56 protein-coding genes and 1 tRNA gene (1 of these 57 cut by a window edge) are annotated in these 57,671 nt (G+C 48.1%); 5 read left to right on the top strand and 52 right to left on the bottom strand.

Going from position 1 to position 57,671, the window contains the following annotated elements:
- The first annotated feature begins 238 nt into the window (after positions 1-238).
- A protein-coding gene (gene prfB / locus M0R70_01230; protein MCK9417982.1) for a peptide chain release factor 2 occupies positions 239-1,355 on the top strand; the annotation gives its coding sequence in 2 pieces (ribosomal slippage) (positions 239-310 and positions 312-1,355; 1,116 coding nt in all).
- 167 nt (positions 1,356-1,522) lie between these two features.
- Here prfB and M0R70_01225 read toward each other — a convergent pair.
- From M0R70_01225 to M0R70_01195, 7 genes are all read right to left on the bottom strand, one after another.
- A complete protein-coding gene (locus M0R70_01225) occupies positions 1,523-3,346 on the bottom strand; it encodes an N-acetylmuramoyl-L-alanine amidase (protein MCK9417981.1) in 1,824 nt (607 codons plus the stop codon).
- 94 nt (positions 3,347-3,440) lie between these two features.
- Positions 3,441-3,794: a 50S ribosomal protein L20 gene (gene rplT / locus M0R70_01220; GenBank protein MCK9417980.1), complete on the bottom strand. Its 354-nt coding sequence runs from the start codon at positions 3,792-3,794 to the stop codon at positions 3,441-3,443.
- A gap of 156 nt (positions 3,795-3,950) precedes the next feature.
- Complete coding sequence (gene rpmI / locus M0R70_01215; GenBank protein MCK9417979.1) at positions 3,951-4,196, bottom strand: 50S ribosomal protein L35; 246 nt, start codon at positions 4,194-4,196, stop codon at positions 3,951-3,953.
- 98 nt (positions 4,197-4,294) lie between these two features.
- Positions 4,295-4,798, bottom strand: coding sequence for a translation initiation factor IF-3 (gene infC / locus M0R70_01210; GenBank protein ID MCK9417978.1), 504 nt, complete (start codon positions 4,796-4,798; stop codon positions 4,295-4,297).
- A 111-nt stretch (positions 4,799-4,909) separates the two neighbouring features.
- The gene (gene thrS, locus M0R70_01205) at positions 4,910-6,829 is read right to left on the bottom strand and encodes a threonine--tRNA ligase (protein ID MCK9417977.1); all 1,920 of its coding nucleotides are present in this window, start codon (positions 6,827-6,829) and stop codon (positions 4,910-4,912) included.
- A 39-nt stretch (positions 6,830-6,868) separates the two neighbouring features.
- A tRNA-Val gene (locus M0R70_01200) sits at positions 6,869-6,943 on the bottom strand.
- A gap of 295 nt (positions 6,944-7,238) precedes the next feature.
- Complete coding sequence (locus tag M0R70_01195) at positions 7,239-8,171, bottom strand: porin family protein (protein MCK9417976.1); 933 nt, start codon at positions 8,169-8,171, stop codon at positions 7,239-7,241.
- Positions 8,172-8,390: 219 nt separating this feature from the next.
- Here M0R70_01195 and M0R70_01190 point away from each other — a divergent pair, with 219 nt between their 5' ends.
- A complete protein-coding gene (locus tag M0R70_01190; GenBank protein MCK9417975.1) occupies positions 8,391-8,798 on the top strand; it encodes a hypothetical protein in 408 nt (135 codons plus the stop codon).
- A gap of 294 nt (positions 8,799-9,092) precedes the next feature.
- On the opposite strand, the gene M0R70_01185 is transcribed toward M0R70_01190, so the two are convergent.
- From M0R70_01185 to M0R70_01130, 12 genes are all read right to left on the bottom strand, one after another.
- Complete coding sequence (locus tag M0R70_01185; GenBank protein MCK9417974.1) at positions 9,093-9,866, bottom strand: choice-of-anchor N protein; 774 nt, start codon at positions 9,864-9,866, stop codon at positions 9,093-9,095.
- 629 nt (positions 9,867-10,495) lie between these two features.
- A complete protein-coding gene (gene prsR / locus M0R70_01180) occupies positions 10,496-11,914 on the bottom strand; it encodes a PEP-CTERM-box response regulator transcription factor (protein MCK9417973.1) in 1,419 nt (472 codons plus the stop codon).
- A 13-nt stretch (positions 11,915-11,927) separates the two neighbouring features.
- Positions 11,928-12,314 (bottom strand): VanZ family protein, encoded by a 387-nt coding sequence (locus M0R70_01175; GenBank protein ID MCK9417972.1) that lies wholly within the window; start codon positions 12,312-12,314, stop codon positions 11,928-11,930.
- Positions 12,315-12,582: 268 nt separating this feature from the next.
- Entirely contained in the window at positions 12,583-14,649 is a 2,067-nt protein-coding gene (prsK, locus tag M0R70_01170; protein ID MCK9417971.1) for a PEP-CTERM system histidine kinase PrsK, read from the bottom strand.
- A 2-nt stretch (positions 14,650-14,651) separates the two neighbouring features.
- Positions 14,652-15,959 (bottom strand): nucleotide sugar dehydrogenase, encoded by a 1,308-nt coding sequence (locus tag M0R70_01165; GenBank protein ID MCK9417970.1) that lies wholly within the window; start codon positions 15,957-15,959, stop codon positions 14,652-14,654.
- A 123-nt stretch (positions 15,960-16,082) separates the two neighbouring features.
- Entirely contained in the window at positions 16,083-16,886 is an 804-nt protein-coding gene (gene xrt / locus M0R70_01160) for an exosortase (protein MCK9417969.1), read from the bottom strand.
- 415 nt (positions 16,887-17,301) lie between these two features.
- Positions 17,302-17,739, bottom strand: a complete 438-nt coding sequence (locus M0R70_01155) for a PIN domain-containing protein (GenBank protein ID MCK9417968.1) — start codon at positions 17,737-17,739, stop codon at positions 17,302-17,304.
- Positions 17,729-17,971, bottom strand: a complete 243-nt coding sequence (locus tag M0R70_01150) for a DUF6364 family protein (protein ID MCK9417967.1) — start codon at positions 17,969-17,971, stop codon at positions 17,729-17,731. Before M0R70_01150 ends, M0R70_01155 begins: the two co-directional genes overlap by 11 nt.
- A 149-nt stretch (positions 17,972-18,120) precedes the next feature.
- Positions 18,121-18,537, bottom strand: coding sequence for a PIN domain-containing protein (locus M0R70_01145; GenBank protein ID MCK9417966.1), 417 nt, complete (start codon positions 18,535-18,537; stop codon positions 18,121-18,123).
- Entirely contained in the window at positions 18,534-18,761 is a 228-nt protein-coding gene (locus tag M0R70_01140; protein ID MCK9417965.1) for a ribbon-helix-helix domain-containing protein, read from the bottom strand. The genes M0R70_01145 and M0R70_01140 overlap by 4 nt, the downstream gene beginning before the upstream one ends.
- Positions 18,762-19,003: 242 nt before the next feature.
- Positions 19,004-19,438, bottom strand: coding sequence for a type II toxin-antitoxin system VapC family toxin (locus M0R70_01135; GenBank protein ID MCK9417964.1), 435 nt, complete (start codon positions 19,436-19,438; stop codon positions 19,004-19,006).
- Positions 19,439-19,678, bottom strand: coding sequence for a type II toxin-antitoxin system prevent-host-death family antitoxin (locus tag M0R70_01130; GenBank protein ID MCK9417963.1), 240 nt, complete (start codon positions 19,676-19,678; stop codon positions 19,439-19,441).
- Positions 19,679-19,890: 212 nt separating this feature from the next.
- Between M0R70_01130 and M0R70_01125 the strand changes: the two genes are divergently transcribed.
- The 3 genes from M0R70_01125 to M0R70_01115 all read left to right on the top strand — a co-directional run bounded on the left by M0R70_01125 (position 19,891) and on the right by M0R70_01115 (position 21,856).
- Positions 19,891-20,127, top strand: a complete 237-nt coding sequence (locus tag M0R70_01125; protein ID MCK9417962.1) for a DUF433 domain-containing protein — start codon at positions 19,891-19,893, stop codon at positions 20,125-20,127.
- Positions 20,127-20,462 carry a DUF5615 family PIN-like protein gene (locus M0R70_01120; protein ID MCK9417961.1) on the top strand — a complete coding sequence of 112 codons (336 nt, stop codon included), beginning with the start codon at positions 20,127-20,129 and terminating at the stop codon, positions 20,460-20,462. The genes M0R70_01125 and M0R70_01120 overlap by 1 nt, the downstream gene beginning before the upstream one ends.
- 242 nt (positions 20,463-20,704) lie before the next feature.
- Complete coding sequence (locus tag M0R70_01115) at positions 20,705-21,856, top strand: VanZ family protein (protein ID MCK9417960.1); 1,152 nt, start codon at positions 20,705-20,707, stop codon at positions 21,854-21,856.
- Between the two features lie 59 nt (positions 21,857-21,915).
- Here M0R70_01115 and M0R70_01110 read toward each other — a convergent pair whose 3' ends face one another.
- From M0R70_01110 to M0R70_00950, 33 genes are all read right to left on the bottom strand, one after another.
- Positions 21,916-23,445, bottom strand: coding sequence for a hypothetical protein (locus tag M0R70_01110; GenBank protein MCK9417959.1), 1,530 nt, complete (start codon positions 23,443-23,445; stop codon positions 21,916-21,918).
- A 113-nt stretch (positions 23,446-23,558) separates the two neighbouring features.
- A complete protein-coding gene (locus M0R70_01105; GenBank protein MCK9417958.1) occupies positions 23,559-24,362 on the bottom strand; it encodes a class I SAM-dependent methyltransferase in 804 nt (267 codons plus the stop codon).
- Positions 24,363-24,475: 113 nt separating this feature from the next.
- Positions 24,476-25,948 (bottom strand): oligosaccharide flippase family protein, encoded by a 1,473-nt coding sequence (locus M0R70_01100; GenBank protein MCK9417957.1) that lies wholly within the window; start codon positions 25,946-25,948, stop codon positions 24,476-24,478.
- A gap of 67 nt (positions 25,949-26,015) precedes the next feature.
- Entirely contained in the window at positions 26,016-26,609 is a 594-nt protein-coding gene (locus tag M0R70_01095; GenBank protein MCK9417956.1) for a hypothetical protein, read from the bottom strand.
- Between the two features lie 43 nt (positions 26,610-26,652).
- Entirely contained in the window at positions 26,653-27,954 is a 1,302-nt protein-coding gene (locus M0R70_01090; protein ID MCK9417955.1) for a polysaccharide pyruvyl transferase family protein, read from the bottom strand.
- Positions 27,955-27,980: 26 nt separating this feature from the next.
- Positions 27,981-28,979, bottom strand: a complete 999-nt coding sequence (locus tag M0R70_01085; GenBank protein ID MCK9417954.1) for a hypothetical protein — start codon at positions 28,977-28,979, stop codon at positions 27,981-27,983.
- The gene (locus tag M0R70_01080) at positions 28,943-30,334 is read right to left on the bottom strand and encodes an O-antigen ligase family protein (GenBank protein ID MCK9417953.1); all 1,392 of its coding nucleotides are present in this window, start codon (positions 30,332-30,334) and stop codon (positions 28,943-28,945) included. Before M0R70_01080 ends, M0R70_01085 begins: the two co-directional genes overlap by 37 nt.
- A 115-nt stretch (positions 30,335-30,449) precedes the next feature.
- Positions 30,450-31,412: a glycosyltransferase family 2 protein gene (locus tag M0R70_01075; GenBank protein MCK9417952.1), complete on the bottom strand. Its 963-nt coding sequence runs from the start codon at positions 31,410-31,412 to the stop codon at positions 30,450-30,452.
- Positions 31,413-31,418: 6 nt separating this feature from the next.
- A complete protein-coding gene (gene asnB / locus M0R70_01070) occupies positions 31,419-33,293 on the bottom strand; it encodes an asparagine synthase (glutamine-hydrolyzing) (protein ID MCK9417951.1) in 1,875 nt (624 codons plus the stop codon).
- A gap of 90 nt (positions 33,294-33,383) precedes the next feature.
- Complete coding sequence (locus M0R70_01065) at positions 33,384-34,202, bottom strand: glycosyltransferase family 2 protein (protein ID MCK9417950.1); 819 nt, start codon at positions 34,200-34,202, stop codon at positions 33,384-33,386.
- Positions 34,203-34,382: 180 nt separating this feature from the next.
- Positions 34,383-35,276, bottom strand: coding sequence for a polysaccharide deacetylase family protein (locus M0R70_01060; protein ID MCK9417949.1), 894 nt, complete (start codon positions 35,274-35,276; stop codon positions 34,383-34,385).
- Entirely contained in the window at positions 35,276-36,433 is a 1,158-nt protein-coding gene (locus M0R70_01055; GenBank protein MCK9417948.1) for a glycosyltransferase family 4 protein, read from the bottom strand. Before M0R70_01055 ends, M0R70_01060 begins: the two co-directional genes overlap by 1 nt.
- Before the next feature lie 26 nt (positions 36,434-36,459).
- Entirely contained in the window at positions 36,460-38,067 is a 1,608-nt protein-coding gene (locus M0R70_01050) for an amino acid adenylation domain-containing protein (protein ID MCK9417947.1), read from the bottom strand.
- Positions 38,068-38,134: 67 nt separating this feature from the next.
- Complete coding sequence (locus M0R70_01045; GenBank protein ID MCK9417946.1) at positions 38,135-39,052, bottom strand: glycosyltransferase family 2 protein; 918 nt, start codon at positions 39,050-39,052, stop codon at positions 38,135-38,137.
- Between the two features lie 50 nt (positions 39,053-39,102).
- A complete protein-coding gene (locus M0R70_01040) occupies positions 39,103-40,248 on the bottom strand; it encodes an acyl-CoA dehydrogenase family protein (GenBank protein ID MCK9417945.1) in 1,146 nt (381 codons plus the stop codon).
- A gap of 62 nt (positions 40,249-40,310) precedes the next feature.
- Positions 40,311-41,318, bottom strand: a complete 1,008-nt coding sequence (locus M0R70_01035; protein ID MCK9417944.1) for an agmatinase family protein — start codon at positions 41,316-41,318, stop codon at positions 40,311-40,313.
- A 31-nt stretch (positions 41,319-41,349) separates the two neighbouring features.
- Positions 41,350-41,946 carry a GNAT family N-acetyltransferase gene (locus M0R70_01030; GenBank protein MCK9417943.1) on the bottom strand — a complete coding sequence of 199 codons (597 nt, stop codon included), beginning with the start codon at positions 41,944-41,946 and terminating at the stop codon, positions 41,350-41,352.
- A gap of 97 nt (positions 41,947-42,043) precedes the next feature.
- Entirely contained in the window at positions 42,044-42,289 is a 246-nt protein-coding gene (locus tag M0R70_01025) for an acyl carrier protein (GenBank protein ID MCK9417942.1), read from the bottom strand.
- A gap of 18 nt (positions 42,290-42,307) precedes the next feature.
- Positions 42,308-43,333: a hypothetical protein gene (locus tag M0R70_01020; protein ID MCK9417941.1), complete on the bottom strand. Its 1,026-nt coding sequence runs from the start codon at positions 43,331-43,333 to the stop codon at positions 42,308-42,310.
- A 110-nt stretch (positions 43,334-43,443) separates the two neighbouring features.
- Complete coding sequence (locus tag M0R70_01015) at positions 43,444-44,874, bottom strand: hypothetical protein (protein ID MCK9417940.1); 1,431 nt, start codon at positions 44,872-44,874, stop codon at positions 43,444-43,446.
- 4 nt (positions 44,875-44,878) lie between these two features.
- Positions 44,879-45,499, bottom strand: coding sequence for a GNAT family N-acetyltransferase (locus M0R70_01010; GenBank protein ID MCK9417939.1), 621 nt, complete (start codon positions 45,497-45,499; stop codon positions 44,879-44,881).
- A 43-nt stretch (positions 45,500-45,542) separates the two neighbouring features.
- Complete coding sequence (locus M0R70_01005; protein ID MCK9417938.1) at positions 45,543-47,048, bottom strand: DUF362 domain-containing protein; 1,506 nt, start codon at positions 47,046-47,048, stop codon at positions 45,543-45,545.
- A 203-nt stretch (positions 47,049-47,251) separates the two neighbouring features.
- Positions 47,252-48,166 carry a hypothetical protein gene (locus M0R70_01000; GenBank protein ID MCK9417937.1) on the bottom strand — a complete coding sequence of 305 codons (915 nt, stop codon included), beginning with the start codon at positions 48,164-48,166 and terminating at the stop codon, positions 47,252-47,254.
- Between the two features lie 442 nt (positions 48,167-48,608).
- Entirely contained in the window at positions 48,609-49,511 is a 903-nt protein-coding gene (locus M0R70_00995; GenBank protein MCK9417936.1) for a GNAT family N-acetyltransferase, read from the bottom strand.
- Between the two features lie 166 nt (positions 49,512-49,677).
- Complete coding sequence (locus tag M0R70_00990; GenBank protein MCK9417935.1) at positions 49,678-51,045, bottom strand: B12-binding domain-containing radical SAM protein; 1,368 nt, start codon at positions 51,043-51,045, stop codon at positions 49,678-49,680.
- Positions 51,042-52,262: a DegT/DnrJ/EryC1/StrS family aminotransferase gene (locus M0R70_00985; protein ID MCK9417934.1), complete on the bottom strand. Its 1,221-nt coding sequence runs from the start codon at positions 52,260-52,262 to the stop codon at positions 51,042-51,044. The genes M0R70_00990 and M0R70_00985 overlap by 4 nt, the downstream gene beginning before the upstream one ends.
- Before the next feature lie 126 nt (positions 52,263-52,388).
- Positions 52,389-52,748 (bottom strand): four helix bundle protein, encoded by a 360-nt coding sequence (locus M0R70_00980; protein ID MCK9417933.1) that lies wholly within the window; start codon positions 52,746-52,748, stop codon positions 52,389-52,391.
- 118 nt (positions 52,749-52,866) lie between these two features.
- Positions 52,867-53,340 carry an N-acetyltransferase gene (locus M0R70_00975; GenBank protein ID MCK9417932.1) on the bottom strand — a complete coding sequence of 158 codons (474 nt, stop codon included), beginning with the start codon at positions 53,338-53,340 and terminating at the stop codon, positions 52,867-52,869.
- On the bottom strand, positions 53,337-54,338 hold the full coding sequence (locus M0R70_00970; GenBank protein ID MCK9417931.1) for a Gfo/Idh/MocA family oxidoreductase: 1,002 nt from the start codon (positions 54,336-54,338) through the stop codon (positions 53,337-53,339). Before M0R70_00970 ends, M0R70_00975 begins: the two co-directional genes overlap by 4 nt.
- Positions 54,339-54,461: 123 nt before the next feature.
- Positions 54,462-55,607: a sugar transferase gene (locus tag M0R70_00965; protein ID MCK9417930.1), complete on the bottom strand. Its 1,146-nt coding sequence runs from the start codon at positions 55,605-55,607 to the stop codon at positions 54,462-54,464.
- 138 nt (positions 55,608-55,745) lie between these two features.
- On the bottom strand, positions 55,746-56,990 hold the full coding sequence (locus M0R70_00960) for a TIGR03016 family PEP-CTERM system-associated outer membrane protein (protein MCK9417929.1): 1,245 nt from the start codon (positions 56,988-56,990) through the stop codon (positions 55,746-55,748).
- A gap of 125 nt (positions 56,991-57,115) precedes the next feature.
- Positions 57,116-57,619 (bottom strand): UpxY family transcription antiterminator, encoded by a 504-nt coding sequence (locus tag M0R70_00955; protein MCK9417928.1) that lies wholly within the window; start codon positions 57,617-57,619, stop codon positions 57,116-57,118.
- 45 nt (positions 57,620-57,664) lie between these two features.
- A protein-coding gene (locus M0R70_00950; GenBank protein MCK9417927.1) for an XrtA-associated tyrosine autokinase crosses the window boundary here: on the bottom strand, positions 57,665-57,671 show its end. It continues 716 nt past the right edge of the window; the window shows 7 of its 723 coding nt (coding positions 717-723); the start codon falls outside the window, past its right edge; it ends in the stop codon at positions 57,665-57,667.

The raw sequence follows: 57,671 nt of genomic DNA, 5'->3' as shown, positions 1-57,671 counted from the left end.
CGTTGAAGATCGAACTATTTGAAGAGTCGGTCATCGATGAAAGAATTTCAAAATTGCGGATAATGAGTTCAGAGTTTTGACGTTGTTTATTCAGCCTAGACCATGAACCTTGAACCGTGAACCTGACGTCATGAGCGGTTGCCAAGTATCATAGATTTTGTTATTTGTCTTTGATTGTTCATTTTCTCTATGGTATAATCTGCTCGATTTCAGATTAATAATGTGAATGGAGATGTACATGCTTTTGGAAGACCTGAAACTGAAGCTTATCGCAGTCAAGAACAGGATAGAGACCCTGCGGAGGCATCTTTGACACCCCTGCCAAGGAAGCAAAACTGACCGAACTTACCCACCTGATGGAAGCCTCGGGATTCTGGGACAATAAAGACAAAGCAAACGCGCTCATGAAGGATAAGGTCATGCTTGAGCGCTCGCTCAAAGACTGGAACTCGCTCTCGACACGGTTTCACGATCTCGAAGCCATGGCGGAGCTCGCGGCGGAAGAAGGAGGCGAGGCCATGCGCGCTGACCTGGAGCGCGAGATCGAATCCATCCAGAAGGACATCTCGGCTGCGGAGATCGCGGCGCTCCTCTCGGGCGAACAGGACATGACCAACGCCATCGTCTCGATCCACCCCGGCGCGGGCGGTACCGAGGCCCAGGACTGGGCCGAGATGCTGATGCGCATGTATCTGCGCTGGGCAGAGTCGCAGGGCTATAAGACCGATATCCTCGATTACCAGAACGGCGAAGAGGCAGGCGTCAAGTCCGTCACCTTCACGGTCTCAGGCAGTTACGCCTACGGGAAGGTGAAGGCGGAGGCCGGCGTTCATCGTCTCGTTCGCATCTCACCCTTTGACACGAACAAGCGCAGGCACACATCCTTTGCCTCGGTCTACGTATACCCCGAGGTCGAGGACGATATTGATATCGTTATCGATGAAAAGGAACTCCGAATCGATACCTATCGCTCATCGAGCGCCGGCGGCCAGCACGTGAACAAGACCGATTCGGCCGTGCGGATCACCCACCTGCCCACGAACATCGTGGTGCAGTGCCAGAACGAGAGATCGCAGCTCAAGAACAAGAACGTGGCGATGAAGGTGCTTCGTTCGCGGCTGTATGAGCTGAGGAAGAAAGAGCATGATGAGAAGCTCGGCAAGCTGGTAAGCGAGAAGAAGGACATTGCCTGGGGAAGTCAGATCAGGTCTTACGTGTTCCAGCCGTATCAGCTGGTGAAGGACCACCGCACGGGCGCGGAGACCGGAAACGTGACCGCCGTAATGGATGGGGATCTCAACCAGTTCATCGATGCCTATTTGATCGCGGGAGCAGGAGCAGGGTTCAGGGTCTAAGTGCTTTAAAGTGACGATAATTCGAACGAAGAACAGTGACTAAAATTCATAAAGTGACTAAAATGCCTAAAATTGGGAGTGCTCACTTTAGTGCACTTAAGAGCACTTTAATATACTTTAGGCACTTTTCATATTCCGCACTCCGCACTCGAAACGCCGCACTGGCATCAAATCCCCATCATCTGGGGAGACCGCGCCTCAACATACTTTTTCACGCCCTGGTACAACGCCTCAGCAATGCTTTGCCGATACTCCTCTGTTTTAAGAAGCTTTTCTTCCTCGATATTGCTGATAAATCCCACTTCGGCGAGAATGCTCGGCATCTCCGTGTTGATCAGCACGTAGAAAAAAGCGCGCTTAACGCCCAGGTTTACGACATGCCCCTTTATCGGCTTCATGGTGTCCACAAGAGATCCCTGCACCGCATGCGCCAGTTGGAGAGATTCCTCCAATTTATCATCCTTGGCCAAGTCGGCAAAGATCCTGTCCAATTCCGATTTCAGTTCACTCAACCGCTTGGTTGACATGGAGTTCTCGCGCGCGGCCGTCGCCATGGCATCGCGGTCCGATGCCCTGAGGCTCTGTATGTACGTCTCTATCCCGCGTACCTTGCGCTTCCGGCTTGCATTCACGTGGATGGAAACGAAAAGGTCCGCGCCCTTGGATTTTGCAATGAATGGCCTCTGCTCGAGCGGGATGAACACATCTTTGTCCCGGGTCATGACCACCGTGCACCCGAGGCCCTCCTTGACCAGAGTTGCCAGCCTCTTTGCGATATCGAGGGTAATGGTCTTTTCCTTCAGGCCCATTTTGCCCAAGGCTCCAGGGTCATGACCACCGTGTCCGGCGTCGATGGCAATGGTCTTTATCTTAAGCCCGAGTTGACGGGACAGGGAAAGCGAATCGTCGGCATAATTTTTGCCATCATGCGTCTTTGAGGGAAGCGTAGTAATGGGGTTCTGCGGCTCGACTTTTGCCCGGGGACTTGCATCTGCTGCAAATTCTTCGTTATGGCGAGAACCCGACACTGCGGTTGATGGATCGGCTACGGACATCTTGCCGCCCTCACCCGTAATGTCGATCACCAGACGTTCGGGATCATGGAGCGGAAAGGCATAGTAGCTCTTGATACTCGCAAGATCGAGAACTATCCGTACGATATCCGGTCTATACTGGCTCGACCGGACCTGCTTCAGGATCCCGTCATTCACGGGCAGCGGATCTTTTTCAACTGAAGCCGCCAGCTGCGTGTCCAGAAGATCAAAGACCAGGCGGTCCGGTTTTTTGAGTTCATGGGCCTGAAACTTGAGCGGTTTATCCTGATCGATGACAATGCGGGTATACGCGCCGCCCGACCAGTATCTTATACCGTGCACCACACCAGCGGGCTGTCCCTTGCCAATGGCCGCTATTACCGGCACGGGCATCTTTCGTATTATCGTTTCCTGCCGGCCTTTCTTCCGAACCGTTCTTACGACGAGGCCGAGTTGCGTCTTTGCCTTATCGGTCCAGGAACTGTCCGGATAGGACTTGGACAGTTTCGCATAGGTTTCCTTCGCAAGATCGTTGTCTTTCTTATACTTCAGAGACAGTTCGATGACATGATAAAGCGCTTCAGGCGCCCTGGCATGCGCGGCATACCTGGACTGGCACGCCGCGTAGAGTTGAATGGCTTCTCCGACATCCTTCGAAAACTTATTGTACTGATGGAGTTCTTGATAGATCCCGGCTTTATCAAAACAGGCGTCCCCCGCACTCGGGCTTTTGGGATATTTTTTTTCCACGAGTTCAAAGGTCCTGATGCAGTCCACCCAATAGGACCGATACTTCATTTTATTTTTGGATTTTCTGAGACTTTCCAGGCGCTGGTGGGCGATATTATACTTCTGCCCGGCCACGGAATTATAGGACGAGTATGCAGGTGCGGTAATGATCAGTAGAAAGGCGCAAGCCATGAAGGCCGCGATACAGGAACGGCCGCATTTCATCATAGTTTTCCTGATGTTATTTAACCGAATTGCGGGGATATGTCAACAAAAAAAGGCCCCGGTATCCGGGGCCTGTAACGTCACGAAGCGAACTTCCTTATGATGCTGCCTTGGCCATCTCGACAAGCTTCGCAAAACCCGTCGGGTCCGTGATCGCGAGGTCCGAAAGGATCTTACGGTCCAGCGCCACACCGGACTTCGTCAGGCCGGCGATGAACCTGCTGTACGTCACCCCGTTCAGCCTGGACGCGGCGTTGATGCGCGCGATCCAGAGTCTGCGGAAATCCCGTTTCCGTGCCTTCCGGTCACGATACGCATACTTAAGCGAACGGTCCACTTGTTCGGTGGCACTGCGGAACAGTTTCGATTTTGCTCCCCAGTAGCCTTCTGCAAGGTCAAGTACTCTTTTTCTTCGGGCCCTCGTCTTGGGGCCGCCTTTAGCTCTCGGCATTTTATCTTCCTCCTTAAATCCAGACCTTCAGACGTCAGATATGCAGATATTCTTGTTTATCATGAAAGCACTACCGTTTGTATCCATGGCCTGCCGTCTGACCATCTGTTCTCTTTCGTCTGTTGTCTGATAGACAGTCTTCTGTCTTCTGATTATTTATTTAACACCGTACGGAAGCATCTGTCTGGCATTCTCCAGATTATCCTTGGTAAGCTCCACCGCGCCGGAAAGCCGTCTCCTTCGCGTGGCGTTCTTGCCTGACAACAGATGGCCCTTCCATCCCTTGCGTCTCATGACCTTGCCCGTGCCCGTGATCTTCATTCTCTTGGCCGTGCTCTTCCTGGTCTTCAATTTTATCTTTGTCTTTATCTTTGCCTTGACCTTGGCTTTTGACTTTGCCATTTCTTTCCCCCTCCGAGATATCAGGTTCTGCTGCTTCCTGTATAGCAACAACGGAAAAACATTCTTCCGCGGCATCACGTAATGTTCATCGCTGAGAACTATTTTTTTGCCACCGCTTCCTTTATCTTGGCCCCAAGCATCATCGTCATATTTCTGCCTTCCATGCGAGGAGATTGTTCCACGGCGGCATCGTTCTGCAGATCGGCCAGGATGCGGTCCAGCAATGCCCTGCCGTGCGTCGTGTGGGCCATCTCCCGGCCGCGGAACATGACGGTCACCTTGACCTTGTTGCCTTCTTCAAGAAAGCGCTTGATGTTGTTTGTCTTGAACTGCACATCATGGTCGTCAGTACGGGGCCTCATCTTGATCTCTTTAACGACGATGACGCTCTGGTGTTTCTTGGACTCATGTGCCTTTTTGGCGATCTCGTATTTATATTTACCGAAATCCATGATACGGCAAACCGGAGGCTTTGCCGTGGGCGCTACTTCCACCAGGTCAAGCCCGGCCTCTTCAGCCCTTTTGATCGCCTCACGGGTATCGAGGATCCCGAGCTGTTCGCCTTCCGCGGAAATAACGCGGACGTCTTTCACCTTGATCATAAAATTGATTCTTGTCGTAATTTTACTGATAAACAATCACCCCCTTGATCCCGCCTTGCGGAAAATTACAACTAGTGAACTGCATATTGGAAATTTTAAATTTATAATTTGTTACCGTTTCTCACTGATCTCTTTCTGCGTCTTATCGATGAACTCCGCAAGCGGCATTGCGCCGAGGTCCTTGCCGCCCCGCTCGCGCACCGCAACCATATTCTGCTGAACTTCCTTGTCCCCCACTACGAGGATGTACGGCACCTTCTCCATCGCTGCCTCGCGGATCTTGAATCCCATCTTTTCCGAACGGGCATCCAGTTCCGTCCTGACGCCCGCTGCGAGCAGTTGATCCCTCACGCTCCTGGCATAGGAGAGCTGATTATCGGTAATGGATATCACCTTCGCCTGCACCGGCGCCAGCCAGACCGGGAACGCACCGGCATAATGCTCGATCAACATGCCAAAAAAGCGTTCAATAGACCCGAGCAGAGCCCGATGGATCATATACGGTCGATGCGCCTGATTGTCAACACCGATAAAGCTCATGTCGAATCTTTCAGACATGTTGAAGTCGAATTGGACCGTTGAGCACTGCCACAATCTTCCAAGGGCGTCTTTGATCTTAATGTCGATCTTGGGGCCGTAGAATGCTCCGCCGCCTTCGTCCATCTCGTATCCAAGGTTGACCTTTTCAGCGGCAACCTTGAGGGCTTGCGTTGCCTGCTCCCACACGGCATTATCACCAACCGATTTTTCCGGTCGCGTTGCAATATAAGCCTTGAAATCCTCGAACCCGAAGGTCCTGAGCATTTTTACGACAAAACCGATGACCCGGATAACTTCGGTCTCCATATCCTCCGGCGCCACGAAAATATGGGCGTCATCCTGCGTAAAACCACGAACGCGCAGCAACCCGTGCAGAACGCCTGAGCGCTCGAACCGGTACACCGTACCGAGTTCAGCGTACCGCAGCGGCAGTTCACGGTAGGAGCGAAGCTTATTCTTGTAGATCATAATGTGGAACGGGCAGTTCATCGGTTTTACATAGTACTCCTGCCCTTCCACTTCCATGGAAGAATACATGTTCTCTCGGTAAAAGCCGAGATGACCAGAGGTCTCCCATAGATTAGCGCGGCCCACATGAGGAGAATACACAAAATCATAGCCGTTCTTCTGGTGTTCGTCGCGCCAATAATCCTCGATGGTCTTGCGTATCAGCGCGCCCCGTGGATGCCACAAGACCAGTCCACCGCCGACCTCGTCGGACACGGAAAACAGGTCCAGGTCCTTGCCGAGCTTCCGGTGGTCCCTGCGCTTGATCTCCTCGAGCCTCGCGACATGAGCGTCGAGCGCGTCCTTTGCCGGGAACGAGATGCCGTAGATCCGCTGCAGCATCTTGTTCTTTTCGCTGCCGCGCCAGTAGGCTCCCGCGATCGAGAGAAGCTTAAAAGTCTTGATCTTTGCCGTCGACGGTACGTGCGGCCCGCGGCAGAGGTCCGCGAAATCGCCCTGCTCATAGATCGAGATCGTTTCGCCATCAGGGAGTTCGTTGATGAGCTCTACCTTGTAAGACTCACCCTTTTTATCAAAGAACGCCAGGGCCTCAGCCTTGGAAAGTGATTTTCTGGTAATTCCTGTGGCTGCCTTGACCAGCTCTGCCATCTTTTTTTCGATCTTGACAAGATCTTCGGGCGTCAGGGGACGCTCGATATCGAAATCGTAGTAGAACCCCTCCTCAATTGCCGGACCGATGGCGAGCTTTGCCTGGGGGAAAAGCTGCTTCACGGCGTGCGCCATGAGATGCGAGGTACTGTGCCAGTACACTTCACGACCCTCCGGGACATCAAAGGTCACGATCGCAATTCCGGCGCTTCGTTCAATCGGGATGGTGAGATCCTGAAGATGACCGTCAATTTTAATGGCAAGCGCGTCTTTAGCGAGGCGAGAGCCGATTTTCTCGGCAACTTCCTGACCGGTGATGCCAGAGGCATACTTTCTGTCCTGACCGTCAGGCAGCCTGAGCTGTATTTCACTCATAAGATTGATAACATAGATGATAGAACAGTAATTAAATCATGGTAGGCCCGGGCGGTATCGAACCGCCGACCTCTACCGTGTCAAGGTAGCGCTCTCCCCCTGAGCTACGAGCCTATATTTAATATTTGCAACAGCGAATTGTATGAAATTTCAGAGGTTTTGTCAAGGATAAAAACTTCCTGACCAATTAATTTATACCAACAGAAACAACGGCTGAAAATAGATTTTCGCAGAAAGACTGGATAAAACAAATGATTATCGAGAGATGAACACCCGCCAAACAGTCGGTTCATAGCATTATCTTGATCAGCGACAAGCCCGAATCAATAATAAATCGGGCCAAAATCCTTGATGGGAATAAAGGCGGATCAAATCCATGAAAATATCACGATCCTTCATGGCTAAATTATCAGAACAGGAAATAAACTACACCTATCCCGATGGTGACGGGGGCATACTTAACAGAAGCGGTCCCGGCAACCGATCCACTGGTCACCTCTTTTTTCAGGTCAATTGACGCCCCGCTTATTTCGACATAGCCGAACAGGCTGTTGCTCAGCGGGATCTCGGCGCCGATCACACCGCTCACCCCGCTTCCCTTGAAGTTGGTCTTGACGTCGATGACCTCCACCGACCTTTCCGTGGTGACATTCAAATACCCGACACCCAGATACGGATTGATCCCCGAGGGGCGAGGAGACCTCACGAGAAGACGGGCTTCAGCGATGGTAAACGACCCTACGGTGTAACTGCCTTGAAACCCAACAGAGGTGAACGGCCACAGGATAACCGTTGCCCCACCGGAACCATTCACCGTATTCGCGCAAACACCGAGGCCGAGATGTCTTGATTCCATTGGATAGCTGTCTTCCTGATCCGAGGGAATTACCCTGGTACGCGAAACGTTCACTTCCGGTTGTACCGTTTTCTCGGGAGGAAGCGATGGATCCACAGCAACAAATGTTTTTGAGAGACTATGCAACGGGCTCATGCCCCTGGAATATACATTGAAATCCACTTTATAGGCCCCGGCCGATTTCATGTCGTATTCCCTGGGTATGGTAAAAGATCTGATCTCTCCGGCGTTCATGTTTACCTTCTTCCATGTCCACGATTTTACGACATGGTCAGGCAGGACCACGGCAGCGATGACGATCATTCCCACGGTTTCACCGGGCTTATTATCCTTATTCGCTTTAATACTTCCGGTAATTTCCGGATGCTTCCCGATCGTTGTTTCAGTGGGGACTATCTGAATGGATTGGATTTCAACGGGACCGGCAAGCGCAGCATGAGATGCTCCTGACATAAGAAGGAGCAACAGTATTGTTTGTATGATCATTGTAAGCGGTCCGTAGTTCATGATTGGTCAAAGAATATATAAATTGTTCATTCAGTAAAACATATTCATGCATTTTTGTCAATGCAGAACATATTCGCAAGGAGAGCATCAAAATATCATTAAAACCATTTGACATCCTCGTATTAATTGAATAGTATGTAACCATTACTATCAAGCGGTTTATGAATAACCTCTATTCACTTCCCCACGAGGACTGAAATGTATCAAAAATCCCGGATAAATGTCATTCCTGTTATACTGTTCTGCGTCGTCCTTTCAGTCAGTATTTCAGGTTGCTCTAATAAAGACGCAGATTTTGATCCCAGATCAGCACTCGCATCAACCCCTACAACAACCCTGACGTTGACATGGGATGCGCCTACAACGTACACGGACGGCTCGACGCTTGCATCGGGCGATCTAAAAGAATTCAGAATTTATTTTAGTAATCAGCCCGGCAGCTACTCGACCGGCAGTTACTATATAGTGCTCGCTCCGGCAACGAGCGTCACGGTAACAGAAATCATCTCACAGCCGGCAGGAACATATTATTTTGTTGTGACCGCGGTGGATACTACGAATATGGAAAGTGATATTTCCAATGAAGTAAGCAGGAACTTCCAGTGACCCCATACCTTGATTCCCTGCTCCACCTCCTCGCGTCCTTCGTCCATCGGTACCGCCTGTCTCATGTCTCCTATCAACTGTCTGTCATCCATCGTCCATCGTCCGTCTTCCCGCGCCCTACTTCTTACTTCTACCCTCGTCCATCGTTTACTGTGGCTCCTGCCTTCCTACTCGCAACGCTTTCCAGATCGCTCCAACAACAAACAAAAAAGGCTTAGGAAGCATCTCCTAAACCTTTTTTAATAGGCCGTCTTAATTCAATAAGACAACCTGTATTATCTGTATTAATTTATATTACAAAGTCTTTCTATTCTTTCTTCCCAAAAACCCCAATCCCAAAAGTCCCATGCCCATGAGCCAGAGTGATGACGGCTCGGGAACCTGGTGACCATTGCTCTGCGCATCGTGCGAGAAGGGAGCAAAGGAATTGATGTCAATATCGCTAACAGTAGTACAAATCCTGTTTTGTCCCTGACCAGTGCATACCCTGGTCGGGGTAGTCAAAGAATTGTACAAATCAAAATGGATGAAATAACCCGGATCAAGGGCTGAAGTATCTATCGTGAAGGCATGGTAATACATGGTGCCATTTGCATTCGGCGTAGGCCCAGAACCTGCATAGTCTTGAGTGTTATACGCTGTCGCTTTATTATTTAGATCGAATTGAAAAGCAAATTGAATAAAGTAAGTGTTAAATATATCATGCTTTGCCAGGTCGCCGTTTTCAAACAATTGAGTCTCGAAGGTTTCAATTGGAGGCGTTCCATAAACCATGCCGCTCGTCACATTAATGGGATTTCCGTTAACTGAAAAGGAACCCAAGGTATCTGGCGAGGAAACCTTTGGCGTGACTGCAGCGGAAATATAATACCAGTCATCCAGTGGAGTAGTCGCATCCGGAAGCAGATAAGCATATAAGGTAAAATCAGTACCGCTGGAATAAATCGTTTCGTCAGGACCATAGTAACCACCGGCAATATCAAGCTGCAAACTGGGAATGGCCTGTGCACTCTGTCCCAGTGCAAGTATTAAAAATAATGCAAACAGCATAACAATTGTACGTTTCATAGTAAACCCTCATTTTTTCAATAGGTATAATTATTTGAAGTTATATATTGCAACATCAATGCCTATTTATAACTTATTGTATTAATTAGTTTTAATTACGTTAATATAAAAATGTAAATAAATGCTTTTCGCTATATTGATATCAGTTAGCCCAATATTGAGCGATCAATGATAATATATGTATTTGTTATTATTAATAATTATAATATATCACAACAAAAAATGGTGTATTATTAACGTGGTTCACAAATAATAATTGTTATAATATGTAAATTTATCTGACAACTTTTCAGGTTGTTGCATAAAATTACAACTTGACAGCATAAGCAAAAGGTCTCGCAACTGGGCAATAAATCCATTTTCTTCAAGCAGTTTAATCCTGCGACGATCAAGAACGCGGTTCTTCGCTGCGCTAAGAATTACAACTAAAGGTGCAGAACAATATACGGTGCTGATGGCATTATTACAACAGTCTGTTTACCTGAATTGTCCCTCTAATAGGTTGCTGAAAAACGTTTTGTTTACCCTTCGACGGGCTCAGGGAGAACGGAACGGGCATTGAAATTGTTGTTCTTTATCCGTTCGTGGTGAGCTTGTCGAACCACTCTAATAACTTTTTCAGCAGCCCGCTAAGAACCGTCTTTCAACTCTTTTAAGTCAACGTTTTCCGGTTGCAACGTCCCATTGTACAATCCATGCTTCTTCATGATGTCATACAAGGTCGGTCTGCTGATCCCCAGTTCTTCCGCCGATTTTGCAATGTTTCCACCATACCGGTCGAGCGCGAACACTACCATTTCCTTTTCTATTCTCTCTTTCGCTTCCTTCAGCGTCCTGATGTCGGAATGGATCGTCGGATGGGTCATCAACTTCGCGTCAAACCCAAGATCATGGGGTTCAACGAGGGGTCCTTCTGATAAAAGAACGGCTCTCTGGATCTTGTTCTCCAGTTCCCGTATGTTTCCCGGCCACTCATACGTCTCCATGCTCTCAAGGGCAGTGGAGTTGAAACCCCGGATCCTCTTCGTATACAGATCGCAATATCGTTTCAAAAAAAACGTCGCGAGGACCATGATATCGCCTTTTCGTTCCCGGAGCGGCGGGACCTTTATCAAGACCACCCCAAGCCTGTAGTAGAGGTCCTCCCTGAATTTCCCCGATCGTATTTCCTTTGCAAGGTCCTTGTTCGTTGCGGCAAGGATCCTTGTGTTGACCGTGATATCTTCCCGGCCGCCTACCCGCTGAATGGTCTTGTCCTGAAGAAAGCGGAGCAACTTTACCTGGAGCAGTGCGGGAAGTTCGGCAATTTCATCAAGAAAAAGGGTCCCATTCTGGGCATATTCCACCTTACCCTGTACCTGCGCATGGGCCCCGGTGAACGATCCCTTCTCATGACCGAAGAGCTCGGTTTCAAGAAGCGTCTCCGGGATCGCACCGCAGTTAATGGGAACAAAGGGGCCGTCCTTGCGCAGGCTCATGGCGTGGATCGCCCGGGCAACCAGTTCCTTTCCGGTGCCGCTCTCTCCCTGGACAAGAACAGCGGCTTCCGAAGATGCGATCTTCCGCATGGTGGAAAACACCGATTGCATCTCCGGACACTGGCCGATCATGCCGCCGAACTGGGCGGTCTGTCGTTCAAGGGCATTGTACAACGAGCGATTCTGCTCTTCAATGGAGGAAAGGTGAAATGCGCGCCGGACAATGACCTTAAGCTCTTCCAGGTTTATCGGTTTCTGATAAAAGTCATACGCTCCCATATGAATGGATTTGAGGGCATTTTCCCGCTGATCATTGCCCGTTATAAGAATGATTTTTGCCGCGGGATTAAGTTTGAGCATTTCATGAAGACACCGAAATCCTTCTTCGGTCCCATTCTCGTGGGGAGGAAGTCCCAGATCCAGGGTCACCACTCGGGGGGCGTTCTTTTTGAACTGGGAAAGCGCTTCCTTTCCATCCTTGGCAAGGACCAAGGTGTATTCCTTGTTAAAGCCCCATTTCAGCTGTGTCCGTATTTCTTCGCTGTCATCGACTATCATCAGTTTTTCCATGGCAATGATCCCCTTAGTGTTCCCATTTTTTTCCGGTTTTTGTTCCATACAGTATGGCGAGAGCCGTGAGCGCCCCGCAGATATCAATGAATATATCTGTCCCGGACGAATGCCTTCCGGGAATAAATGATTGGTGATACTCGTCACTGACGGAATAGAGAAGAGCAAAGAGCAGGCTCATCAGAAAAATGCCGGCCCCCGACTCCCTGAGCGATTGTCTTCCTTTGAGCGCGTACAGATACAAAACAGCAAGGACGCCAAAAATGATAACGTGGCCGGCTTTCTTGACCATGTTGATCACCAGCGTATCCGGACCCAGCTGATCTCCCGGAATGGAAGACAGATAAAATATCACGTACATCCAGAGCAGTGAGCAAAGGGCAAAGATAAATGATCTCATCGCATTTTCTGGTCCTGACCATGCATGATAAAGTAGAAATACGTGAGATCCGCCGCCGAGGCGCTGAGCCGCGGAGATTCCCGCTTTCGCGGGAATGACGTTCTTGTGAAATTTAACAGGTTGTTGAAAAACGCTCCGTTTACCCTTCGACCCTTCGGCAAGCTCAGGGCTCAGGGAGAACGGAACGTGTATTGAATTTATTCGTATTTATCCGTTCGTGGTGAGCCTGTCGAACCACAAAAAGTCTTATTCAACAGCCTGTTAAACGTTACTTGCCCGTCTCCGCGGCGGGAAGGCAAATCGTGAAGACCGTCCCCTTGCCGACCTCGCTCTTGACTTCGATCTTGCCTTCATGAGCATCCACGATCTGTCTGCACTGGTAAAGTCCGATCCCCAGTCCCGTTTCCTTGGTGGTCCTGAACGGCCTGAACAGGTGGTTCTTTACATAGTCCTCCGTCATTCCCGTGCCGGTATCGGAAACCCGAATGCAGACACTACCGTTTTCCTTGAGCGTTTCCACCTTCACCATCCCCTTTTCATTGCTTGCATCCAGAGCGTTCTGGATGAGATTCACGATGACCTTTTTTATCTCTTCTCCATCGACGCGTGAAAATGCGGGTTCGCCGTTATAGAGAATGCGCTTTGGCCTTACCTTCAGGAACTCAGCAACGACATCCCGGGACAAACGGTCGATATTTTTCACCTCCGAGTCGAGCATGATCTTTTCGGGTATTGACTTCAGGCGCTGCATAAGGCTTTTCATTTTGAAAAGAGTATTTCTGATCGTCGAAATGGCGTCTTTCTGAAAATCAGGATTTCCAATATGCTCTTCCGCATTATCCAGGCAAAGGGAAAGACTGGTCGTCAGATTTTTAAGATCATGAATGACAAAGGTGGATACTTTTGATACCGCGGCCATGGCCCGCATTTCGATGATCTCTTCAGAAAGTCTGAGATTCGTGATCGCCTGCGCCGCCTGTCTTGCCAGGACCTTCATAAGGTCAAAATCATCATAGATAAGCAGCTCGGGAACGATCTGTCCCCTGAACATTGCAAGCCCGATGACCTTCTTATTGCTGATCAAAGGGATGACCAGCCATGCTCCGGCCCTGCTCAAGGTCAAGAGTTCGGTCGCCGACAGCTGAAACTCCCCGTCGGTGAGATTCAAAACACGCTCACGCTGCGCGAAATAATGATAGAGCTCCTCGGAGATGCGTATCTCGACCGGGCTCATGGGCATGGACAGTTCGGAAACACGAGTATAGCGCCTGTATTCCCTACTCTCGAGATACAGCGAAGCGCCTGACACTCCGAACGTCTCCGTGAAAACCGTAAGAATTGCGTCCTGAACATCGCTGAGCGACGCGCACAACGAAAACCGGCCGGTAAGTTTGATCCATTCCTCGCGGTAGTCATGCTTGTTGCCCGCGTAAAAATGTTTGTTGATATAGACTTTTGCCCTTCTTCGCACTCGTTGAGATAAAAGCATGGTCAGCAGCAGGATGGCTCCCACGAAGGCCAGAATTATGGTCAGGTCCCTGCCGAACGCCCCGCCGTAATACCTCATTCCCTCGCCGACAAGCCCGAGACCGAGCAGATAGATGCCTACGACCAGCAGGGTAATGGAACGGTACAGGATATGCCGTGAGATGGAAACGCGCGTCCCGCTCCCTCTGAATGCATGCGAATAGATGATCAGGAGCGCCGCAATGATGAATACGCCCGACCGTATGGGAACGAGGTTCATGTTGATGGTCCGGTACAGAAGTCCCTGGCTGTAATAAAATATCAGGACCGCCAACAGGCTCATGATCCCGACGGCCTCGAACTTCATCCGGTCCCGGGAAATTCCGTGCGTCGCGGTAAGGGTGATCTCAACGCTCGCGAGGGCAACGATGAGCGAAACCATGATGCCGATGTAATACCAATACCCCGGATTCCCGAGGAACAGGATCCTTTCGTTCTGAAAGTCCGGGGAATAGCTCAGATCGCTTCCCACAAGGACCACGATCGCCAGCGGGAACATAACCAGGGCGGCCATGAATCCGATCCGGACCTTCGACAGCGCGTTAAACGGCCTCTGGCGGCCATAGATAAAGGCCAGAAACAGGACCGAACCGGGCAGGAGCGCCTCCAGGTAGAGCGATATCTGTTTGAATGTCGCAAAATTAACGGATGACTGCAGAGACAGTTGATCAAAAACGACAATGCCCGCAAGGAGCAGAACCGTGATCAGCAGAACAGCATTCACTGTCGTTCTATGCTTTACCAGGGCAAAGATACCGGATGCCGCCAGAAACAGCACTGCGCTATATGACAGGACCATCTCGAACATGGTTATGCCTTAACCACTGATCGATTATTTTTAAAACCGTTCGTGGCATTCCGGGTGTCCACGACCAGCGACGCGTGTTTGAGAATGAAATCATAATCGTAGCAGGAATGATCCGTGGCGATGATAACGCAGTCATACTTCTTAAGCGATTCCTTGGTCAGCGGAACGGAATTCTTTTTGAGATCGTAGTGGCGCATTTTTTTCGTACGCGGGATATAGGGGTCATTAAAATCAACCTGCGCGCCCTTCTCCATCAAAAGCTCGATAAGCTTAAGGGACGGCGACTCCCGCGTGTCGTCAATGTCCTTCTTATAGGCAAGGCCGAGCACCAGGACCCGGGATGAACGGATGGTCTTCTTTCTGTCATTCAGCGCGTTAGTGACCTTCTCTACCACATAATACGGCATGTGCGTGTTGATCTCTCCGGCCAGTTCGATGAATTTCGTATGATGACCCAGCTCCCGGGCCTTCCAGGTAAGATAGAACGGGTCTATGGGAATGCAGTGTCCGCCCAGTCCGGGGCCTGGATAAAAAGCTTGAAAGCCAAACGGTTTGGTCTTCGCCGCCTCGATCACCTCCCAGATGTCGATGCCCATCCGGTCAAAGATCATTTTGAGCTCATTGATCATCGCGATGTTCACTGAGCGGTAGATATTTTCGAGCAGTTTCGTGGCTTCCGCGGCCTTTGTTGATGAAACGGTCACGGTCCGGACAACAACGGAGTCATACAGGGCCTTCGCGGCTTCAAGACAGGATGGCGTAAAACCGCCCACCACCTTGGGGATGGTGCTGGTTGAATATTCTTTATTATTAGGGTCTTCCCGTTCCGGTGAGAACGCGAGATGGAAATCCTTTCCCGCTTTCAGCCCTTTTTGTTCAAGTATCGTCCGCATGTCCTCATCCGTCGTTCCCGGATAGGTCGTTGATTCGAGCACGATAAGCTGGCCCTTGCGGAGATACTTTGCCACCATCCTTGTCGTGTCCAGCACAAAGGAAAGGTCCGGCTCGTGATGCTTGCCCAGCGGTGTCGGGACACAGATGATGATGCAGTCCGTCTTCCTCAGCAATGAAAAGTCAGTCGTGGCTGTAAAACCGGCATTCCCTTTGAGCAGCCTTACCTCTTCAACGGGGATGTGTTTGATGTAGGTCTTCCCCGCATCCAGGTACTTGATCTTTTCAGAATCAACGTCGAACCCGATCGACTTGTACCCCGCCTTCACAAACTGGATGACAAGCGGGAGGCCGACATAGCCAAGTCCGATAACACCCACTGTTGCGCTGCGCTTTTTGATTTTGTCCAGAAGTACCATTGCGAATCTCCTTTATTATAGTGTCGTTTTGTTAATATTTACCACAGAGTTCACAGAGCTATTAGAATATTGAGATTTCTTCTCTGTGTTCTCTGTGGTTAAGCATTAAATTTCAATTTTAACTCATTTTTTGCGGCTCTCCATTTTTCTGAGCAATACAATGACCGCCCCTGCTATGAGAAGCGCAAAGATAAAAAAGACAATTCCCCCTTTATGATGCAGATCGCTCGAGAGGATCTTCTCGTCCCAGTAGATCGCGAGGATGGCAAGAGTTGCGATCCTGATCCCGTTCTTCAGAATGGCAATAGGCACTAACGACAGCATCAGGAGGGCCCTTGCCCAGCCTGTTCTCAGAAAGAAATAAGCCGCAAGGACGCCGGTAATAACAAGGGAAAGCGATGATCGTATCCCGCTGCATTGCGGCGCGACCTCGATATCCATCTTCGACAAATGGAAAACAAAACCATCCCTCGCGAGCGGCATGCCGGTCGCGTGCAGGAGCCAGTAAGCGACCTCGGCGGAGCCTATCTGGAGAAGGGAAATTGCTTTCTCCAGTGCAATGTTCGGGATCGGCACGGCAAAGAGCAGGAACAACAGCGGAAACGCCGCCGCCTTCAGGGTTCCAATCCCATAGAAGAGCGTGAACCCTCCGGTCCAGAGCATAATCAATAAAAAAGTGGTGATCGACAGGCGGTCATCGCTCCCCGCACAAGAGGCATGGGCATGAACCACATACAGAAGCAGGCCGCTGATGCCAATGAGTGCGAGCCCTGGGATAAGCGAGTACTCCTGACGCGAGAAAATATTTTGCCGGTCGTCATGGATCAAATACGCGCTGATGAACGGGATGAACGGGATATAGGTATAATATTCATTTCGCCAGGAAGTCAGCGCAAGTTCCCGAAGCGGACCAAAGAATGTGATCATGAATGCTACATTGAATAACAGAAATTGCCAATTTCTGTTCAAATACCACCTCTCATTGAGAGGTAACGTATTATTGCTTAGGTTGTTGCTCATACTATTCTACCTTGTACCTTCCTTTATCCGATAAACCCCGCTGAAGACGGGGCAGGCCGAGATAAGAGGCGTCTCTCGCAAAGAACGCTAAGGTTTGATCTTGAGTTAAATCCTCATGATCTGGCCTTTCTCTGCGAGCTCTGCGGAATTCCCAAGTGGCCGCTTTTCTTTCATAGGCCGCGGCGAGATTTATTTTCCCCATTTTGCGTGGAATGTGTTTATTGAGTGGCTAAAAATATCTTTCATTTGAGTAATAACGAACGCTTCTCGTTGAGGAGTGGTATATAAGGAATATTCCAAGGCTGTCTGAAGCAGCGCGGAATCATCGGGATACAGACGCTAAAAAGGGATTTTGTATTTTAACGCCACTCAAGGTCCGGCCATGTGAGAGATCCTCCGACAAAAGGATCCTGGCGCCTCCTCTATGCGCGGCCTCAACGATCATCGCGTCCCAAAAAGAAAGCTTATGCCGTTCATGAAGATCAATGGCCTTCCTGATAATATCTCCGTCATTTACCACGACGTCCCAGCGCAAAAGATCATCCACGATTTCTCGCGCTGATTTTGCATCCAATGGCAATGCGATTTTCTGCGTTGCCATGACATAAAATTCCTGAAGGACCTGCGTGCTGAGAACTCCGCGACCTGAATCCCACAGATCCAGCAGAATATCCCTCGCCACTTCGTGTTTATTCTTTGCCGAAACGTCATACGCATAAATGAGAATATTGGTATCGAGAAAGATCCTGCTATCTGGCATGCAGTTCTTCCCGGGATATCGATATCCGGCCTTTTGTGCCGAGGTCTAATCCACGCTGAAGCACGCCCAGCTGTCGTTCTCGCGCCTTGTTATAACCGGTAGCCTCTCCTATCTTGTCTTCAAGGGATTCTTTTAACAGCATGCTGAGAGACTTGTCTTTTTTTGCCGCAAACGCCTTTGCCTTCTTCAGAAGCGCTTTGGGTAGAGAAAGCGTCACATTCTGTCTTTCCATGGATACCTGCTCCTTTCTTCACTCATGAAAAATACGATATCACGTATTTACGTGAAATTCAAGAATGAAGTAATCTATTGCTCCCGTGAGCCGGAGCCTGCCCGAGAATGATAAGGGACCGGCCATTTTATCAGGCGAGGAACCGCTCTTTACGAAACAACAATAAAACCCGCGGAAAGAAAATGCTTGTCGTAAGCAAAGGCTTTTATTATTTTTTGCCGCTTCATGATGGTAAAACTGACCGCGTCTGCATAGCTGAAATCTTGATCGCGGTATTTGCCCAGCATAGTCTGGGCTTCCGATTCGAGGTCCTCGGTCGAGTAAACACGCGTTATTCTCGGACTCGTTTTCACCCTTTCCAGAAAAGAAATGGCCGCCGCGTGGCCCAATTCCTTCAAAAGTACGATATAGGTTTCGGCAATCACGAAATTGCTCGTTATCAAGCGAATATTCTCTGTGAGAAGAGATGGATAAACAGCCGCGGCTTTTTTGTGATTTGCATCGTCCCTGTCCGCCAGAGCAATCCACGCGCTGGCGTCCACGAATATTACTTCGAGGGACATCATTTCCGGACTGCCTTGGCGTACTTGACAAGGTAGGTATCATGCAGCTCTGAGACGTCGCTTTTGCCGGAATTCCCGAGGCCGACGAGGCCCATGGCCGGGTCCTCTTCAAGCGGGAGCGCAGTCAGATATTTCCGGATGCTTTCCCTTATCAACTCGGTCTTGGACACGCCCCGCTTCCTTGCCAGGACCGTCAGGGCCGCATCCTGCCCGGGTTCGATATACATTTGAATCGGTTTTTTCTTAAGCGTTTTCATGACATTTAATATATATCACATTGAGTGATATGTCAATAGGTGATATGTTAATTTGGGCCGGATGAACTGACTTCGCGATCTCGTTGTAAACTTATCTTTAACCGCCAAGCCGCATCAGTTGCTTGTCAGCGTGAAAGCTTGCAGGCTTGCAAGCCATTCCCCTTCTCCCAACTCCGAACTTGCAGTGGCGCCGATATATTTTCCGCCCACGCTCACAAGTGTGCGGTTGTTATTCCCATTGCAGCGGCAATACGGAGAAGGATTTTATCCGAACAAAGAAAAGAAGCATCCTGTAAACCGTGTGCTATGGACAGGTGAAGTGCGTCCAGGGTCTTTATCCCGTGTTTCCCGCCAAACTCGCGGATAATATCGACCGCCTTGAAATGATGTCTTTCGAGAAGATGCACCATCTCCACCGTACCGACGTGCATGTCATCGAGAAATGCCGTCCAGATCACCGTTTCCGCTCGTTTGCTCAAATCGCCGGTGCGCACCTTCTGGGTCAGCGCTGACGCCATTTCGACCATGGTCAAATCCGAAATATAGACACGATCAGCCTTGAGAAGAAGTTCTTCCACCCTGTCACTGTTCTCTTCCGGGTAATAAAATTTCACCAGTGCGCTGGTGTCAACATACAGAGGCGCCATTTACCAGGCCTCCCGCTTTCTCGATGCCAGCACAATTTCGGACAATGCCAATCCCTTGGCGCGCAGAGATTCTCTGAGCGCCTTCCTGCTCGCCAACACTCCCCCCTTCTTCGTTTTCATGGGGCTGATCCTTGCGATCGGTTCGTTCCTTTTCGTAATTATGATTTCCTCTCCTTTTTCAACCCTGGAGAGATATTCCGTGAAGTGCTGACGCGCTTCTTTAATGCCTGTCTTGAACATCACCGCCACCTCCTCAAGTGACTACCAGTGTACACCATATCGCACCCGCTGTCAATACCATCGGGTAACTGCGAACATTTATTTTTATACAGTGCTGTTTTCTTCGATACGCCTTTTCCATTATATTCATTAAACGAAGCTTTGCAAAAATCGCAAAAATATCCTTGAACGAAGCCAGGCTCTGTGCTATAGTTCGCGCAGGAGAATAAGTCATGTCAACCATACAAACACAACACTTGTATATCGATAAAAGCACTTCCACCTATGAAGGCAAGGCCGTCATCAAGGGCACGAGAATTCCCGTTGCATCGATTGTGAATCACTACCGCTCCGGGATGAGCATCGAGGAGATCCTCGAAGGCTATCCGACTCTGACCCCTGCCCAGCTTTTCGATGCCCTCAGCTATTACTTCGACAACAAGGAAGAGATAGACAGCGAGCTTGCCTGATGATCAAACTGTACCTCGACGAAGACGTTCACAAGAAGGTCGCTGCGGCCCTGCGTCTGAAGGGCTACGATGTTCTCAGCGCCCATGAGGTACAGAAACAAAGCCTTACCGACATCCAGCAAATGGAATATGCTGTCGCGCAACATCGAGCGATATTTACTTTTAATGCCGGTGATTTTGATCGACTTCATAAGGATTATTTGAGGAACGGAAAGGATCATTTCGGCATACTTCTTTCAAAGCAACTCCCCGTCAGCGAAACAGTCAAGCACCTCACGAAGTTTCTCTTTACGCATTCGGTCGAGGAAATGAGAAATAACGTTTACTGGATTTAATGAGCTGATATTTTTAGCCAATCACTTCATCCGTTGTCCCACTTCCCGTGGTCCCTCATCCCTCCGCACTCCGAACTCCGAACAAAGTACAGTGACTAAAATGCCTAAATTTCGGATGTTCACTTCAGCTCACTTTAGAGCACTTTAATATACTTTAGGCACGTTTCCTTTTCTTTCTTGCCCCGCTCCATTTGATGCTGTATAGTTATGTCGATTAATACTTCATTCGTGAGGTTTCATACGTGAAAGACTCGCAATTACTGGATATCAACCGGCATTATCTCGGGATCATCTGTCTCTGCGTCATTGCAATTATTCTCTTTGCCGGACTCTGGCCGCGCGAGTTCAATTTTGAAAATCAGGTCGACTTGCTTGCAGACGGGAAAGGCATCCGCTTTTCCGGCAGGGGCATCCTCTATTCACCGCCATTGGTGGTATACCGGCATCAAAATGATGAGTCAGCACAAGGTTCTCTTACCATCGAGATGGCTGTTCAACCGGATAAAGAGTGGGGGCGGTCCCTGCCAATCATTCTTGCTGTTGACGATGGAGAACCCTGCGAGCGTTTGCTGATCGGCCAGTGGAAAAAGCACCTTATCATCAGAAGCCGCCGTAATAATGCTTGTTTTCAATCAGGAAATTATGCTGAGATCTCTCTCGAAAACGCGCTAACCAGGGGAAAAGCGCAATTCATCACTATTGCATCGGGAAAAGACGGAACCACACTCTCTATTGCCGGCGCAATGGTTAAAAAGTATCAACACTTTTCAATACTCAAGCCGGGAGAGGTGCTTTCCGGGCGTCTCATCCTGGGTAATTCAAGTACCGGCAATCGTTCATGGCAAGGCACGGCAGCAACGCTTGCGATCCATGATCAGGTTTTATCTTCTGAAGAAGTTCTGCGGGATTATACGGCCTGGCGTGATACAAAGGATCTTTCACCTGCAGGGAACAGAGTGCCGATTGCTTATTACCGCTTTGATGAGAGAGCCGGTTCAGTCATCAAAGACCATTCCGGACAGGGTAACGATCTGATCATCCCGGAACGTTTTGCACCGCTTCATCGCCAAATGTTGACCCCGCCCTGGGAGGATTTTCAACCAACACTGAAATACGCAAGAGATGTCGCGATCAATATTTTAGGTTTTATTCCCTTCGGGTTCTATATTGCCTGGTATCTTTCGGAAAGAGGAATTTCTCGACTTCGCGTTGTGATCATTGTCCTGATGCTTGGCATCGGCGCCAGTCTTTTCATTGAGATCGTTCAGGCTTATTTACCGGAAAGGACGTCACAGTTTATTGACGTTATTACGAACAGCAGCGGAACAGCCATAGGCATTTATCTATGGCATCGTTATTTATTTACTCTTCGGCAGTCCAGATTCAATCACTGATAAAATCAAAGGGCATAGCTGATAATGTTCCAAAGGTAACTTATTAGAAATTAATTACCTTAACGTAAGTTCGGCGGAGCAGTCGGCCGCCTGCCTAAATATTGATACGCTCCAATAGACCATGGTACAGGTGCTGAAGGACGCACATGGTTATCCTTGTCAATTGTAAATAAACTGCTGAGATTCACTCCACCAGCAGTTACGCTGGCAGGGCTTGAAGCTGTCAACCTGTAGTTGGCATCCAGTTGAGGATTTGCATCCGTACTATGTAAATCGGATCCAAGCGCCTGCCAGTTTACCAATGTTGTGTAGTACGAACCCTTATGCCCTACCCAGTTGTTCCCATTAAAATCATTGGAATCTGAGGTAATCGTTGCCGAGCCTCCTGCATCATTAATCCCCATATATTGATATTTAATAATATTGTTGATGATAATAGGCGTCATGTTAGAATCATTCCCCAGATAAATTCCCGAGCCACTTGATCCAGTGCCGTCTACACCTATAATTGTATTGTTATAAACTTTGGGAGATGACGCCCCAGGTGAAGTGGTGCGTCCTTTTATGGCAATGTTTCCCAATGAGGGACATTGACCACTTTCACAGGCCAGTATATTATTGTAGATAAGTGGATCGATAATATCGTACTCCATATAGATATATCCAGAGGACCATTTTGTTGATTGTGTCATCCCTACATCGCCGTGAATATAATTGTCATATATCTTCAGGCCCGTAATTGTGTCCGCCGCGTTGTAAACTGACCATATGTGAATACCGTCCACATGATTATCGCCACTTGCATTATCCCAATTATCCCCCATTAAGATATTATTACTGTAAATATTGACCGCGCTGATTGATCGTCCTGGGTTATTTGCAACAACCATTCCCGTTGAACACGCGGAGATCGTATTGCTGTATATATTTACATTAGATACTGACGATGATAATGATGTAGCATGAATAGCAAAATAGTCATTATTTAAAGTATTATTATGGACTTCCACATTACTGCTATCAGTAAGCCAAATACACCCGCCACTTGTCATACCTCCGGTTGTTCCCTCGGTGTGCATATACATATTCTGAACAGTCAGGTTTTTAATCTCAGAATAGCTAGCTCCAATGAGGTAAACGCCCGCCGCTATCTGCGAGATGCCTTTTCCACTCATACTATCTCCGTTATCGGTGCTTTCAATGATTCCATTTGTTCCACCATCAATAACAAGATAGCTCTTGCCCGAAGAATAGATAGCTGAACTGGTTGAATCTCCCCATGCTGCCTTAGAAAACTTTGCACCTGACTCAAATAAGATGATGATGACGTTCCCGGCAACGCCGCTTCCTTGAACAGTTGCCGTGCTGGTAAAAGTCCCGCAGAGATGTGCGGTATCGCCAGGGCTGATTTTGCCATCCGTTCCACTTCCACCCCAGTTGCCCGAAGTGTTAAACCATGTTAGGCTGTGGGAATTTGAGCAGTTTGACCCAGAATCAGCACCTTGCGCTATCTGGGAAATGTAAATATCTTCAGCGAAACAAACACTTGGTAACAATATTATACAAAAGTACAGTAGTAACCTTTTCATTTTTATATTTTCCTTCCTGCTTGCTATGAACAAATGATAACATAACAAATAATAAAGTAAAGTGATTAAAATCACACGGCTTTTTACGTCTGTTCTTAAACTTTAAGAAAATATTATATTTTTGAACATAGATAAATTTTTTCGTGATTTAACAGCGCATACTTATGAGCATTACTCTGGCCAAGTTCGGTGATAAAATCATCAACGATGACAGAAAAACCGATTCGCTCTAATCTTTTTTTATAATCCTGCCCATATATCCGTACATGGTCATGCTGACCAAAAAATCTTTCCCGATCTTTCGGAGCCGTTATCGAGGGATCCTCAATGGTCTTTTGAATAGTATAGGAAATCGGTACTTGTAAAATAGCGGTGCCTCCGGGCTTTAAAACTCGGTATATTTCTGACATAGCTTTTGCATCATCTGGTATATGCTCTAACACGTGATTGCACATAATGAAATCAAACGTATTGTCCTTTTGTTCTATATTCGTGATATTCATTTTTACTGCTGCCAGAGGTGAGTCAAGATCTGCTGATAGATAATCAATATTTGATTGAGACATAAATACTTTGTTAAGTTGCTTTTCCGGAGCGATATGAAGTATCTTTATTTTTTTCTCAAAAATATCCTGTCTTTTTTTCTGAAGATATAAATAGAGCAGGCGCTCTCTATCATCGGAAAAACACCGCGGGCATGTCGCGTTCAACCGATAGTACGCACCAACAACTTTTTTTTCTTTTAATACAGGGAATTCGAAGCCCGCAGGCAATAGCTTGTTGAATTTTCCTCCGCAGAAGGGACACTCAAATTCATCGCCTGTATATTTTATCGATTTAATATAACGATAAGAATCTAATATCGGTGAATAAATTTGATAAGGTATTATTTTCTTTATCTTTTGTTTTATTTTCAATAACACTTAATGCCTCCCTTTGATCATGGGCTATATATAGTCCAGAAAACGTTTGACTCCTGACCTTAAACACATAATTAGGCGACTTTCTAACATTACTTAGTACGTTTGTATTAGGTGATAACTTCTTTAGTCCGACCCGATTTGAAGTAAACCATGCCGATGATACCATACGCCACAACACATCCTATGAACCCAAATATTAAATTATTAATAGGATTTCGCGAAAATACATTATAGGTCAACAACCACATTATGATAACGATAAAAGCTATGCCAGTTCCATGTATGAATATTTTCCAATATTTCATTATATCAAGACCAGTTAACTTATTCATTCGTATTACTTGAAATATATAACTTATTGTCATAGATAGAAAAACTACTGAAGCCGCCCCAATTGATCCGAATTCTTTTACTGCCGGATAAATTAAAACGATAATCAAAGCCGCCCTGATACCTGAGAAAAGACGTTGAAGACTCGGCTTGCCAATAGCCATGTAGACATTCACCATGGGAGAACTAAAGGCCCCTAATAGTGTAGTAGTAAATAATATTGCAAAGGGAATGGACATAACGGCATATTGACGACCGTATATAATTGATAAGATTTCTCGACTATACAATGCAGCAAAAAAGCAAGCAGGCATCCCCAGGATGACAAATAATCTCGTCGATTTTAGAGTATTTATATTTAGCCAGTTATTATCTTTTTGTCGTGAAGAAAAAGCTGGCATCAGAATCTGATTCAGCATATTTATAATAAGCATCGAAGGAGCTTGAGCCAATGAAAACGCCATACTATACAAACCTACTTCCGACTTCGTAAGAGTTTTGCCCATTACAAAAATAGCCGCCTGAGCATAGATAAAGTATAATATTGGCAATCCAAACATCCCTCGTGCGAAAGCATAAAGTGATTTTAGATGTTCTTCTTTGAATTTTAACCGGGGAATAAAGGGGCACATGATAAACGATATAACAAGCCGTGCACCGGCTTCAAATATAAAACCGATAACTAGCGCCATGACATTATGAAATATAAAAGAGAGGATTATTGAAACAACGATACCTATAATACCGCCCCCGCTATAGATATAGACCCATTTTTTATACTCCATTTTTTTCAGGGCTATGTACGCACGGGCGCTTAAAGCTCCATTAAAGAGAATAACGAGAAATGATACTTGAAGTGTAAAGAGATCCTTTTGAATGTGATAAAATTCAACTATCCACAGTGATCCTACAACGCCCATTATAAACAAGCCAATTGAACGTCCAAAAGAGAGCCACCATGCGCCGTTTAAATAAGTCTCATCCTCGGAATCAGGATTTTGAATTATGGCTTCTTTTATACCTACTTGTGTGAATGACTCAAGGGCTGCATTTATGGCAAGTATGATAGCCATGAGGCCAAATACTTCCGGTATCAGAATGCGGGTCAAAATCATATTTCGCACAAGTCTGAGTCCCTGCTCAATTGCCCCGCCAGCGCCAAGCCACATACCACCCTTAAGCAACCGCGATTTCAGGCCGTCAGCATTGAATAGCTTATGAGATTTTATTTTATTAATTATCCGAAGCATAATTTTACATCCTAAACCAGATGATCGTAAGATGCAGTATTCAACCGCGCAGAGTATTCACTCATCATCACGATATCAACCACTTTCTTAAACCAATAAGTCCGCCAATACCACTTAGCAACAACAGCAGTGTACCTGTTTCCGGTACTCGGTTCCATGTCCCCTTATAAGCATACATCGTATCACCATAAGGACCGCCAGCATAACCCCATATACTATTACTTTCAAGAAATGCCATAGAATCATAATAACCGCTTCCATTCAGATCGCTTTGGATAAATGATGACTCGACAATTTCCGCAGTCGCTAAATCTAAAGAGATATTAACAATGATATCGTGAGCAGAAATAGTATTAAAAATTGTAACTCCGCTCGGATCAACTAAATTAAATGTAAATATTGGGATTGTACCGCCATATACCCAGTCATGGTATGGATCATGCGCCACTTCATACTGTGATCCATAATAATTTAAAGTCCAATCGGGAATAATATCCATATATCCTGAAATTAAGTAACCCGTATTCGATATCACAGGTTCCAGAGTAGAATACACCGAAATGTCTGTCATATCGTATTTATATTGAAGTGCATATGCAGAATTACTGACAATAATTAAAAGTACCAAAGCAACTAATAGACAAAGTGATATTCTTTTCATAGATTTCTTCTTTCGATCTTAATACTTAGAGCTAATCTCGAAATTAGCGGGATTCACCGTTAGACAAGATTTCCTTGAAGGTAGCAATTACTTTGTTCTTAGCGTCAGTTAATTCTTTCCTGAGTTTGGTTTTCATCTGTTCCCGATTTTGATAACACCAAATAACGCGATCAACGGCCTGCTCCGTTTCCAGCGCGCGGCCATCTACTACCATTTCTCCCACACCAACGGTGTCGAAAATCCCCTGAAACTTCAGACTATAAGCCATGCCGACCGTCGGGATTTCCTGAGACAGCCCCGCGATACATGCGTGCATTCGCGATCCGATAAAAAAATCACAGAGACCGATAATCCCCTTTATTTCCGACTGACCATATTCGCCAGTTGAGATATGAATTCTTCCTTGATAGATCCTGTTAAAATGCTCCATGAGATCACGGCTTGCATCAGGATCACTATTAATATTTCCGGCGGGGCCGAATGTGTGTGGTATTAATAATATATGTGCTTTGGTTTCCTCCATAAATCTCTTTACAAGATCTGCGAGAAAGAGCTTGTAATCACATTTCAAGCCAAACATATTCTGTTTGCTGTATCCACCGTTATACATCAAGCCATTGACATTCAACCCAACCAATGGCGCATCCTTACCGCGGATAATAGGAGGTTCGACCCTTGACATATCCATTTCAGTCGAATCGAGAGTAAAAGCAATATCAGGGCAAAAGGCAAGCGAATTTTTCCCATTATTTGTTCCTAACAGTTCTTTTACAACACCTATACTCTGCACATCCCTTGTATACAGTCTATATGAATGCTTTATAATAATTGATGCAATCCATCTCGAAAGATAATGACTATAGGGTCCATACGTCTGCGGCAACAAGACCAATTTTTTTCTCATGAGCAATGCGATTATATCATCAAGGCTGGTGATGATGAACCGTCTTACCCCATATATATCACTAAAACTGTCGCCGCCGTGAATATTGCCTACGAAGTCCGCATCTTTTAAGGCTGACAAAAATTCATTTGATCGCACCAGCCTGTCACTGATAAATATGAATGGAATTAGCCGTTGGACGACTGCAAGGAAGAAAATCCAGAATAAATGCTCCTGAATTTTTGCATTTGGTGACAATCGGTGATTGACAATGCGGGCCTTCACCTTACCGCCCGGCAAGACTATCTCAAAATGTTTGGGTGCCTTGTTCCCCATGAAAAATAGTATCTCGGCATCGTTTTTTATTGAGATAACGTTCTTTATAAATGAGGCGGCCAACGCCGAAACACCCCTGTTGCCTGTTTCAAACGAGGCCCCCATTAAGCAGACTTTATAGCTCATTATTTTTCCTTTATTATACCGGAAGCTTATGTAAAAACGATCCTGTATAATCTGTCGATTGACTTCGAACCCGTCCTTAAACGGCGAACGATCTCGACACAAAGCATCATCAGTGCGTTAGTGATAATAACAATGATCAGGACCCTGAATGCATTGAAAGAATCCAATCGAAACAATCTCACCAGCACCTGCAAAATGGCAATTTGCACTAAATAAGACAAGAGAGAATACTCGCCAAGGAGATCGATTTTACGGACGATCAGATTATCGGGAGACAACCTGGTTCCGGCCGTGAAAATTACCAGGAGATTAAATATCGTTATCAAAACGTATTGCGGATAAAACAGGCTGATTTTTTGCAAACCAATTAGATAGATGAGAAAGAGGACGAAGATCCATACTGAGTACCGGGAAATATCTCTTAACTTCTTCATGTCAACAAACCCAAGGGCAAAACCACAGATGCCGATTACCATATATCGGAGGTTATACCCTTCCTGGTTGCCATATAACATCAAAGAACAATACAGCAACGCCATACCTGTGAAAATCACATGCAACCTGACGCGTTCTTTGAATAGGAATATAAGAAGACCGACAAAATTCAAAGTGTAGGCAATTGGCACCAATATGTCAAAAGCAACTATTTTGTGAGTACCAGAAACGAATATTATATATAACGTATCGTTGATCGATCCGATGTCGATTCCCTTTTTCCGAATAGATTGCCATCCTATAAAATACAATACCGCGTTAAGAAGAATGAAAAGAATAAGCAATTTGAAGCCGCGAACATAGAGTCTTTTGCTGATTTCGCTTGTTTGCACGCTGTACTTCTTTATATAAATCGCCGAAATGAGAAACCCAGACATTAATATGAAAGCGCCTGAAATGAATCGAACATATTTTATAATGCCCGATGTGGCATAAAAATAATCTAGGCTGTGGTAAATGACCATCCCCACAACGAGGACCCCTTTTACAAAATCTATCTCGTGATTTCTTCTGGTTTTTGGTTTATCCATGGCCGTGAAACAACCTGTTCTTTCCACAATGAGAAATCTGACAATATAACACTCGCGAATGCTATATTCGCAAACTCCAGAAAGATCAGTTGTGGCGCGAAAAACTTTACACCATTTTTCATGATGACAAGCGCCATTACTGTCGTCATGGGAAGAACCATCCACTCCCAATTTATTTTCTTTCGTATACAATAGATCGCAGTCCTCTTTATAATTATAAAATAGAAAACTGCATATAAGAAAATGCCGACATATCCGTGCTCAAGAAGGATAACTGCGAATTCATTGTCCCAGCTATAAAATTCCGTGGATTGTCCTGTGGCTAATTCTATTCTGGGAAATACAAGAAACAAGTGGCTGCCCTGCCCGAACCCGAAAAGGAAGTTCACTATTGAATTCGCGTTTGTGACTTTTGTATAAGCCATGTTCAATACCATGTATCTCCATTCGTAGCTTGCGCCTTTTATGGATTCAGCTTGAAAGGTACTACTATAATAAGATTCGAGGGTCTCCAGCGTGCCAGGTCTTATAATAAATACCAATACAGTAAGAGCCAGAATGACAATGAATTGTTTTTTTAATGATTTTCTGCCGAATAACATCATGATGACGCTTGCTCCGCCAAATGCAAGCCATGGTCCTCGGCTCATGCCGAAATAGAGCGCTGCAATACACAGGAGAGCTGCGATCCTAAAACTGATTTTCTGCCAGCGGCTTTCGCTTTTATCAAGCAAAAAAAGTGAGTAGAGAGATCCAACAGCCATGGCTAATCCAAACAGGATCCGATGGAGATAGGTTACAGTTACGTCTTTGGCTCCTGAAAACTCTATATGTTCAAACTCAGTGGAATGTTTTGCACCTAAAAATACCGTTGGATTGAATGTCGTATATCTTTCTATAATACCAAGCATGGCAGCTACAACAAGAGATAAAGCTATTGTCTTCATCAGAGATATCATGGTTTGTTTGTTTCTGATACTGTTCGCAATAATGAAGAAGAAAAGTACTGACTCGAACAGGAAATACATATACCGCTTTATACTGACAAGAACATTAGAGGAAATTAAAACCGAGACTCCTGTGAAAAATGTTATAACAAGGATGAGCCCTCCAAAGGGTATTCCGAATACTCTTTTTGGCACTTTCCCATTGTGAAGCCATTCTATTGCCATTAATAAAACAATGAATCTATGGATAGTCAATGCTGGCAAGGCTTCGCCGATTTCAAGAGACAGGCCGAGAGGTGCTAGCAGTAAAATAAAAACAGAACTCCTGACCCCTTTATCATAATCTACGGCATAGTGCCGAATCAGCACAGCCAAAACAATAATGATTATAATCGCATTCTGAAGCACAACAAATCTCCATTTGCATAAATAGTCGAGAAGCGACGATTATTGGCTATGTCTCTGTGTCCCTAGTATTCGCTCTAATGTACAAGACTATATCTGCTTCAATTGGGATTGTAAATCAGGATGTCTGCGCTTTTTTAAGCCCGAGGGACCATAATATCAAGTTCAAATATTTCTTACTAATATATTGTCTATCTTCTTTGCATAACCTGTTATTTCGCAAATCAACAATACTCACAGTGGTTATTATCAATCTAAATAAGGATCCATGAAAAATGATCAGCCGATAAAGAAATGCACTTATTTTCCCGTGGTGCTTAAGAAAATAGTAATGATTTGATTCTCTCTGAGTTAGTGATGAAAAAAACATCTCCGACCTTTTTTTTGAGCTTTGGCCTTCGAGATGGTAAATTGCCTCGCTTGCGAGATAATATATTTTCAGCCCTTCCTTTTTTAATCTAAAACAGAGATCGACATCGTCCGCATACATGAATAGTGCATCATCAAACCCCTTCAGTCTGTCCATAACCTGTTTTCTAGTAAAAATGCAAGCGCCGGTAAGACAATCTGCCTCCCTGCTGTCCTGATGGTCCCAGTAGCTCAATTCAATCGCGCTGAACATTCTTAATGTGGGAAACAGTCGGTCCAGCATCATCAAATAGCAGAATTGGTTCCAGAGAGTGGGAAAGGTCCGAGCAGCGACGTACTGAATTGACCCGTCCTGATTGAGAAGTTTACATCCTACCGCGCCGACATCATGATTAGATTCCATGAATTGAAACATGCCGTACAAGGCATTTGTTGCCAATATCGTGTCGGGATTGAGGAAAAGAACATATTTCCCCGTAACTTCTTGAAGACATCGGTTGTTCCCTCTTGTAAAGCCGATGTTTTCCGTGCATGCTACGATCTTGCACTGTGGATATCGCTGCCTGATCATGTCAACGCTGTCGTCAGCGGAGTTGTTGTCAACTATAATAACCTCATAGCTGACGCCCGCTGTTTTTTCCTGAAGAGAATTTATGCAATTCGCCAGCAGCTCTTTGGTATTCCAATTGACTATGCAGACTGAGATGTCCATTTTTAGTTATCCGATAAACTTCTTATGCCACAATTCAAATGATATCAGCAGATAAATCTGGCGCATGTAATCTTCCTGTTTACTTTCGTGAAGTCTCACGAGGTTTTCTATGTATGCCTTGTTGAAATATTTACTTACCGCCGAATCATTACTCAATAAACTCTCATCAATATAGCGGCGCATTTTACCGCGCAGCCATTTGTCCACCGGGTTCGCAAAACCCTTCTTTTTCCGGTGAACGATCGAAGGCGGGAGCCATTTCGCGAGGGCTTTTTTGTGTAAATACTTTCCTTGAAACCCTTTCAACTTAAGCTGCGGCGGCAGGCTTTCAATAAATTCCACCATGCGATAATCCAAAAACGGCACTCTTGCCTCAAGCGAGTTTGCCATCGACGTCTTGTCGCCGACCATGAGCAGGTCATCGGGAAGATTGGCCCGGGTGTCTATGTAGAGCATCTGAGTCAGGGGATCCAATGAAGCGACATCTGACTGCAGGCGGCGCAGCGCATCCTTTGCTTCGTACGCGTTGGCCCTGATCTCTTCCTTTACCCAATCCTGAAAAAGCTCCGACTTCATTTCGGCGCTGTAAAATGAATAGATCTTCGAAAACCGCGTCAGGATGTCCTTTTCAGAAAGCGCGGTGACGCCTCTCTTTAATCTCTCATTTCTCGGAAGGCTCAGCACGATTTTTTTCAGCAGCCGGTCAGTAAGAAATGAGGGCAGCTTGCTGTATACTCCGGACAGTTTGACGCCGATATATCGGTGATATCCGGCCCAGGGTTCGTCTGCGCCCTGTCCTGTCAACGCAACCTTGACTTTTTTGCCTGCTATCAGGCTTACAAAATAGAAGGCGGCCGCCGACTCATTTCCGACCGGTTCCTCCAGGTCCCACAGATATCGTTCGTAATATTTTTCATAATCCTTCGAGGTCACGATCATTTCCGAATGATCGGCGCCGAATCGCGCGGCCATGTCCCTGGCATCGGTGGTTTCGTTTGTTTTTTCCCCGTCCTCAAAACCAATCGTAAACGTGTGAATGGGCTGTGAAACCATCTTGCTCATGAGAGCGAGCAGCACTCCCGAATCGAGCCCCGAACTAAGAAAAAGGCCGACAGGGACGTCGCTCCTCATTTGAATCTTCACGGTATCTTCCAGAAGTGATTGATATTCCTCTATCAGTTCATTTTCCCGGTAACTTTGCCTGATCCGCGGCGTCCAGTTCCAATACCGCTCAATTTTCAAACCGTTCGGACCGGCAATCATAAAATGTCCGGGAGGAAGTTTTTGAATGCCCTTGAAAAGCGTGTTGGGAGAAGGGACATAACGAAACGTAAAAAGCTCCCCCAGTGATTTGATGTCAACTGCTCGCTCGAATTTATTCTCCTGCAATATCGATTTGATCTCGGAAGCAAATAAAAGCGTGTTGTTGATCACCGTATAGTAGAGCGGTTTGACACCCAGATGATCCCTGGCCATGAACAGCCTTTTCAGCTTACCGTCCCAGAGGGCGAATGCGAATATTCCGTTAAACCGTTTTACACAGTCCGGTCCCCATTCCTCATATCCGTGAACAATGACCTCGGTATCAGTGCGCGTTTTAAATGTATGGCCTTTAGCAAGAAGTTCTTCGCGCAGTTCTATGAAGTTGTATATTTCTCCATTAAATATGACCTGGAGACTATCATCCTCGTTTGATATCGGCTGAGAACCGCCCGCGAGATCGATGATGCTCAACCTTCTATGGCCCAGGCCGATGCCTTGCGCAACAAAACTTCCGTCCCCATCCGGACCCCGGTGACGAATGATATTCATCATCCTGGTGAGGAGGTCACGATCAACCGGTTTTTCATTGAGATGATATATGCCGCAAATTCCGCACATTAATGTTAAAACACAGCCTTTCTTCCCAGGTACTTAAGCATCATCGCGAATTGAATGCACGTCGCCCCTTTTCCTCTTCAGAGCGACAGGCTATCTTCGTATTTTAGATATTTTTGCCAACAGGGAAAACACATGTTCTTTCTGTTTTATCTTTAAAAATGCCCTGAAATCCTCCGGTTCTCTTGCCTTTTTCTCCCGGTAGGAATTTACATAGCCCTTGAGCATATAGTAACCCACCTTCGGATTTCTGCTTTCGAGGGACCGCCCCACAAGCCTTAAGGCAAAATACCACAGATAACCGCCCATGTAATAACTGACATCACCGTATTTTTCACAGGCTTTTATCAGTCCTTCGCCAAAAGCTGATCCTGTATTTTTTAAATGATGTGTAGTGAGTGTTTCCAGAGTCCCGGTTTCCCATTCCTTCATATTGGCCCGAATGATATCTACCCCATCCCACCCGGCACGCGCAATGAGTCCTCCGATATCGGCGAAACATTTTTTCCTGTAAAATTTATTGGGTCCGCAAACATAGCCCTCTGGATAATAGAGCTTTTCATAAGGCCCCTGCTGATTTTTTCTTTCATAAATAGCACCACCGGTAATGCCCAGGTGCTGATTATCTTTGAACGCCTGGCATATTTTCTCAAGCGCATCCGGAGGAAAGTCCAGGTCCGCATCGAATTTTGCAACAATATCGTAATCGATATTGCCAATCTTTTTCATCCCTTCGTAAAATGTCTCCACTACGCCTTTTCCCGGGTTTCTATAACCTCTATCGGGAATTGATACATATTCGATAAACGGGTTGTTTTCATTGCAGTATTGCAGGATTATTTTTTCCGTTCTGTCAGTGCTGCCGTCATTGACGATCACCCATTTGACGGGCAAGACAGTCTGTTTGAGCATACATTCTATCGTGGTTTGAATGGTCTTTTCTTCGTTCCTTGTCGGTGTAACGATAACGACTCTCAATGCTGAGCCCTCGACTCGTTTATTTCATTCATCTGCTGACTGTTCATAATCGTCTGAATTCAATGGTGGATGACAGGGACTTACAGAAACTGAGCCGCGAAGCGCGGCAGCGGGTCAGGGGGCGGTCCATTGCACGACCTTTCTTCTTTTTCTAATGCCCAGTACGCCCTTTGTTGCCTTAACCAAATACTGCGGCGCATGCAGCCAGTCGTAACTGCCGTTTAGTTTAGCCTGGAACAGCTCGATATCATCATCCGTGTTGATCGGAATTCGTCTGAGAAAATAAGAATCCTTCTCGTGCCTGGCCGTTCCGATGCTTGTGGTGACAGCGCCAATATAACCACAAGCGTGTAAGGTATCAGCTAGAAAAGTTACGAACTCCTTGTTATGTTCGGGGAAGCCATAGGGAAAAGAAAAAGTCCTTACTCGGCTTCCTGTCCTCTGCTCGATGATATCCCGGGATTGCCGGAGTTCCCTTTCCACATCCGCATGGGGTATCAGGTCCAGGTATTTGTGCGAAACCGTGTGGGAGCCAAAGGTGATTCCCCCTTTGACAAGTTCATTCACATGATCCCATGAGAGAAACTGTTTTCCAATTATGACATTGTTCACCGCGTCTATGAATGATGTGGGCAAATATACCGTCGCAGTAAATCCATGACTGGAAAGAATAGGGAAAGCGTCGGTATAAAAATCAAGAAAGCCGTCATCAAAAGTTATGACGACGGCCTTTTCTTCGCTGCTGTTCTCCCCTTCGCCGCCCGTGCGCAGGCGCTCGACTGCCGCTTCAAGCCCGATGACCCGATATCCGTTGTTCGCGAGGAAATCCATATGCCGGGCGAACACCTCAGGTGATGTCGCAACGCGAAAATACGGCGGAACTCGCCGCTCGTCATCGTAGGATATGCTGTGGTACATGAGGATCGGGATGCGAATACCTGTATTCTGTTTGAGTCTGGCCAATGGCTCAATAAGATTGAGCGTTATAAACCGATCAAGACGAAACATCAGGATTTCCCCTTGACCAGACCGTCCACCAGGTTGTAGTAATCCTTGCGCTTAATGTCCCAGCTCTGTTGTGCCACATAAGTTAGGGCATTGGCGGCCAGTTCCTTCCGCAAGCGCTGGTTTTTGATCATGATAAGCATTGCCTCGGCAAGGCTCTCTTCATCACCCGGCTCGAAGAACTTGATAATGGAATCATTAAAATAATATCGATCGATCCGCGTGTTGGCCGCGATAATAGGTACCCCGAGGGCCATGAACTCGAAGATCTTCGTGCTGAAGGCATCGCCGCCGAATGAGTCATTCCGCTTTGGAACTATGCCGAGGTCGGCATTCGCCATGATACCGGCGATCATTTTGATGGGTAGGCCGTCAAATACTTGCACCTGCTTCTGCAGAGACCTTTCTTCTATAAGTCGTGACAAATCCTCCTTGGCGCTGCCGTATCCGTAAATATGGAGCTTCGCTTCCGGCGCCTTGTCCCTGATAAGGTCCATGGCCTTTATGGCTATATCCAGACCCTGGTGCCAGTTAAGCGTGCCGGGATACATCATGATGAAGCGTCCATCGTCATGCCGTGTGCGGAGTGCGGTATTGAACATGCTGCTGTCGGGATAGTTTAAAAAAGTGGAGCATTTTTCCTGCTTCACCGAACGCGCAGTGATCACCTTTTCCCAAAGATGGTTGGCAATGATGACGTGGTCCGCGAAATTCGTGGACCACCGTTCGATGAGCTTGAGTGCCTTGAAAACAACGGACCCTTTGCTGACGCCGAACTTGCTTGCGTAGAACTCAGGAACGATGTCGTGAATATCGAGGATCACTTTAGCGCCGAGAAGCTTTGGGACAAGAGCGGCAAAGACCTCGAAGTCCGGTATGGAATGCACATGGATAAGGTCGTAGGGATCTTTGAGGTGTTTTCTCGTGAGCAGCCAGCCTGACCGCGCGATAAATCGCATAATTCGGAACAGATAAGATAGTTTTGTCCGCTCATTAATTTCGCGACTCTGGATCCGGTACACGTTCACGCCGTTGATGTTCTCGTATGTCGCATTATTATTCCTGAGGGCCAGAACATCCACGTAGTCGCCCCGACCGGCAAGCGCCTCGGCATAACGCATGATGCGGTTGTCGGACTCGTAAAATGAATACGCAAGCATACATATTCTCATAAATCAGGCACCTCTCATATCAATGAGCCGTAGTTCAGCCGTGCGAACCGTTCAAGTTCTTTTCTGTTGACCTTGCCGGTCGACGTTGCGGGAAACGATTCCCGGACCTCAATCGCCTCCGGCAGCATGTATTTCGGCAATATTCCAGCGCAATGATCGAGCAGCTCGCTTACCGCCGGACGCTCATTTTCAACGGTCGTCACATACGCGATGATCTTATTTCCGATCAGTTCGTCCGGGACCGCGATTGCCGCAGCCTGTCTCACCGCGGGGTGGCTCCTGAGCGCCAGCTCGATCTCGGTCAACTCGATGCGATACCCTCTGCTCTTTACCATGTGGTCCGTGCGGCCGACGAATGAATAGTTACCGTCCTGCTCCCTGCGGACGATATCGCCCGTCTTATAGACCGTTGCCTGATCCGTACCGGATCGCGGGTCTTGCACGAACTTCTCCCGTGTTTTCTCCTCGTCATTCCAGTGCCCGAGGGCAACGGTCGCTCCCTTGACGTAGAGTTCGCCTTCTTCACCGGCGTTCCGGACAATTTCATTCCCGCTGTTCAAGGCAAAGACCTCAAAACCCGGAAACGGACGTCCGATCGGGACCTTCCAGAGTTCATTTTCCGGTATAACGCCTATTCGATAGGACAATGATGAATTCGCCTCGGTCTGGCCGTAAATATTATAGAAAACAGCGTTCTTCATCTTATCCGTCAGCTTGCGGAGATATTTCACGGGAAGAACGTCACCCGAGAAATGGACGATGCGGAGCGAGCTGAAGGAATATTTGTCCAGCGCTCCCCGGTCCACGAGCATCGTTAGAACGGAAGACACCGAATTCCAGACAGTGATCTTCTGCTTGTCGATGTATTCCGCCAATGCCATCGGGAATGCCGCGAAGGACTCCGGGATCAGGACGATCGCGGCCCCCTGCCGTATCGCGACAAAGACATCAAAGACCGAGAGATCGAAATGAAGCGGCGCGTGGTTGGCGAGTCTGTCGCTCGCGCTGATAGTAAAATAATCAGCCGCCATGTTCACGAACGCAAGGGCATTCCGGTGTGAAATCACCACCCCCTTGGGCGTGCCCGTTGAGCCGGACGTATAGAGAATATATGCCGGATCATTCTCCGAGCATTCGACGCCCTCGAACTGAGCGGCCTTTTCATTCAAGACCTCCACCCATGCCGTGATCTCCACATCATTGTTCTTCAACATTCCCGGAGTGATAGCAGTATCGGTAATAATAACCTTTTTTAAAGGCTGGTCCGGCCCATGTTCCGCAAGCATGTTTGCTGCATGGATATTTGATGTGACAAGGCAGGTTATCCCGCAGTTCTGAATGATCGCTCCTATTCTGCTGACCGGCGCGAGCGGATCAAGCGGCACATAAACAGCTCCCGTCTTCAGTATGCCAAAAAGAGTGATGACCGACTCGATCGACTTGCCAAGCATGATCCCGACGCGATCGCCCTTATTGACGCCTTGACGCAACAACACGGCGGCGAGTTGATTGCTGGTCGCTTCAACCTGCGCATAGGTCATGGAGGCATCCTTGAAGATCAACGCAATCCTGTCAGGATGTTTCCGCGAGCCTTCCGTGAGAAGATGATGTAATAATGGCATTTTTATTCTACTCAAACAATTTATCGTTTACGTCTAATAGAATGATTTTTGCAAAGAAGTCGGCTTTCTAATCGTTTGCTATGCTTATAGAAGCAGCATAACGGCGAAAGAGAAAAGACAACTTTCTCAACATTGCAACCATCACCATTGGCCCGCCCTTGATTAGGACTCTGAATGCTAACATCGGACGATGAGTTTTTAGAGCTTTACTGCCCCATTCATACACCGGACCACCTAAGAACGCATACTTTTCCAACAAGCGAGACCGTCCACCTGAACAGTGCCCCCGTCGAACCATGTTAACCAAAGACAAAACACCTTCGGCCATCTTTTCAATATTCCTTGAACCTTGGCTCGTATGCTGCCGGTAAGCTATGGTAACCGGTTGCTTTGCTATCACGCATGGCCCATATATCCCGGCCTGAAGCATGAGATTATAATCGTTCAGCAAGCAAGGAGTCGTGTTGCCTTGAGGACCATAGGCTTTTTCAAAGAGAGATTTCTGCATGACGATTCTGCTTTGCGCGAGTCCTATTAACACATCCTTTGATAAATAGTCGCGGTATTTCTGCACCTCTATTACCGATGATTCTCCGATCTCAGTTGGTGCATTCTGACCCTCCCAAAAACGTATCATTGCCCCAATAATTAACGGGGGCGAGTCCAGTTTCCGGATTATCCTATCATATATAGCAAGTGCATTTGGGAAAAAGTAGTCATCACTGTCTAAGAATGCCATATACTCGCCATCCGCATGAGAGACCCCGGTTTTGTAGGCCATTTCCGATCCCTGGTTCTCCTGCCGTATGTTTTTGATCTTTGTTGCATAGGATCGAATTATTTCCTGTGTTCTGTCCGTGGAACCATCATCCACAACAATAAATTCATAATCAGTGAACTTTTGTGCTAACACCGACTCTATGGCCTGCCGAAGGTAGTCTTCCCGGTTGTACGTTGCAATAATTACCGTGAACCGTCTTTTCATGTCTACTTGAACCTCCATCTCTCTGCATTGACTGGAACTCCGCCTGAATGTCACAGCCCGAGGAAGGAAGCGATGACATTCCTCTGGACCTCTGAGGTCCCCGAATAGATCTTTCCGCCGATGGCGTCGCGAAGGTTCCTTTCAAAATCGAATTCCGTTGAATAGCCATACGCGCCGTGGATCTGTATTGCGTCCAGACTGCTCTGCACATAGCTTTCACTGATGAACAGTTTTGCCATGGCGGACTCCATCTGTGCCCGCTTGCCCTGGGCCTTCATCCAGGCGGCCTGATAGAGGACGAGCCGTGACAGCTCAAGACGGACCTTCATGTCCGCGATCTTGTGCGATATCGACTGATAGTTTCCGATCGGCTTCCCGAATTGCTGCCGCACTTTGGCATATTCGACACATTCGTCCAGCATGCGTTCCATCGCGCCGACGTGGGTGGCAAACAGACAGCTTCGCTCCCAATCCATTTCCGAATTGAATATTGCCGCGCCCGCCCCTTCCTTCCCTAACAGGTTCTTCGCGGGCACTTCACAGTCCCTGAGGATCACCTCTCCGAGCGGGCATGTCTTGAGCCCCATCAATTCTTCCCGTCTACCCAGAGAATATCCCGGGAAGTCCTTTTCCACCAGGAATACGGACATTCCGGCGAATTTTTTGCTCGCGTCCGTTACCGCGAAAACAAGCAGAACGTCCGCTATGGGGGCGTTCGTTATGAATGCCTTGGCGCCGTTCAGGATATATTTGTCTCCGCGTTTTTCAGCCTTGCACTTCAAGCTGAACGCGTCGGAACCTGAATTTGGTTCCGTCATGGCATGCCCGCCTTTTAGTGTTCCCTGAATAAGACCGGGGAGATATTTATCCTTTTGTTCCTCGGTCCCGAATTTCAGAATGGGCATTTCGCAGGTCCAGATCGTGGAATTCAGCGAAAAGAGCAGGCCGCCGTCACTGCACGCGTATCCCAGCCCCTCCATCGCCGCGATGCAGGTTAGAATGTCCAACTCCAGCCCTCCATAGCGCTTCGGAAGGGGCAGGCCCTGGATGCCGAACTGCGCGCACTTTTCCCAGCCGGCCTGGTTAAATTCACTCTTCTTTTCGCGCTCTCTCGCGCCTTCATTGAGCGCGCGTTTGGCGAATTCTATCGCGGACTTTTTGAAATCCAGTTGTTCTTCGGTGAGTGAAAAGTCCATAGAGTTCCTTTAGTGAGAAAAGTGAGTAAAGTGCGCTAAAGTGACTAAAATGCCTAAAGTGGCTAAAGTGACAGGTGCGTTCCTGTTTTTTTCTTCCTAGATGCCAGGCCTGCGAGCACATGGACTATTGCCCATGACGCCAGGTGAGAGGAGACAGACTGCGGGTCCTGTTTGGGATAGACCTCCACATAGTCCAGGCCTGCTATGCCCTCTTCGCCGAGCCGATATAGAGCGGAAAACAGCTCGTGCGGGAACAGTCCGTTGAAATCCGCGGGACCGCCGGGATTGAACGCGGCGTCGATACAGTCGCTGCAGATCGAAACAAAGACATGTTTTGTATTTTTCCGCGCGATGGTAATCGCCTTCTCGATAATGCTGTCCATTCCGTGTTTTCTGATATCCCTGATGTTAAAGATCGTTGCGCCCATTTTTTTCGCGTATGCAAACTGCGACGGAGAGTTTCGCGGCCCCCGGATAGCGAGATGGACTATGCTTTCCTTTCTCACATTTTCCAGCTGGGATATTCGGTGGATCGGGCCGCACCGGGGGAATTCATCTTCTCCGAAATTGGGACTATTGTCAAAATGGGCGTCGAAATGGATGACTCCGATATCACCCCCATGATTGGCGCCGAGGGCCCTGACGATCTCCTGCGTAAAGGAATGGTCCCCTCCCAGCGCGACCGGGATGCTTTGGTTTTTATAGATCGAATCCATTGCCGTAAATACGTTTTTCATGGTCGCGGCGGGATCTCCTGAATTGACCGATATATCACCGATATCGCCGAGCTTCAGATGGTCAAACAGATCGATCTCGTATTCAGGTAGAAATCCGCCATATCGCGCGGAGGCATGCCGGATGGTACGGGGCGCCTGTTCGCAGCTGCTGGACGACCCCCACGTTATGGTCCCCTCCCACGGCACGCCGACGACGATGACATCGTATCCTTTCACCAGCGACCGGACATCAAGTACATCGGCCCCAAGAAAAGACGGGGTATCTCCATATACGACGGGCAGAGATGCCTTTCTATTCGGCACCATCGGCATATCTTTCCTGTTGGCTTGCATATTCAGCTCCTTCTACCGGGAGAAACGCCTTTTATGTGAATTCTGCTCGTACTGTCACGCCCGCGACGTGCTTCATAAAGATAAAGCGATGTACTTTCAGCCGTTTCATTTCCTTCCACTTCACCAGCCGATGGACCCAAAGCGCCGGGATATTATCACCCCAGTAGTATCCATAGGCCCTTGTGAAACCTTTTTTATGGAGTGACCGCAACGCACTGGTTTGCAGAAATGATGCCAGATTATTTCCGCGCTCTTCGGGATTCAAAAACATATCAAAGGTATATGCTTGATCGTTCTCGCACTGCAGTCCAAGCCATTGGCAGTCAGGATGGCGGAGAGCCGTGTTGCTGCTGTCCGGCGCAAAGAACCAGATATCTCCAACGATCGTTTTCCCTTTTGCGATCGCATAACCGCCATATCCTTTTTTGAGATAATGAACTGCCTTGAAATATCTATTTTTAAGGGGATACAGAAGATCATGGTTATTCAGGAGGTCTTTTCGCAATTCAATGATTTCAACGGGCGCCTGTGCCGGATTTTCCTTCATTGCTTCAAGTTCAAGGAGATCTTTCTCAACGACGATGGCAACTCTGTTAAAATAAACGATCTGCCGCAATAATGATGACAAACCCGTGTGCTTGACAGATTCATAAATTTGCAGAAATCGCATGGAAAGCCGGTTGATCACTAGTCTCCCCTGGATGAACCCTTACGTGAATACATGGTCATTTCGTTTTGCTGTTTATCAAGGCCCAGATAGCATCGATGGTTTCGAAATTATCCGGCATCAGTTCATCGTCGGCAATGGTGATCGAGAAGTTCTTTTCCAGATAAGAAACAAGTAGCTGTATCCCCAGAGAATCAATAATGCCGGATTCGATCAGGTTATCCGTATCCCCCAGATCGGAAATCCCTTTGCCCCGAGTAAGGTCCTTTTTAATAAATTCTTTTATCGCTGTTTTGTCTTTCACGCTTTAACTCCTTACTCTTCACGGAAATCTTTTTACGATCGATGGACCGAGTGCACCGGCGACAGGTTCGGGTACCATCCTCCACAGCTTTTCAAAGAGGTCCCTTTTCCAGCCCCGCTTCCGGGTAAAATCCGTTTTCACCGTCGTATTGGGATAATAGTGATAACAATAATCGTATCTCGTACCGCCCCATCCGAGTCGATATATATCGGTCTGATCAGTATTGGGAATTCTTCCTGAATGAAAGATCCTCTTTCCCTCGGTGGTAAATCGAAGAATAAGCTGCCAGTAAAGGCCGTATGCGAACAGAGTGGCTTTATCGGTGGTATCCGGTACACAGGTAAACGGGAATGAGAACCAGTCTCTGAAATCCTTGACCATGGTGGCCGCAACGATATGATTATTGGACCTCAATATGGCAATGGAGGACATTCTATATTCAATCAGGTCTTCGATCCATTTTTGATTGACACAGGGCACACCCTTTTTATGGTGGTAACGCAAGAGTAATTTATAGAAACCGTTTACGTCCCGCGAAGGATATTCAAGCACGAGCTCATGCTTCATTGTTTCTTCGATGTTGTGCCTGTTCTGTTCAGATATCTCTTTCCAAATGTCGGATGAATTTCTTGCTACATTCAGTTGACGATTATAATAGCTGTCATCTATTCTCATGTCCCCCGCTATTCGGATCTTATATTGCTTGAGTGTAATTGGACACCCATTATGTTTCTTCGATATCTCTTTTGCCTTTTCGAAGAGCACCTGTGCAGCCTGTTCATTGTCGGCCAGGATCCCTCCGTTAACCGCGTACGGCGCCGATATCAGCACGTCTTTTCCGGAGGCCGTTGTAAGGTGATAGAGCGGCAGAATACCGCATATTTTCGTATCTTCAACCGCCGCAATCGGATAGAAGTCAAAACTATAATGTCGTCTCAGCAGGGAGCTCCATTCGTAACTCTGACCCGGCACCGAATTGGGGTTGTCATAGATATACTGCTCCCACTCACTTTTTTTTGATTCATCAATAATGACCGTTTTCAATCGTTATTTCCTTTCTGCCGACAGAACCGCCTTGCGTCCGTTTCCGGGATTAACGGCCGGACATTTACAAATTCCGGGTTCAAATTCCAGTGCGGTTTTAATATTTCAGCTTATCGAGATTCCTTTATCACCATCTGATATTTACCCGATATTTGCGGTTCTATCTCACCGACATACTCGAACTGTGTTTTCATGGAAGAATGAAAATTGTTCTTCAGATGCGCTTTCAGGTGTTCTTCGGTTTTTTCGGTATAGGTACTGCCCTTCACAATTCTGATCTTCATGCTTTCGGGACTTTGATAGACGACCTGAAAGCGTTCCACCGCGCCGGCAAGTTTTCTGTCCATGAACGTCCGGCACCAGAAATTAGGCGATATCATGCGCCCGTCCTTCGTGATGAAGACCTCTCCGGTGCGCCCCAGCAGACTGTCGAATACCCTGAGCGTCCGCCCGCACGCGCAATTGCTTTCGGAAATCCGACCAAGATCTCCGGTGCGATATCTGATGAACGGCATCGGCGAATCCTCAAGCGTGGTCACCAGGATCTCGCCTTCCGTTGCCCCGTCATTGGGACCCGCGGTTTCAACATACAGGCTCTCATCATTGATATGGAAGGACCCTTCCGGGCAGATCGCGGCTATGTGTCCCACTTCCCGGGCCCCGTAGATATTTGTGACAGGACATTGAAAGACCTCACGCAGAAGCTCCTTTTCGTGATCATAGAGCGGCGCGGCCCAGGCGATGACGAGTTGAATACGGGGAAGCAGCGCTGCTTTTCCGCTCTTTTGCGCGTAGGAAGCGAGCGCGGTCAAGGCGGAGGTAAAACCCCAGAGGACCTTTGGTTTAAAGGCCGCCAGCCGGTGAAGACTGTCCTCACAGTCCCTGTCCGTGAGGTTGACTCCCGGCAGAACAAGCTGGTTCCAGAGCGCGCTTCTTAATTTCAGCTGTGTGCTCGCGGGGTCATACGCGGTTGAAAGCCTCGCCATGCGCGCCTCACGCGCGCCGGGCCCCACACCATACCAGCTTTTCAACCGCAGCTCCAGCGCCCAGTTGCGGGCCGTCGTGGAACCGTCTTCATAAAAAACCGTGGGGGCGCCTGTTGAACCGCTCGAGGTGTTCCTTACCAGTTTATGCCTGCGGAAAAAGGCGAACGGGATGGGCTCGCCCGGTCCCCGGGTGCGCGCATCAGCCTTCTCGACGGACGACCGCAGCCGTTTGTCCACCATGTCCCGGTGATGGTCGATGACATCCTGTCTGCTAACCGGGGGGATCGCCTTGATATCTTCAAGCGTTTTGATATCACCCGGCGCAAAACCGAGCGTCTTGAACTTCTTTGTGTAGTACGGCACCCACGCATCGACGTGAGTGATCATGCGCCTCATCTTTATCAGCTGGATTTCGCGAGCCTGTTCAACGGAATAATGCTCTGATCCGAGAAAAGCCCGGTGCATCCGGTTGATCCCCCGCCGGTTCATCAGAAGACTGGTGAACGGGAACACGAGCGTGCCTATGAATCTGTCGCGCAGATCTTCAAGACGCATCACGTCAGACCCGTTTGAACCGGAGTTTTGAACGTTGAAATAACCTGAAATAGTTGACATCGGCGATTTCCCTGAATCCCGTTTTCCTGGTCAGGCCCAGATTCGCCTTGTTATCAATGCGGGTGCCGCCGTACATCTTTTTGAATCCCCTTTTGCGCAGTTCTTCGAACACCCGGTAGCGAAGTTCCGTACCCAGCCCCAAGCGCCGGTATGCGCTATGGACCGTGATCTGTTGTGACCATGCTTCGTTCGATTTCAGTTTTCTGTTGTAGTCCAGCAGCAGGAGACATCCTTCCCGGAACGTTACCAGATTGAAGCCGGCCACCGTATCGTTGTCAAGGGCCGCGAGGCATAATCCCTCGGAAGCGATCAGGTCGGCGACCTTGCCCTCCAGCCATTCCGTCATGGCCTCTATCTGGCGAATCAGCCCGACATCATCCCTGGTGATGAGCCTGAATTGTAATGTACTGTCGCCGGACTTTTGGGCCGGGACCGCGGTAAGGTCCACCCGGTAGATCCTGTAGGTGATGTTCCTGTAGAACGGCTTCATGAGATATTGCAGGCTCTTCCGCAGGCTCACCTGAAGCCCGTAGTCCTGATAATTGCGCAGAAACTTCCTGAGCAATTGCCGTGCTCCCGGGGAAGACGCCGTTCGACAGCTTATCGAACTAGTATCGCGATTCAATGTGGCCTTTCCATTGAGGATGAGGCTCAAATCCGAGGTTGCGCAGGCTTCCATATTCAGAAAGACCGTATACCCTGTCTCCCTCAAGGACCCTTATGGCTTCCGGCGTCCCGTCATACACGGGATGAATGTGCGTCCTGTCATCCAGTCCCTTTTTAATAAGAGGTATCTTGTTAATATCAAATCCCATAAGCGTGGCGCCAACAGCGTCGATCGTTACCGCGTTGAACCCCGCAAGCAGCACCCCAGCCTTTACCGGATCAGGCACGAGGGGGCCGTCCTTTTCCCCGCCAACGATGCCGTCGATAAGATAGAACAATTTCCTTTGCGGGGAATCAACTATTTTACCCTCTCTGTCCGCATACATGACCGCCCTGCAGAGATCGAGCAGGGTCCGCCACAGGGTGTCATTGCCATGCCACATTGCCTCAAAGACGTCGTCCTTGAACGGAATGATCTTATGCGTATTCCAGAGGGCTTTTTTTGCGATCGCGCACACAAATTTCACCGGTATGGATGGATTTGTCTGGATGACGTCGTGCAGGTGTGTGACGATCCGTTTTCTGCGCGAAGGATGAATGTACTGGTCGCCGCCCTCCTGCACTGAGCCGGTCATGAAATGAGGAAGGCTGTCCTTGAGCGCCGGGATGCCCATGAAATTCTTGAGCGCGAGAGTTACCCCGGTCCTGCGGTGGGTCTTCAGCTTCGCTATGCTGATCACCGCGTCGCTTTGGAGAAATGATCCGGGGAAGAGGTATTCATGCCTGCCTCCCGAATGGTGCTTGAACATGTTTTTATGCCCGGCAATGGCGATCCGGAGCCTCGTGGGGTCTATGCTGTTGAAATAACTTTCCTTGCCGAGGTCCACGAAGCGATATCCGCGCGGGTCCTGCTCGACTTTTTTCCTGCCCCATCTTCCGTAGAGCCACGTTCGATATGCCTTGTTGATCCTGAGATCGAAACATTCGAATTGGACTTTGGTCCGTTCCGCATACCATTCGAGAAGTTTTCCTATCCTGGAGACGACCATTGCCTTTTGAAAATCACAGTAGTACAACTGAGAATCGCCGATGATTATTCTTCCGTCATTATCAAGCGCCCTGCAGACGTAATCGAGCACCGGCCGCAGCACGGAGGCGTGGACGATCACCGAGAAAACGTCCTTGTTCTGCTCATGCTCATGCGTCACCGTGTTCGCCTTGATGAACACGGTCATGCCGGGCTTGATAAAATCACCAAAAGGATTCCAGTCCTTTGTATTAAAATGCGCCTTGTCGAGGCCGAGCCGGAAAAACGTCTCCCTGACGCCGTTGTAGACCTGATTATTCGGATCCAGTTCCGTCCCGGTATATTCCGGATATCGCGCGGGCGGGTCAAAGGGGAATCTATCCGGATAGCCCTTCTCCTTTTCGATAAATTGAACAGCGACCCTGTCCGCGATGTTCTTCGGGAATTCGATTGAGTTTTTTAATCCGTGCGAGTTATTCATTTTTAGATGAAAACCTAAAATCTTTGTAACTACTCAGATTGGCCGCAAAAGATCGCAAAGAACTCAAAGTAAAAAACACCTGAAACCATGTATTTAAGTTTTTGTTCTCTCTGCGATCCTGGAGCCTGCCCTCGAAATGTCTTGTCGGGGGTTCTATCGCGGCTAACTGATTTTGACCTGAGCAGTTACAAAGTTTTTTGATTTTATAAATCCTTTTCTCTCCAGAACTTCGCTATTTCCTTTGGAAGCGCGTGCCAGTACTGCCCTTCGTACCGTGATCGAATATACTCAAGGAACTCCCGGTAGAGTGTTGCCGGATATTCTTCGAGCCCGCATGTCGTATTGAAATTCATATAGTCAGGATGAGTGATCACAAGGGCCATCCCGCCATTGTGCGCCACCCAGTCCAGCTTTTTTTTCCAGATGTCGATGGTTCTCTCCCGCATGATCACGAAAAGCGCGTGGTCCTGCGGAAGCGTGTAGGGAAGTTCAATATATTCTCGTTCACCGATCTTCCCCTTGACCAGAAAGGGGAAAATCGTTCCCATGCCCTCGGAATGAGGCTCATAGGGGTCCGTATCGAATGTTGAGGCATCGTATTCTATGTTGAGATCATGGAACCAGTCCAGCTTATGAAGCATGGATGGAGCGCGATAGCCCACGGCATGCCATTCCCTGAGATAGTTGTTGATCTTTTCCACCCGCCCTCTGAATACTTCCCTCGAACTGTAGTATTTCCCGTCATGAAGAAGTCCGTGCACGCCAACTTCGAAGTTTCTCTCCTGCAAATGAAAACGCAGATCAGGCGACACCCGGTAGCGCTCAGGCACAAAATTGAAGGAAGAACGGAAACCGAGTTCCTCTTCCAGAAGCATAAGTTCCATGCAGCGATCATGCCCCTTTACCATTTCAACATCGTGGGTCAGCACCAGCGCGAACTTCTTCCCATCCGGCCATCCCTTCCAGTTTAAAGGTTTCTTCGAGGCCCCTTCATCGATGGGCCATACATCCGCGTATTTGATCCTCACTCTTTGCGCGATCAGCCTTCTGATGAGAAGCTGCAGCCGCCGGGGAATGGTTGGTTTAATAAAGTAATAGACTCGTAATATATTTTTCATGGTTTTTTAATTAAGTGCACTAAAGTGACTAAAGTAAATTAAAGTGACTAAAGTGCCTTAAGTACTTAAAGTGAGCTAAAGTTAGAAATTCCATTTTAGGCATTTTAGTTCACTTTGTTGCCGATTGTGGTAAAAATTGCGAGTAATTCGCTGCATTCGTCGTATTCTACTTTGACTTCATCTCGAGTTAGCATGTTTGCATCGATAATAACTTCCAGAAAGTAACTTAAAGTGACTAAAGTGCCTTAAGTACTTAAAGTGAGCTAAAGTTAGAAATTCCATTTTAGGCATTTTATTCACTTTTAACTTTAGACACTTTTAACTTTAGTTCACTTTAGTCACTTTAGTGCACTTTAGGCACTTTTAACTTTAGCTCACTTTAGGCACTTGTTATCTTAGTCACTTTAGTTCACTTTAGTCACTTTAGGCACTTAAAACAGCTCTACCCCATATGCCTGTACAACAGGGACCCCGCGATTTTGAGCAGCGGCATCGGCATATTGCCGAAGATCTGGTTGTGTATCCCCGTCAGTTTCAAGGCGTCCTTCACAAATGCGTTTTGCCGCAGATCGTATTTATAATAATGGATCGGATATTCCCGGGCTCCCCACCCTGTCTTGAACTGACGAAGACCGTTGTTCTGCGGTTCTGTCCTACCGAACTGGAAGCCCGCATATCCTTTGGCGCGATACGATCGTATCGCCTCCCACATAATGAGATTGTTGGCCCTGATGTTCTGGTACGCTTTGTCCGATGCCCCATATTTATAGAAAGCCTGATCGCCAAAATGAAAATAGACGGCGCCGGCGATATATTTACCTTGATGCTTTGCCAGCGCGACAGTTCCAAGCCCTTTTGAAAGAATATGTTCGTGAATTTTTCCAAAAAAGACCGCGGGCTGCGGTGGAAGTCCGTGATCTTTCCGGGTGATGCAGTTCAGCCGGCAAAATTCATTCAGAGCATCCATTGATTCGCTGAACGTTACCTCCACGCCTTCCTTCGTTGCTTTCTTGATGTTTCGTTTTGTGCTGTCCCGAAGATCTCCTAAAATATCATCTTCACTCCGGCGGATATCCAGGACATGACCGAAATAAACAGAAGCGGGAAGATACTGCGCCGGCAGGGCGTTCACGGGCCTCAGTTCGATCGACTTCCACTTTGCCTTCCTTCCCTGCGACAGCAATGCCTCCATAAGATCGGGAAAGAGCCCGTTTTCCGTCATGATCGGCTCGCAATAATCCGTAAACGGGAGCGATACCGCCCGCTTGCCGGTTATCCAGCTGTTGACTTCCATGACGGGGATCAATGCTTTCAAAACTCCATGCATTACCATAGTAAAATACATGGGTGTGTATCCGTACGATTCTGCCAATACTTTTGCCCAGTTTGATGAATGATAGAAAGAGCCCTGCACACTTGTTCTGAGAAGCGTGTTCCAACCTTCTTCGTCAGCGGGATTTATTATCTGTATTTCACTTTGCATTATTCCTGCCGGCGAATATTACAACCGCTTACCTGATCATCTGCCTGACTGTTTTAACGGCCTTTCCAAGCACCCTACGGACAAGAATCCCCGGAATTTCGCCGAGCCATGGACTCCGCGGCACAGCCTTAAGTGTTTTGTAAAGACGCAGACGGCGGAATTTATCATAGATGGCCTTCAGTTGTTCCCGGTCAATGGTCTCCGAAAGAATAGGGCCGCGATATTCTTTTTGAGAACTGAAGTTGATGTTGCTCCAATCCGTGTCATCGGTGATGAGCTTTTTTGCTACTGCATAGTCATAGAGAGGGGTGCCTGGCAGAGGGGTGAGGACATTCACATCGACAAAGTCGACCCGCGATTTCTTTATAAAGTCATATGTCTGCATCATCTCTTCCCGTGTCTCTTCAGGAGCGCCGATGATGAAATCGGCATTCACCTGCATTCCGGCGTCCTTCAGCAGGTTCACCGCATTCCAGTTGTCTTTTACCGTGACGCCGCCTTTGAGAAACTTCAGGGTCTTGTCACATCCGCTTTCAAGCCCCATTTTAACGGAAACAACGTTCATTGCCTTGAGCGATTTGGCCACATCAGGGGTCACAAAGTTTGCGCGGCACCAGCAGCTGAATCTGGCTTTTCGGTGAAAGCCGTTTTCAACGATCAATTCGGAAATACGGCGCAGGCGCGGATGATTTGAAGCAAAATTATCCTCGTTAAATCTGATTATTTTTACTCCGTTCTCGATAAGCTCCCTGACCTCTTCAAGAACATACTCAGGAGACGCATATCGAACGGTCCCCCAGTGGCGGGTGCAGGAGCAAAAAACGCAATTACTGGAACAGCCCCGCGCCGTGTACAAATAGTCACGATTTCCATAACCGACAACAGAGCGTTTTGGATGCGGCATCTGATCCATATCCGGGAGGGGTTGCCTTTTCTCATTTATGGTCAGTTCGCCGTTCTTTCGATAGACGATCCCTTTGACTCCAGCCAGGCGGGCCGGCTGCAATGAACCTGTCTCAAGATAGATCTGCAGGAGTTCAGCGAATGTCTGTTCTCCTTCGCCGATACATCCTGCATCCATATTTTTATCAAGGCAGCCCGGCACGGTAGTGATATGCATGCCCCCGATCACCACCGGCAGCTTATGCTGTTTGGCAATTACCGCTGACTGGACTGCGTTGGGATAATTCTTGGTGACCGTGCTGATCGCTACAAAGTCCGGCTGAAATGCTTTTATTCCCTCTTCTATTCGTCCATTTACAAAGCGGAATTCAAACGCGCCCTCGCCGAATTTATTTTCCGCATATGCGGCGAGACATGCCGGCCAAAGAGGCCGAAGATGGGTTTCTTCCTGAGAATATGGGTCTACAGCGCCTACAAAAAGGATTCTTTTCATCCGGCGTCTCCGCCAGAGGTAGTCACTCCTGCACCTGAACTGATATATTCTCTGATTTGCCGGGCCACCAGTTTCTGCTGCTCTTCCGTCAACCCCGGGAACATGGGCAAAGACAGGATTTCCCGCGCAGCCTTCTCTGTCACGTCCAATTTCCCATAGGTCACCTGTGCGCCGATGTACGCTTTCTGTTGATGCAATGGAACGGGATAATGAAGTCCCGTGGCTATATTTTGCGCGTCGAGAAACGCCTGGAGCTTATCGCGTCGCTGTGTTCGTATCACATAGAGGTGATACACCGCCTTCGACCATTCTCCTTCGTACGGAGGTGTAATACCTGAAATACCTTTCAATAAATCGTTATATTGGGCCGCCGCTTTCTGGCGCGCTTCGGTCCAGGCCGGCAGACGCTTCAACTTGGCTGAGAGGATCCCGGCCTGGATCGCGTCAAGCCTTCCATTGTATCCTTCGATATCATGATAGTACTTCCGGGCCTGGCCATGGTCCCGTATCATTTTGATCGTCTTTGCAACTGCTTCATCGTTCGTCGTGGCAGCGCCCGCCTCGCCGCAGGCCCCAAGGTTTTTCCCGGGATAGAAGCTGAATGCCGCGGCATGACCCATGGATCCGGCAATCCTCCAGCGATTTTCCTTCTTTGAAAAATACTTTGCTCCATGCGCCTGGCACGCATCCTCTACCACCTTGAGGCTGTGCTCACGTGCCGTTTCCATGATGGCGTCCATATCCGCCATTTGGCCGTACAAATGGACGGGAATTATTGCCGCTATCGTCTTGCCGGTTTTATTATGAACCGGCCTCCCTTTCGGCCCCCGGGTGCATTGCGTTTCAATGAATTCCCTGAGTTTTCCAGGATCCATGTTATACGTCCGTTCATCAATATCCACAAAGGCTATTGAAGCACCCGCCTGTGAAATCGCCTCGGTTGTGGCGATAAACGTATTCGGCACGGTTATCACCATGTCTCCCTGCCCTACCCCAAGGGCCATGAGCGCGAATCGCAGTGCATCGGTACCGCTCCCCAGCCCAACGCAGTATGGTATATCGCAGTATGCCGCGAACTCGCGTTCGAAATTTTCAACCATCGGGCCGCCGATAAAACCGGCTGTCTGGAAGGATTTCCGGACGATCGCTACCAACTCCTCCTCCATCTCGCGGTGCGGCGTTATTAAATCGAGGAAAGGGATTTTGCCGTTGGACAAGGGGAACCTCCCGTAAGTGAAGTGACTAAAGTGATAATATATAAGTGACTAAAGTGCGCTAAAGTGACTAAATTGCCTAAAGTAAATTAACGTGACCCCTAAAGTGCGCTAAAGTGACTAAATTGCCTAAAGTGAAAGCGTTTTGGCGATCTTTGTAAAAATAGCGAGTAATTCTCCACATTCGACATATTCTGCATTCACATCTTCCACACGAAGCATGTTTGCATCGACAATGACTTCCAGCCAATATTGCGTTTCGCTGGCTTCACTTTCACAAATTCTGATCTTACTCTTAAAATCCGCCTTGCTTCTGGAACGGTTGGCCTCACGGTAATTAGCGCCAATAGATGTTCCAGATTTAGTGATTTGATTTTTTATGACCTTTGCTTCAGCAGTGTTTGGCAGCTTGGCAGACAAACGAATTATTTTAACAGCAAATTCCCTCGTTCTTTTTTCCAACGCTTTTGCAAACTCTTTATTCTCCATCTTAGTCACTTTAGGTCACTTTTAACTCTGGTCACTTTAGCTCACTTTAGTCACTTTAGCGCACTTTAGGCACTTTTAACTTTGATCCCTTTAGTTCACTTTAGCGCACTTCTCTCACTTACTCTATCTTCCTCACCACCTTCGCCGGATTTCCCGCGACAATGGTGTTCGGCGGAACATCCTTTGTCACCACGCTTCCCGCCCCTACAATGGCGTTCTCGCCGATCGTCACCTTGCTCAAAATGGTCGCCCCTGATCCGACTGTCGCGCCTTTTTTTACCAGCGTCGGTTCCACCCGCCAATCAGCCTCTGTCTGGAGCCCGCCCTTGGTAGTGGTCGCGCGGGGGAAGGTATCATTGATGAACGTCACTCCATGGCCGATGAATACCTCGTCCTCGATGGTCACGCCTTCGCAGATGAACGTGTGGCTCTGGATCTTGCAGTTCTTGCCGATGAACGCATTCTTCTGCACCTCGACAAACGTGCCGATCTTGGTATTGTCATCGATGGTGCACCCGTACAGGTTCACAAAGTTGGCAAGCTTTACGTCCTTCCCGAGCTTTACATCGTCCGCGATAGAGACAAACTTCATAGCATCACCTGTTGTCCGTGCATTTTGAGCGATTTATTGCAGGCCTCAAGCATTTTCACCACCCGCAAGCCCGCATGTCCATCATTGATCGGCGTCTCGCTATTCTCCACGCACTGCACAAAATACTCTGTTTCCATCTTGAGAGCCTCTACCTGCTCTACCCGCGGCGCGTGCATATCGCCGGAGCGATAATTGACGAGCATCTTATAGGTCGCCTCCTTGCTCTTCACTTCCACGCCCTTGTCGTAGATCTTGATCTTTTCGTCCGCCTCAAGGTCGTTCCATACCAGCATTTTTTTCTCGCCGCCGATGCGGGTGGTCCTTACCTTGACCGGGGACAGCCAGTTCAGGTTGAAATGGGCGATCATCTGGTTCTTGAACTGGAGCGTTACATATGCGGTATCCTCCATCTCGCTTACATGCGCCTTGCCGCAGGCCGACACGGCAATGGGCCGCTCCTCGACAAGATAGTCCATGATGGCGAAATCATGGGCCGCGAGGTCCCATATCACGTTCACATCATGCTGGAACAGCCCCAAATTCACCCGGACGGAATCGTAATAGTAGAGGTCCCCCAGTGTTTTCTTTTCAATATGCTGTTTGATCTTTTTTACCGCGCCGGTAAACAGGAAGGTGTGGTCCACCATGATGGTCAGCTTTTTCCGCTCCGCCAGCGCGATCAATTCCTCGGCCTGCGCCGCCGTCGCGGTGAAGGGTTTTTCCACGAACACGTGTTTTCCGTTTTCGAGCGCCCTTTTGGCCAGTTCAAAATGGGTCGACACCGGCGTGATGACGGCCACGGCGTCGATCTCGGTCGAGTTCAGGACGTCGCTGCAGTCATGCGTTACCGTGCTGTTCGGATAGGATTTCCGCGCCCGGTTCAGGGACAGCTGGTTCCCATCGCATATCGTAGCGACCCGTGCCCCCTCAATTCCGCTGAAATTCCGCACGATGTTCGGTCCCCAGTAACCGTATCCTATGATTCCTATGTTGATCATAATCTCCCCCTGATCGATAAATACTGCGCATGGTGCATGGTGAGAAAAGTGCGCTTAAGTGCACTAAAGTGAACTTCTAACTTTAGGCATTTTAGACACTTTATGAATTTTAGGCACTGTTCTTTAGTACGCGCCCTTCCCCGCTATAACGATCCACGTGGTCTTCAGAAGTATCTTCACATCAAACCATATTGACCAGTTTGTCGCGTACTGGAGGTCGATGCGCACCATCTCGTCAAATGTTGTTGAACTTCGCCCGGTGACCTGCCATAACCCGGTGATTCCCGGTTTGACCTCCAGGACGCGGCGCCGGTGCCATGTATCATACTTTTCGAGTTCATACGGAATGGGAGGTCTCGGCCCGACCAGGGACATTTCTCCTTTCAGCACATTGATAAACTGAGGAAGCTCATCCAGACTTGTCTTCCGCAGGATATTCCCGAGAGGAGTCACCCTTTTGTCGTTCGTGATCTTGTACACTTTTTGCTTGACGCCTTTATCGCCGGTTTCGCCTGACACCTTTCCGGCGATCAGGTCCTGGACATATTGTTTGTGAACTTCCTCGTCATTGTCGGCAAACATGCTCCTGAATTTGAGAAAGATGAATTTTTTTCCGTATTGTCCGATCCTCTCCTGCCTGAACAGAACCGGCCCTCGTGAAGTCAGTTTAATACAGAGCGGGATCAACAGGAAAAAGGGAGAATAGATCAGGAGACCGACAATACCGCCGAGAACGTCGATCATCCGTTTCATCTTGAGCGCGTTTTTATGGGACCGTTCTTTTTTGGGGTATTCAGGATAGAACGTGAAGCTTATCGGGCCACCCGGTTTGTTCGGCTTTCCATCCTCGGGAAACCGATGAAAAGATAATTGTATGTCATCGAGTTGTTCGGCCGACAGCCGGGCGGAGAGACTTTCGTTGATCTTTTTCTGTAAAGTTTCCGTTTCAAGGCTGTTCATTTCAGTAAAGATAACGCCCAGAACCATAGGGTTTTTGTACCATCCCTTGATATCGGTATCCCGGGTAAGCACCGACAACGTCTGCATTGCCCACCTGACGGATTCACGCCTGCTCTCCAGATCGAGGATCCTGGTAAATTCCATGGTCATCACCAGAAACGGCCTTCCCGAGCGTTCGCTCCGTCTTCGCTCGAATATAAGAAACTCCAGAAAGAAATCTTCTTCATAGCAGCTGTATTCGTCATCACCGGGCATCTCGGAGCTTTGAGGAAGAATGACCTGCTTTTTCTTACGCGCTGGGATTTTCATTGGTTATTTCCTTAATGCTGAGATTTTATTCCTGTTCAGGGTTCACGGTTCACGGTTTTTTGCGCTTCAACGCGTTCGTTTTTATGGTTTCGCAACATTGAACCGTGAACCTCAAACTTTGAACCTGCTGTAGTAAAATTAAAAAACCTTCCGCAATGACACGGTGACCCGGTTGTTATCGTAGGTATCCGAAGCAGTATCCGGCGAATAGACATTCGTATACCGGTACTCAAGGGCCAGTGTCAGCTTTTCCCTGGCTACATATTCAAACACCACCCCGGTGCGATATGTTTCCAGGGCCGTGCCCGCTTGATTATCGTCCAGCCGCTCCGCTGCGAGATCGAGCGTGAGCTTTGATTTCGCCGTTATGGCATGACCGAGCTTTCCTGTCAGCCGGTACGTCGTGTTTTCCAGGTGTTTGCTTTCCGCATTGCGATATTCCAGGAATCCTCCGGAAACAACCAGGGACAACCGCTCGACATCTTTTCTGACAGTCGCGAGATACCGGTCCTCCCGTCGCAGATTGCGAAGGGGGTCCGGGACAAAACGCAACCCGGTCTCATAGGTTATGGTAACGGTCGGATACCGCTGCGTGAGTATGGCATCCCAGAACAGCTGGGAGCTCCTGCCTTTGCCCGCGTAGTCGAACCAGCTGTTGCCGGCCTTGAACGTGACCGTGGAATTCTCCGCGTACTCATAATTCAGTCCCAGATACAGATCGTCCTGCGTGTAATCCTCAATCGTATTTATATCCAGGGTATGCCTGACGCCGGCGAGCACGGCTGACCGCGGTGACAACTCCTGCGTGGCATCGGCATAGCCGATATGATCTGTCCGGTCTATGGCGAGCGGGTCCTTGTACCAGGTGTCGAGGTAGAAATAACCCGTCGTAACGGACATCTGGGAGAACGGCTTCAGCACAAGATAAGGATGTACGGTAAGAAGATTCCTGTCCGACTGGTTCACAAAATTACTTTCCTGCGTGTAGTCTCTCAAAACATCCAGTGATACTCTCGAGTATTGGTCCTTCACCTCCAAAAAAAGAACATCTGCCATGATCCTGTTCTTGTTCATAAGATCCAGCGTGTAATAGGAGCCATTCCGGACGGTCCTTTTTTCATAGTTGAGATAATTATAATTACCAGCGATAAACCATTCCCATTTGGGCGCCAGATACTCTCCGGAAAGTGAGGGGGCGGTCCTGGTGATGTAATCATCGTACCGGTTCTCCGTTGTCAGAAGAACATTGTCATTATACTCTTCACTCAAGAGTATGCTCGGCTGCACCCGGAATTCAGAACCTTCGACATGGGCGGGAGCGATGATCGACACTGCGCCGAGGATGATCGCCGAGATCCAAATGAGAGATAGTTTAAGGTTCACGGTTCACGGTTACTTCCCATGCATTCGGCAATGCTTCGCCCTCTCAGTTACATACAGCGAACCAAGGGGATTAAATCGGCAAAGCTGTCCTGCCTGACATCGATCAGATGAACGACAAACCAGCATCAGGCCAGTTCAACATCCTCGGCGCTGATCTTCAACCCGACGCTCCTGCCGAGAATATCGATGTTGATAAGGAACATCTGGCGGCCTTCCCGCTTTGCAAGGATACCAACCGTGCCGCGCAACGGGCCCTGTTTCACCCGCACGGCCGTTCCTTCCTTGAATGCCGGGAAAACATCGAGCTGCTCACCGCTCATGAGCATTGCCCTGAGAGATGCGATCTCTTCCGGTGACACGGAAGTCGGCTGCCCGGGCTCCAGCGAAACGAAACTCACGGACCCGCGCGTCTTCAAGACATTCACAAATGCTCCGGGGAGCGGATCAAGGTGAACAAACACATATCCGGGGAAGAGCGGGAAATCCACGGTTTTTTTTCTGTCTTTCCATTGACGCACTCTTGAAACGGATGGGAGAAAGTTCTCGATGTCCTTCCGCCCAAGCTCTTCGGACGTAACAAATTCATGACGCGATCGTACCCGGAGTGCATACCAGTTTTGAGTCATCATCGAATTAAGCGATCGCTCCACGCCCTCCTTGCCGGCGGGCCTGGCTCAACGT

The organism is Nitrospirota bacterium, from assembly GCA_023229435.1.
In the GTDB taxonomy this organism is placed as follows: Bacteria; Nitrospirota; UBA9217; order UBA9217; family UBA9217; genus JALNZF01.
This window is presented reverse-complemented; position numbering and strand designations above follow the sequence as displayed.

Coding starts and splice junctions, on each gene's coding strand:
- M0R70_01225 (MCK9417981.1), bottom strand. CDS start 3,346: ATGATGAAATGCGGCCGTTCCTGTATCGCGGCCTTCATGGCTTGCGCC.
- rplT (MCK9417980.1), bottom strand. CDS start 3,794: ATGCCGAGAGCTAAAGGCGGCCCCAAGACGAGGGCCCGAAGAAAAAGA.
- rpmI (MCK9417979.1), bottom strand. CDS start 4,196: ATGGCAAAGTCAAAAGCCAAGGTCAAGGCAAAGATAAAGACAAAGATA.
- infC (MCK9417978.1), bottom strand. CDS start 4,798: ATGATCAAGGTGAAAGACGTCCGCGTTATTTCCGCGGAAGGCGAACAG.
- thrS (MCK9417977.1), bottom strand. CDS start 6,829: ATGAGTGAAATACAGCTCAGGCTGCCTGACGGTCAGGACAGAAAGTAT.
- M0R70_01195 (MCK9417976.1), bottom strand. CDS start 8,171: ATGATCATACAAACAATACTGTTGCTCCTTCTTATGTCAGGAGCATCT.
- M0R70_01190 (MCK9417975.1), top strand. CDS start 8,391: ATGTATCAAAAATCCCGGATAAATGTCATTCCTGTTATACTGTTCTGC.
- M0R70_01185 (MCK9417974.1), bottom strand. CDS start 9,866: ATGAAACGTACAATTGTTATGCTGTTTGCATTATTTTTAATACTTGCA.
- prsR (MCK9417973.1), bottom strand. CDS start 11,914: ATGGAAAAACTGATGATAGTCGATGACAGCGAAGAAATACGGACACAG.
- M0R70_01175 (MCK9417972.1), bottom strand. CDS start 12,314: ATGAGATCATTTATCTTTGCCCTTTGCTCACTGCTCTGGATGTACGTG.
- prsK (MCK9417971.1), bottom strand. CDS start 14,649: ATGTTCGAGATGGTCCTGTCATATAGCGCAGTGCTGTTTCTGGCGGCA.
- M0R70_01165 (MCK9417970.1), bottom strand. CDS start 15,959: ATGGTACTTCTGGACAAAATCAAAAAGCGCAGCGCAACAGTGGGTGTT.
- xrt (MCK9417969.1), bottom strand. CDS start 16,886: ATGATCACATTCTTTGGTCCGCTTCGGGAACTTGCGCTGACTTCCTGG.
- M0R70_01155 (MCK9417968.1), bottom strand. CDS start 17,739: ATGCCAGATAGCAGGATCTTTCTCGATACCAATATTCTCATTTATGCG.
- M0R70_01150 (MCK9417967.1), bottom strand. CDS start 17,971: ATGGAAAGACAGAATGTGACGCTTTCTCTACCCAAAGCGCTTCTGAAG.
- M0R70_01145 (MCK9417966.1), bottom strand. CDS start 18,537: ATGATGTCCCTCGAAGTAATATTCGTGGACGCCAGCGCGTGGATTGCT.
- M0R70_01140 (MCK9417965.1), bottom strand. CDS start 18,761: ATGTATATCGAACCCGGGCAGGATGCGGCCCTGACGGTCCTGGCAAGG.
- M0R70_01135 (MCK9417964.1), bottom strand. CDS start 19,438: ATGGCGCCTCTGTATGTTGACACCAGCGCACTGGTGAAATTTTATTAC.
- M0R70_01130 (MCK9417963.1), bottom strand. CDS start 19,678: ATGTTCAAGACAGGCATTAAAGAAGCGCGTCAGCACTTCACGGAATAT.
- M0R70_01125 (MCK9417962.1), top strand. CDS start 19,891: ATGTCAACCATACAAACACAACACTTGTATATCGATAAAAGCACTTCC.
- M0R70_01120 (MCK9417961.1), top strand. CDS start 20,127: ATGATCAAACTGTACCTCGACGAAGACGTTCACAAGAAGGTCGCTGCG.
- M0R70_01110 (MCK9417959.1), bottom strand. CDS start 23,445: ATGAAAAGGTTACTACTGTACTTTTGTATAATATTGTTACCAAGTGTT.
- M0R70_01100 (MCK9417957.1), bottom strand. CDS start 25,948: ATGCTTCGGATAATTAATAAAATAAAATCTCATAAGCTATTCAATGCT.
- M0R70_01095 (MCK9417956.1), bottom strand. CDS start 26,609: ATGAAAAGAATATCACTTTGTCTATTAGTTGCTTTGGTACTTTTAATT.
- M0R70_01090 (MCK9417955.1), bottom strand. CDS start 27,954: ATGAGCTATAAAGTCTGCTTAATGGGGGCCTCGTTTGAAACAGGCAAC.
- M0R70_01085 (MCK9417954.1), bottom strand. CDS start 28,979: ATGGATAAACCAAAAACCAGAAGAAATCACGAGATAGATTTTGTAAAA.
- M0R70_01075 (MCK9417952.1), bottom strand. CDS start 31,412: ATGGACATCTCAGTCTGCATAGTCAATTGGAATACCAAAGAGCTGCTG.
- asnB (MCK9417951.1), bottom strand. CDS start 33,293: ATGTGCGGAATTTGCGGCATATATCATCTCAATGAAAAACCGGTTGAT.
- M0R70_01065 (MCK9417950.1), bottom strand. CDS start 34,202: ATGCTCAAACAGACTGTCTTGCCCGTCAAATGGGTGATCGTCAATGAC.
- M0R70_01060 (MCK9417949.1), bottom strand. CDS start 35,276: ATGTTTCGTCTTGATCGGTTTATAACGCTCAATCTTATTGAGCCATTG.
- M0R70_01055 (MCK9417948.1), bottom strand. CDS start 36,433: ATGCTTGCGTATTCATTTTACGAGTCCGACAACCGCATCATGCGTTAT.
- M0R70_01050 (MCK9417947.1), bottom strand. CDS start 38,067: ATGCCATTATTACATCATCTTCTCACGGAAGGCTCGCGGAAACATCCT.
- M0R70_01045 (MCK9417946.1), bottom strand. CDS start 39,052: ATGAAAAGACGGTTCACGGTAATTATTGCAACGTACAACCGGGAAGAC.
- M0R70_01040 (MCK9417945.1), bottom strand. CDS start 40,248: ATGGACTTTTCACTCACCGAAGAACAACTGGATTTCAAAAAGTCCGCG.
- M0R70_01035 (MCK9417944.1), bottom strand. CDS start 41,318: ATGCAAGCCAACAGGAAAGATATGCCGATGGTGCCGAATAGAAAGGCA.
- M0R70_01015 (MCK9417940.1), bottom strand. CDS start 44,874: ATGCGTCTTGAAGATCTGCGCGACAGATTCATAGGCACGCTCGTGTTC.
- M0R70_01005 (MCK9417938.1), bottom strand. CDS start 47,048: ATGAATAACTCGCACGGATTAAAAAACTCAATCGAATTCCCGAAGAAC.
- M0R70_01000 (MCK9417937.1), bottom strand. CDS start 48,166: ATGAAAAATATATTACGAGTCTATTACTTTATTAAACCAACCATTCCC.
- M0R70_00995 (MCK9417936.1), bottom strand. CDS start 49,511: ATGTATTTTACTATGGTAATGCATGGAGTTTTGAAAGCATTGATCCCC.
- M0R70_00990 (MCK9417935.1), bottom strand. CDS start 51,045: ATGAAAAGAATCCTTTTTGTAGGCGCTGTAGACCCATATTCTCAGGAA.
- M0R70_00980 (MCK9417933.1), bottom strand. CDS start 52,748: ATGGAGAATAAAGAGTTTGCAAAAGCGTTGGAAAAAAGAACGAGGGAA.
- M0R70_00975 (MCK9417932.1), bottom strand. CDS start 53,340: ATGAAGTTTGTCTCTATCGCGGACGATGTAAAGCTCGGGAAGGACGTA.
- M0R70_00970 (MCK9417931.1), bottom strand. CDS start 54,338: ATGATCAACATAGGAATCATAGGATACGGTTACTGGGGACCGAACATC.
- M0R70_00965 (MCK9417930.1), bottom strand. CDS start 55,607: ATGAAAATCCCAGCGCGTAAGAAAAAGCAGGTCATTCTTCCTCAAAGC.
- M0R70_00955 (MCK9417928.1), bottom strand. CDS start 57,619: ATGATGACTCAAAACTGGTATGCACTCCGGGTACGATCGCGTCATGAA.